The sequence below is a fragment of the Litorivivens sp. genome, from assembly GCF_057445395.1.
The window spans coordinates 115,344-173,014 of sequence record NZ_JBVBUV010000001.1; the positions used below are offsets into that span (position 1 = coordinate 115,344).

A 57,671-nucleotide genomic window follows, 5' to 3' on the forward strand; every position below is an offset into this window, starting at 1 on the left:
GGTAGGGGTATCGGCGGGCGGCACCGCACCTTTGTGGAGTCTTACGCTGTCACGATTGTATGGTAGCACTCAGGTCGGCCGTGCGATGGGGATGATGCGATTGGCGATAATGCCCTTCACGCTCAGCGCGGTGCCCTTGCTTGGCTGGGTGTTTGATCGAACCGGTAGTTATGATTCTGGCTTTACTGCATATGTTGGCTTGGCCGCGCTGGGTAGTATATTCATTTTATTTACTGGTCGCCGTCATGCTGCCGCGACCATTGCGCCTCTACCAAGATCTTGATATCGCGTGATACCCACTCGCCGCTGGGATCTGATTCCATGCCCATGGGGATATTGGCCCGATCAATGGTCAGTTCACCAGAAATACGTACAGAGTCATTGTTGATGCGCAGTGTTAATGGTTCAAGTATGAGTGCCTGACCCTTGATGGTCAGCACGCCGTGAAGATCAAAATCGCCGTTGTCGCGTGCGGTAATTGCCGTGCTCTGAAAGGTGGCGAAGGGGTGTGTGCTCACGTCGAACCACTCTGTCTCAGGGAGCGTACGGTCATGCAGGGCCACGCCATCGCTGGCCGAGCCCGTATCGACCACGACCAGCACAGTGCCAGCGTCTGGGTTGTTGAGCGGCAGATGCAGCTTGCTTACCCAGTTTCCGAATCTGCCGGTAAAAGGGCGTCCGGCGTGGCTGCCACTGAAACCAATGTAGCTTTTTTCGGTGATTAGCTGCCAGCTGCTGGTGAGTGCCAGCGACGCCGTCGTGGTTGAGTCTTGCAGGCGCTGAAGCTGCTGTTCAATGGCTGGCGCGGTTTGGTTTTGCGGCGGTCTTTCAAGGGCAGTTGCAATGAATGCGACACTGACCGCCAGCACGAGCAGAGCTCTTGTAGCACCGGCCCAGCCGTTGCTGGGCAGGGTGGATTTGTCTGCCGACGACAGTGCCGGAATCATACGGGCCAGTATATCGTCCCGTAGCATAAGGTGGTGTCGGAAGGCGGCAGCTACGTGTAGAACCAGCAGCAGGATAAAAACCGAGCTCAGTATTTCGTGGGCTTGCAGGGTCGTACCGGCAATGGCTTGTCGAGCAGTATCGTCTTGGGTGTTGAGGGCGAGTAAATGAGGAACCTCGAACAAACCAAACCACAGTGTGGGCACGGTCATCGGGGCATCACCACGCCATTGAGTCGACACGTACAGCCAGCCGCTCAGTGGTAGACCGAGCATAAGTGCGTAGAACAAGCCGTGTGTTGCGCTTGCAGCGAAGCGCTCCCAGGGTGGAGTGTGTGGCGGTAAAGCCGGCGCCGGGTGCAGCAGTCGCCAGCTGAGACGCAACAGGCTCAATGCCAGCACACTCAGACCGATGGATTTGTGCCACTGAAAAGCGTTTGTGGCAGTGTTGCGGCTTGCGCTGTCGTTTAGCGCGTCGCCCATCCACCAGCCGAGCCCCAGATTGATGATAATCAGCGCCGCGATCAGCCAGTGAAAAGCTATCGCGACGCGGTTGTAGCGCACCACGGTTACTGGGTTCCTGTCAGTTTACGATGCCGGCTTTTCAACAACCTGATGCAGTTCGCCTTCAAATAGGACCGTTACAGTGTCACTGATCAGGGGCGGGTTGGTCAGATGTGTCATGCCAAATTTGGAGCGCTCAAAGGTGCCGCTGACGGAAAAGCCCAGAGCACCGAAGCCAAAGAAAGGGTGCTGTGCAACCTGGCCAACCAGTTCTGCGGTGAGGGTCACCGGGTGCGTTTGACCAAGCAGTGTGAGCTTGCCGTCAATCTTCAATTTGCCATCACCGGTTGGTGTGATGCTGGTGGACTGATAGGTAATTTGAGGGTGTTCTTGTACATTCAGAAATTTGGGGCTTTGGCTCAGGTCTTCTTCCCAGCTTTTGTAAGGCGATTGTTTGTGGGTTGCCACGTAGTCGCCGTCGTAATCTGTTGCAATAGAGCTCGGGTCTATTTCCACTCGCAGTGACGAAGCGGCCAGGTTGTCTGGTTGAATGTCGGCGCTTACCTCGAAGTCAGTAAAACGCATGACATAATTTGACAGTCCAATATGCGTGACGCTGAAGTTGAGGCTGGAGTGGTAAGGGTCATTCTTGTATTGACCTGCCGGTACCACCAGGCGGAGAGGTTCTGCTTCTGCTGAGGCTTGTGGTGCTGGCTCGCTCGACTTTGAGCAACCTGTCAGGCTGACGACTGCCACGATCAGTGCAATCGGTAATAGGTGCAGTTTGTGCATTCTGGTTTCCTTATTCATGTTATTGCCCGTCAATCTTTGGGTTGTGTTTGCCAATTAATTCGACAGGTTAGTGTGCTCAAAGAGCTGTTTGCTGGCAACTGTCGAGTGATGAATTGTGACCTGAGCGAATGTCTAAATGATGATTGTTTAGACAACACTGTGTTGACTAAACGGCACGAGGTGCGGACAATCCACAAGTGCTAATCAACAGCGATGATAACTGAGGGGGTAAACCTATGGCGCGACGACGTGACAAAGCTGCAACGCGGGAAGCAATTCTGGAGGCTGCCCGTACAGTCCTGTCATCGGATGGCCCCGATGCGCTGAGTTTAACGAAAGTCGCGAACCTTGCGGGTATAAACCGTGGTACAGCGTACCAGCATTTTGAAACTCGGGAGGAGCTGATTAAGGCGACGGTCGAATGGGTCAGTAACCACCTTTCCACCACGATTTTTGGCGAAGTTGGGGTTGATGAGTCCGGGCACTGGGAGGGCGGTGCGAGTGACCGCCCCCTCTATGAAGTCGTCGAGGGTCTGGTGGATTTTGCGGTGGATAATCCGGCCCTTTGTCGTATATGGCTCTTTGAAGTGCTGGCGGCTGACAATCCGGGCGAAGACCGCTTTTTCCGCCAATTTAAGGAGTCTACTCGTGAGATGGCCGAAAGTGAGATTGCCCAGGAAGGCATAGACCCCGAAGCCTTGTCGGTGCTTATGCTGGCTGGTTACTTCTTGTGGCCGGTATGGGTGGATTCACATGCCAAAACAAAAAAAGAACGGGAAAACATGAAAACCCGCATGCGTCGCGAAGTGTTGCGTCTGTGTTTGTTCGGTGTGGTCAAGACAGACAGCAATCAGCATATTCTCGACAATGTGCGAGAACGTGAAAAAGCGCGCACCGGTAAAGCGTGGGATTAATTCGCCGATGCCCGCCACGTCGGGCATCCAACACACGATAATAAGAGTTTATATAGCGATGTCTAAATCGACCGCTCCAACCGATGACAGCGTTCAGTTCAGCACGGGTTATTCAAACTATGTGCTCGCGGTGCTGTTTATTGTTTATGTTGTTAACTTTATTGACCGTCAGGTTCTCTCGGTTTTCATAGGACCTATCAAGGAGGAATTTGGCGCCTCGGATACGCAGATGGGGTTGCTGGTCGGGTTTGCCTTTGCCCTGTTGTATACCATTGCGGGTATCCCCATTGCCCGCTGGGCAGACAAGGGTAGTCGGCGCAATATCATTGCGATCGGTTTGACTGTGTGGAGCGCCTTTACGGTGCTATCAGGGTTTGCAAAAAGTTTTGGTCAGCTCGCCATCGCCAGGGTTGGTGTGGGTATTGGTGAGGCTGCGGGCTCGCCCCCGGCACATTCGCTCATTGCTGACTATTTTCCGGTTAGCAAACGCGGCACTGCACTTGCCATATACGCTGCCGGAGCCTTTGTTGGCGGCGCCATCGCATTTTTGTGCGGTGGCTATTTACGTGAGTTTTTTGATTGGCGAACGGCGTTTATCGTGGTGGGCGCGCCGGGTCTGTTGATCGCACTGCTAGTTCGTTTCACCGTAAAAGAGCCGCCGCGTGGATACTCCGAACAACGCACTGGCGAGAACGCGAGCTCCACGCTTAAGGAAACGCTGGTTTTTTTGTGCGGTAGCAAGGCCTGGGTGTTTATGATGGCGGGCTATTCATTATTGTCATTAACCGGTTATGCGATTCTGATGTGGGGCTTTGAGTTCCTGGCCCGTATCCACGGCATGAACCCCATCAGCACCGGGCAGCTAATGGGTATTGTTATCGGTGTCGGGGGTAGTTTGGGGGCATTGATTGGCGGGCGCCTGGTAGACAAGATGAGTCTGATCAAAGTTTCCCGTGCGGTCAGTGTACCAGCCTTGATTACACTGGCTGGGTTGCCCGTGGGGGCGGTCTTTTTAATGTCGCAGACACAGACCATGGCAATGTGGACCTTTCTGCCATTTTTCCTGATGCTCAATATCTATATTCCGGCGATGTTCAGTACCAATCAAAATCTGGCCAAGCTGGATATGCGGGCAACCGCTTCAGCGATTATGCTGTTTATTGTGAATATCGTAGGGGCCGGCGCCGGGCCGCTACTGGTTGGAGCGCTGAGCGATGTTTTTGCCGCGGAGCACGGCATTGAATCGATTCGCTACGCTCTGCTGTGTGCTGTTGGTTTGGGCGTGATCGGTGCATTGCTGCTGTTGTATTGCAGTCGCTATCTCGAGGAGGATCTAAAGCGCGCCCATAGCGCAGCGGTCGAGTAGCTACTGACCAAACACCATTTTCTCACTGAAATAGCTGATCAACATCAATCGCCGCTTGCGCCAGGAAGCGCGTAGGCCAAACCGTTGTCCCCAGTTGTAGATGGGGCCAGCAGAGAGCTTGGCCAATCCAGTGGCGGCGACAGCCTCAGGTGCGGCCAGATTCTTAGGCGGTTTTTTGCCTTTCTCTTCCAATAATTGATGAAAAGCGGGTGTGTCTGTGGTGGTGAGTACCAGATGTAATACGTCGACATTGTGGGGCTTGAGTTCCGCCCATAAAGACTCGGTGAAGCATAACTGAAACGCTTTGACTCCGGTGTATGTCGCCATATAGGCGCCCCCGCCGTAGCAGGCCCCGGAGCCTACGATCAAAATCCCGCCGCGCTTTTTTACCCGCATTTCGCTGGCAAAATAATGCACACACGCCAGTGGCGTAACAACGTTTAGCATCGTCAGTTGCTGCCAATTGTCGATTGTTTTGTCGAGAAAGTGCGCGCCATTAGGATCGGCGCCGGCGTTGCAGACCAATAGGCCAATATGGCGTTCACCGCATGCCTGTTTGATTTTGTCGACGGCATTGGGTTGGCTCAGGTCTGTGCTGGCGACGATGCAGTCAACGCCAAACTCCGCACGAATTTCATCAGCAAGGGCCTGTAGCGGCTGCTGCCTTCGTGCCACAAGAACACTCGGTAAGCCTTGCGCTGCGAGTTGCCTGGCGAACGCTCGGCCAGTGCCCTCGGAAGCGCCCATAATTAATGCCCAGGGCCCATACTTTTCTGCGAATGTCATAGCGGTGCTCGGTTTTTTTCGTTCATGGTGGTGGCAAAGTGTAGCCTTTGTGATTGTGACAGTAGAGGTGAAATGATGTCGAAAGGTGGACACAGCGAGCCGTTGGTTGCTTCTCGCAGGTAATCAACACAGGTGTTTAAATATCTTCAATTTGCCAGCGTCACGCGGTACAGTGGGCGTAGCGAATTGACTGCAGAAACGGGGTGACAGAATTATGCAGGTTGCAATTATTACAGGTGCTGGTGGCGGCATTGGTTTTGCGACAGCGCAAAAATTGTATGACATGGGCATTGCAATTGTCGGTGTAGGGCGCGATCGGGAAAAGCTGAAAAAGCTGGAAGCGGCGCTGGGAAATGATACTGAGCGAGTAGCCACTGTGTCGGTGGATATTGCGGCCGAAGACGGGCCTCAGACAATTGTTAAGCTGGCTGTTGAACGGTTCGGGCGGATAGACTACCTGATCAACAATGCGGGTATCGGTAGCCCGAAGCCCTTACATGAAACAGACGATGAAACCCTTGATCGTTTTCTGGGAATCATGCTGCGCGCGCCATTTCGCCTGGCGCGGGATGTAATTCCTCACATGAAGCCGGGCTCGGCCATTATCAATGTTACCTCCACCTTTGCGGTGGTGGGTGGTCGACGTGGTGGGGCCTATTCCGCTTCTAAAGGCGGGCTGCAATCTCTCACGCTGCATATTGCCTGCGAATATGGCGCGCAGGGTATACGCGCCAACTGCGTGGCGCCGGGCGTGACGGCGACGGATATGGTGCGTGAGCGGATGAATGATCCGGGTTTTGTGCGAATGAACGTGGATATGACGCCGTACCCGCGATTGGGGGAAGCTGAGGATATCGCGAGCACCATTGCATTCTTGTGTTCCAAGGGCGGCGAATACATCAATGGACAGACGATCGTTGTCGATGGCGGATGGTCGTCCACTAAATATCTATCGCCGGAAGCGATGGCTGCTAAGTAATCCAGTCCGACCGAGTCGTCTTCTTGGAAAGCTAGCGACAACTAAAAACGCCAGGCTATGCGCCTGGCGTTTTTGTGTCTTGCTTAACTATTAAGCCGCTTCAAAGGACTCCTCGCCCTTAAGCTTGGTACGCAGCATCATGCGCCCTGAGTTGGGGTCATAGGGCGTTGCCCGGTGCATGGTGCCGGTGTTATCCCACATTACGGTGTCGCCTACGGTCCAGGTGTGGCTGTAGGTGAATTGCTCCTGTGTGGCCCATTCACGCAAGCGTACCAGTAGTTGGGTGCTTTCCATGTGATCCATGTCCAGCACGTGGTGTGCTGTGGCACCTATCACCAGCGATTTTCGGCCAGAGGCGTGTTTCCAGACCAGCGGTAAGTTGTTTTCGCCGATACGCATCATTTCCTGAACTTTTTGCAGCGGCGGCTCTGGGTCGTAGTAGAACAGTGTCGCCCATGCCGAGTGGCTCACGCGCAGTTTTTCGATGGCTTTTTTATCGTCATCGGATAGAGCGTCGTAGGCAGCGTAGGTGTTGCAAAATTCGGTATTGCCTCCTTCTTTCGACAGCACTCGGCCGCTGAGAATAGATGCAAAGACGGGTACTTTGCTCATGGTGCCATCGATGTGCCAGTACATGGAACCTTTTAGGTAGTCCGCTTTGACATTGGCGCTGCTATCAAGCGTCACCTTGTAAAGCAGCTCGCCGTCCATTTCGGGTGCCATGGTGCCCAGCGTTTCGGTAAAGGCCACCTGTTCTTCTTCGGTGAAGTCGATTTTCGGAAATACGAGTACGCCTCGCTGTTCAATCAGTTCGCGAATATCTGCAGCGAACTCGCCGCTGAGCAGCTGAGCTTTACTGAGGCCGATCTTGCTGCCGATATGATCTTTCAGGTTGGTGGCTTTAAGCTTTTCATGCAAGGCTGTAGTCATGGTGTCGATCCTGTGTGCGGTGTTACAAAACGGGTTTAGTCTTTGATGTATCTGTCGATTTCCTGATGCATATTCAGGATGATCTTTTCATAGTAATCCGCCAACCAAATTTGCTTTGCGCCCTGGGTATGGAGGCCTTTCTGAATGCGTGGAATATTCGCGAAATCCTGTCGTGGGATCTGCAGAAACTGTGCGGGATCATGTACGTCTGTCATTTTCTGCACTTCAGCGCGTTTGGGTTTTTCGGCGGCTGGCAATGTTTTGGTGGAATAGATTTCGAAGATGCAGGAGTTTGGATCAAAGCCATTGGGGCGAACCCGGTAAATCATGGCATTGCCGGCCTGGGGCAGAATCATGAGATTGGGGAAGATAAAAATTTCTCCACCCCATTGCGCTAATACCTGCGGTTCGGGTTTGGGCATGGGACGCTGCTGTTTGGCCGCCGTTTCGTAAAGTGCTTTCATATATTCCGCACCGAGCGACGAACCCTCTGGAATGGGTTTTCCTTTTAGTGAGCGCACTAACGCTACATCTTCAGCCAGTACCATGGCATCCATGCCTTCGACCAGCAAGTTGAGTCGGTCAGCCATTAGATCTACTGGATCGCCTTCAACGCGGACGTGACCGGCCATGGGGGTTTTTTCGCCACCAAGAAAGCGACCGTGGCCGTGTTCAAAGGTTTCGTATAGGTGGTCCAGATGGCTGTAGTGTGGTGGTGGCGTGGCGACATCGTCGCCAAAGATGAAGTCGGCGCCTTCCTTCTCCAATTGTGGGTGCGTTGCGGGAACGTGGTAGCCCTCGAGGAAGGCTTCTACGGCGACTTTCCAGTTGGCCGGTACTTCAACAGATTTCCACCAGTAGTGATGCATGTCGCCGATGGCGAGATCTTCAGTAAGTTGTTTGACTGGTGCGATGAAATCGGCAAACGAGCTGGGGTTTTTTCCTGGGTAGATAAAAACGAAACCGGCCCAGATCTCAACCGGTACCTCTTTCAGGGCAACGTCTTCATCTTTGAGGTTGCCGTCTCTGAACTGTTGGCGCTCCAGTACGTACTGGTTTTTGCCGGCTAGATCCCAGCGCCAGCCGTGGAAAGGGCAAATGATTCGACATTTTTCAAAGCTGCCCGCATCTTCGGCCAGGGCGGTGCCACGATGTGGGCAGGCATTGTGATAGGCCTTGACGGTGTTCTCGTCGACCCGTACCACCATGATGGAGTGATGGCCTATATCGTAGACGGTGTAGTCGCCAGTTTCGGGAATTTCATCCAAGCGTGCCGCAGCTTGCCAGGTGTTGCTCCACAGACGTTCGTGCTCGAGGCGGGCAAATTCAGGGTCGGTGTAGCGGCCGCTGCGAATGCCATGCTCCAGCGTTTTCCAGGATTCTGGCCAGTTGTCTGATGCAATCTTGTTCATAGTTTTCGCCTTTGCCTTGGTTCTGATTTCGCGTTGAGCGTGACAGGCGTTAGTTGTCCGTCTTGTGCATGCTCAAGCATACCGTCGACGCATCATGGCTTCAATATTATATTTTTCAATTGTCCGTACAAATATGTCTTTAATGCCAGTAAGCGCTATAAAACATGATTTAATTGTTAAATTAAATAAAAAATAGATATGGACATATTTTATCATTTGATGAACAGTGTTGATTATTATTAATATTGACACGCTTTGGCTAGTCTAGGCGAGTCCGGAATGGATTTTTCCGTCGGCGGGAGGACGGCTGCGGCTGTTGAGCCGCGCTTTGTCACTTGGGTCAGGCAAGAAAATACAAGAGGGTAGGTTATGTCATTACACGCGACCCGCTATCCCGGTGGGGTAAATCCTGATATTGCACCGGGCTGGCAGCTTGAGCGTTTACTGCAGCCCAGCAGACTCTATGGCGCCAACGGCCTCCGTACGGGTGCTGACGGTCGACTATACGTTGCGCAGGTGTCTGGTAGTCAGATCAGCGCGATCGATGTGGATACAGGGCTGGTGGAAAGCATCAGCCCAATGGGCGGTGACATTGTGGCGCCCGACGACCTCGCCTTTGACGCTGCTGGCAATCTGTTTGCTACGGAGATCACCGAAGGTCGCGTCAGTATGCTATCGCCAAGTGGCCAGAGTCGTGTTGTTTGCGGGGATATGCCGTGTGCCAACCCGATCACGATATATAACGGCCGCCTGTTTGCGGGGGAGTGTCGTCCCGAGGGCCGCATTATGGAGCTGGATCTGAATGGTGCACCACCGCGCATTATTCTGGAAAACGTGCCGATGCCTAATGCGATGGAAGTGGGGCCGGACGGCAAACTGTATTTTCCGGTGATGGGGGTCAATGAAATCTGGCGAGTAAACCTGGATGGCGGGCAACCCGAAGTAGTTGCCACCGAGCTGGGTGTGCCGGATGCCGTCAAGTTTGACGCAGATGGATTTATTGTCAGTACCCAGGTGGGCAGTGGTCAGGTATTGCGTATTAACCTTGCGACCGGAGAGCGCGAAGTATTGGCGACAATCGCGCCGGGGCTGGATAACCTGAGTTTTATTGGCAAGCGGTTGTTTGTATCGAGCATTTCCGGGCAGGTTAACGAAATTCTCGGCGGTGGAAAATTGCGCTCGGTTATTCCCGACGGCATGCAATTTCCGCTCGGGCTGGCGGTGAACGAGGATGGCAATCTGTTTATTGCCGATGGCGGCTTCACCTACACGATGACGCCCGGCGGTGAGCCACAGGTTGCAGGTATGCTTTTTTCACCGGGTTTTCCAGGTTATACCCGAGGCGTTGCAGCATCAGCTCCTGGTGAGTACGTCGTGACGACGGCCAATGGTCAGATTGCACGGTGGCAACCGGCAGGGCAGCGCAGCGACATTCTGGCAGAGGGTTTCGACCGGCTTTATGGCGTGGCGCTGGCTGGCGATACGGTATTTGCGGCAGATGCGGGCAGTGGGCGTCTGCTGGCTGTGCGCAACGGCGAAGTGTCTACGTTGGCCCAGGATCTTAAAGAACCGATGGGCGTTGCCGTGCACGACGACGCCGTGCTGGTCGCTGAAGAAAAGGCCGGTCGCGTGGTGAAAGTGGTCGGTAAGCGGGTTGAAACCGTGCTTGATGGTCTGCGTCAGCCGCAGGGAATACTGGTGCTGGGAGACCTGCTCTACATTGTTGATGTAGGTGCAAAATCTTTGATCGAACTAAACCTGTCCAGCGGCGCGCAGCGAACGCTGGCGCAGAATCTGCCGGTGGGTGCCCCCGATGGTGTGGTACCCAAATTCCTGCAGGCGATTCCCCCTCTCTCCGGGCCAATGGGCCCTTTTGCAGGGATTGCAGCTGGCGCAGATGGAACCCTTTACCTTTCAGGCGATGCGGACGGCAGCGTTATTGCGTTGCGCCCGATTGTGTCCTGACCCGATTATTTTTTTTGGAGTAGCACTATGACGAAGCATACCCTCGATACATCTGATCTCGATGCACTGATGGGCAAGCCGATTGCGCCAGCGCGGATGAAAGAACCCTTGCACAACAATGATTTTCGTCGCTGGGTGCAGGCGATGCACTACCCGAACCTGCTGCACTACGATCACGACTTCGCAGCAGAAGGACGCTACGGCAAGCTGGTGGCACCGCAGTCTTTTGCGGTGGCAACCGATGACGGCCACGGTGCCGGCCCGGCTTGCGTCGGCAAAATTCCGGATTCTCACCTGATATTTGGCGGTGACGAGTGGTGGTTCTACGGCCCGCGCATTTTCGGTGGCGACGAAATTACTAACGAAAAAGTGCCCTTGGATTACAGCATTAAAGAAACAAGCTTTGCCGGCCCCACCTGTTTCCAGCGTGGTGACAACAACTACTACAACCAGGACGGGGACTTCATAGCGAAACAGCGCTCCACTGCCATTCGTTACAGCCGCGAGGCAGCGGTGGAAATGGGTGCGATGGAGCCGACTGAAGACCCGATCTGGACCCCGGAGCAGTTGGAAGATATCCAGTCGAAGAAATACGAATACATCAAGATGATGCACGACCTGGGGCATGGCAAGCGCTACTGGGACGACGTAAATGTTGGTGACGAGCTTCCCGTTCGTATTATCGGACCACACAGTATTGCCAGCTTCACCACTGAATGGCGCGCCTATCTGTTTACGATCTGGGGCGGCACCCATCGTCCCGGTATGGACATGGAGGCAATGGGCTTTACCGCAGAGTTTGCCGGCCATGAAAATGACCCGGTAATGGAGCGGGATAACCCTGAGCTGACTGATGGCGCCTATTTTGGTCCCTCGCGCGGCCATCTATTCCCGGAGTGGGCACACCGCATTGGTATGTCTCGCGCATACGGCTACGGCGCCTCGATGGGGGCTTGGGTGCTGGATTATCTGGCGGGATGGGCCGGCGAGTGGGGGCAGGTTGTCCACAGTAAAGCAGCGTACCGAGGCCCGGCATTTACGGGAGATATCACGGTTCTGTCTGCCAAAGTGGTTGACAAGAAAGTCGATGAAGAGGGCCGCAATATCATTCAGGTTGAATGCAAAATGGCTACGCAGACGGATTCGGTCATGGCCACGGCCACCGCAGAGATTGAGCTGCCGACGAAGTAAGGTCGCGAAGCTGGTTGGGGCGGCGGTTGTCTATCGCTGCCCCTTTTTGTTTTAGGCGGATAAAAGATTACGGAGAGCGGTCATGTCAGATTTGCAATTCGGTGGGCGCGTAGCGGTGATTACCGGCGCGGGTAGGGGGCTCGGGCGCGCTTATGCGCTCTTGCTTGCTGCGCAGGGCGCACGTGTCGTGGTTAACGATCCGGGCAGCAGTCTGCAGGGCGACGGCATGGATGTTGGGCCGGCTCAGTCTGTGGTTGACGAGATTGTGGCCAGCGGCGGGCAAGCTGTCGCCAATACTGATTCGGTCGCCACGCCCGAGGGAGGAAAAAATATTGTCGACGCGGCGATCCAGGCCTATGGGCAGATCGATATTCTGATTCACAACGCCGGTATTGTGCGACCCGCGTCTCTGCGCGATATGACATATCAGGATTTTAACGATGTGCTTGATGTGCATTTGCACGGCGCTTTTAACGTGGTTAAGCCAGCGTTTCCTTTAATGTGCGATGCAGGCTTTGGTCGAATAGTGCTTACCGGTTCTATCGGCGGTCTCTATGGCAATCACAAGCAGGCCAATTATGGCGTAGCCAAAGCCGGCATGATCGGGCTTTCCAATGTGGTTGCGCTGGAAGGTGATGAGCACAACGTAAAGTGCAATTTGATTATCCCGGGGGCGGTCACCCGGATGGCGGAAGGTATTGATACCTCTGCCTACCCACCCATGGAGCCAGAACTGGTGGCGCCGGTTGTCGGTTGGCTCAGCCATGACAGCTGTACTATCACCGGAGAAATGTTGGTATCCATCGCTGGCCGAGTGGCGCGCACTGCAATCGCCGAAAGTCGGGGGGTTTATCAACCTGCCTGGACCATGGCGGAGGTGGGCGAGCGCATCGATGAAATTCGCGATACCGCTGAGCCGCTTGTGTTTCCGGTGGTGCCTTCGGCCCACGTAGATCATATTCGCTACAGTTTTGCGATGGCATCGAAAGGTTAACGGTGCTGGATGTTTGCGGGCTGTGGCAGCGCGGGTACGGCGCCGGAGCATCCAGCGCTATTCAATATATAAAAGTTAATTCAGTATTTGAAATGCCGGAGGGTGTGTGGCATTGTATACATCAACAACGCTGTTGATTAGCGGCGACTATGTATCGTTCTACTGAGCTACCGGTGAAACAATGGCCAAACTGACTGACTACACCTCCTACGCTGATGCACAGGCCCACGCCAGTTCATCAGCACTTTGGGAGTTGTTTGATGGTGACCGCGAGCACCTGAATATTGCCCACGAGTGCATGACCCGCCACGCAGATGGCAGCGGTCGCACCGCCGTTCGAATAGCCCATGCGGACGGGGCAGATGAGATCCTGAGTTTTGACGAAATTGCTGCGCGCTCTGCGCAGTTTGCCCATTGGCTGGTGGAAAAAGGCATCCAGCCGGGCGATCGAATAGCTTTTATGCTTGAGCCCTCGCTGCCCTTTTATACCAGTCTGTTTGGCGCAATGATGACTGGCGCCATCTCGGTACCGCTGTTTACCCTGTTTGGGCTGGATGGCCTTCGTCTGCGCGTGGATGACTGCAAACCAAAATTGCTGGTTACCAACGATGACAAATCAGATATTGCCCATCAGGTTGACGGGCTCGATATCGTAGTTGCCAACGACAATCTGCTTAATGAAATCAGCCAGTACCCAACGGTCTTTGAAACCCGCACCAAGGCCTCCGATCTTGCGGTATTTCAATACACTTCCGGCACTACTCGCGAGTTACCGGCGGCAGTAAAGCATACCCATAAGTCACTGGTTACCCTGATGTTCGCGGCGCTCTATGGCACTGGTATTCGGCCGGGCGATGAGTACTTCTGTCCTTCGTCGCCCGCGTGGGGGCACGGTCTTTGGCACGGCACACTTGCACCGTTAGCTTTGGGTGTTACCACCGGTACTTTCGCGGGTCGCTTTGACGCAGTGCGTCTAATGAAGGCATTGCAGGATTACAAGATCACCAATATGTCTGCGGCAGCCACCCACTACCGAATGATGAAAAACTCCGGCAAGGGTGATGACTTTAGCTTCGCGATCAACAAGCTTTCTTTCACGGGAGAACCTTGCGATCCGGGCACCCTGGAATTTATTGACGAAACCTTCAAGGTGCCGGCCTGCAGTATGTATGGCACTACCGAAATCGGCGTAGTGCTGGTCAATTTCCCCGGCGCTCAGGACTACGATGTAAAGCCCGGTTCGCTAGGGAAGCCTATTCCCGGCCTGAAGCTGCAGGTGCAGCGCAGCGACGGCACAGAAACGGATGCCGATGAAGTAGGCGAATTGATGCTCTGGAAGCGCGACCACTGGGAGACAACCAAAGATCTGGCCCGTCGCGACCAAGACGGCTATCTCTACCACTGCGGGCGTGCCGATGACGTGATCATTTCTGCCGGTTGGACCATGAGTGCCGTCGAAATTGAAAACACCATGCTCAAACACGATGCGGTGGATGAAGTTGCGGTTATTGGCGTACCTGATGAAACCCGTGGCCAAGTAGTAAAAGCGTTTGTTGTCGGCAAGCAGCAAGGCAGCGACGCATTGATTAAAGAGCTGCAGGAATTTACCCGGAGCCGCCTGGCCCAGCATGAATTCCCGCGCATTGTTGAATTTGTGAGTGAACTTCCCAAAACGCCGGCAGGCAAAGTTCACCGCAAGATCTTGCGTGACCGCGAAACAGCGAAAGCTGCAGCGGCCGCCGGCGTTTAAACTTAGGAGAGGAAAATGGCAGAGAACAAATTCCCCAAAATCACCGAAGAAGGTCTGGAATCCCTTCGCAAGCGTATCGGTGTAAAAATTGAAAATACGATCGAGCCTTGGAACTACGAAGCTACTCGAGACGCGATCCGTCATTACGCCCACGGTATTGGTGATGACAACCCGCTGTGGTGTGATCCCGAGTATGCCAAGAACACCAAGTACGGTGAACTTGTTGCGCTGCCCAGCTTTATGTTTACCACCAGCCGTATTATTTCTGGTTACTGCGGTGGTCTGTCTGGCGTGCATGCCATGTGGGCGGGTGCAGACTGGAACTGGCACAAGCCGGTAATGCGTAACGATTCCATTCGCACAGAAGCCTACCTGAAAGATCTGGTAGAGCATCAGACTAAGTTTGCGGGTCGTTCGTTCCAGCAGATTTACCATGTTGATTTTTACAACCAGCATGGTGATCTGGTAGCCGACGCCGATAGCTGGGTCTTTCGAACCGACCGCGACGAAGCGCGAGAGCGTGGTACTAAATACACTGACGTAAAAGGCAAGGTTGAACCGCATACGGATGAGCAGCTGGCTCAGTGGAGCAAGCTTTACGATCAGGAAGAAATTCGCGGCGCAACCCCCCGCTATTGGGAAGATGTGCAGGAAGGCGAAGAATTGCCTACCATGATGAAAGGTCCCATGACAGTGACCGGCTTTATCTGTTACGCGCAGGGTTGGGGTGGTCTGTATATTCGGGCCAACAAGCTGGCTTACAAAATGCAGCAGAAGCATCCCGGTACGGGCATCAAGAACCGCTTCAATGTGCCGGATTGCCCTGAGCGTGTTCACTGGGATGAAGACTTTGCTCTGCAGGTTGGTGCACCCGGCGCCTATGATTATGGCCCCGAGCGAACTTCCTGGTTGACTCACCATTGCACGAACTGGATGGGGGACGACGGGTTCCTGACCAAACATAAAAGCCAGATCCGCCGTCATAACCCCGATGGTGATGTGATCTTTATTAAGGGGCAGGTGACACGCAAGTTCCAGGAGAACGGCAAGTGCTTTGTGGAAATCAGCCAGCGTGCTGAAACACATCGTGGCGAGCTGTCTGCCACCGGTGCTGCCATTGTTGAGCTGCCATCCAAAGGCTGATCAGCGCCCGCTCGCAAGAGCGGGTTTATAGAATTTACAGGGATGGTTCCTTACGGGGAGCCGTCCTTTTTTGCCATCTGTGGTGGTGAGATTTCCCCCGTACAGAGAAGTACGGTAAAGGACGATAATGACAACAGAACGTGGCTGGGCTGGCCCCTTACAAGATGTCCGTGTACTGGATCTGACTCGGGTTCTGGCTGGCCCTTCGGCGTCGTTGGCGTTGGCCGATCTCGGTGCAGAGGTGATCAAAGTAGAGCCCCCGGGCAGCGGTGATGAAACCCGCACATTTCCGCCTTTTCGCGACGGTGAAAGCCACTACTACCTCGCTATCAATCGCGGCAAAAAAAGTATTGTTATCGACCTGAAAACCGAAGAGGGCGTACAGCTGGTCAAAGATTTGGCGGCCAAGTGCGACATCCTGATTGAAAACTATCGGCCCGGTGTAATGGATCGCCTGGGATTGAGTTATGAGGTCTTGTCCGCGATCAACCCCGGTCTGATTTACTGTGCGATTTCCGGTTTTGGGCAAGATGGCCCGTTGCGGGATCGTCCTTCTTTTGACATTGTTTTGCAGGCTATGTCCGGTGCCATGAGTGTCAATGGTGAACCGGGTGGATTGCCCACCAAACTCGGTATTCCACTGGGTGATCTGATCGGGGGTATCAATGGCCCGATTGCGATTCTCGGTGCCTTGCACGAACGCAATACTACCGGTAAAGGTCGACTTATTGATATTAGTCTGATGGACGGCATGATGGGTATGCTGGGCTATCTGGCTCAGCTCGCATTTTTTACCGGCGAAGATCCCAAGCCGGTCGGATCTCAGCACCCTAACCTGGTACCTTATGGCGCGTTTCCCGCAAGTGATGGATCAATCATCGTTGCGTGTTTGACCAATAACTTCTGGGGGCGCATATGCAAGGCTATAGCCCAGCCTGAGCTGGAAAACGACGGGCGCTTTAACACCATCGAAAAGCGGCGCAATGCACGCGAAGATGTTAACGCGATTGTGGCGTCCTTTACCGAACAACACACGGTAGATGCACTGGTCGAATTGTTTACCGAGCATCAGGTGCCGCACGCACCGATTCTGGGGATTACCGAAGCTCTGAATCAGCCGCAGGCGAAAGCCCGCAATATGGTGGTCGAGACAGATCACAAAACCCTGGGCACCATACCCATCGTTAACCGTCCGATCAAATACCCCGGTGCGGATCAGGCTATTCCCAGCGCGCCGCCTGTGTTGGGGCAAAATACCAATGAGGTATTGGCGGACATATTGAATTTGGATGAGGCTCGCATTGGGGAGCTTCGCAGCCGAAATATCGTAGGCTGACACTCCTATTATAAAAAGGAGAACAACATGACAGAACTGAGATTTAATAACCGCGTTGCCGTCATCACAGGTGCCGGTCGCGGTCTCGGCCGCGCCTATGCACTTTTGCTTGCTTCGCGCGGCGCTAAAGTGGTTATCAATGACCCCGGTGTCAGCATGGAAGGCGACAGCACTGAGGAAGGCCCGGCGGATGCGGTGGTCAGTGAAATCAAAGCGGCGGGCGGTGAAGCGGTGGCCAATACCGATTCCGTTGCCACACCGGAAGGTGGGCAGGCCATCGTGCAGTCCGCCCTCGATACCTTTGGCCGTATTGATATCCTGATTCATAATGCCGGTATCGTGCGCCGTTCGCCTATCGAAGAGATGAGCGTAGAAGATTTCGAATCGGTTCTGGACGTTCACCTGCGCGGTGGCTTTCATGTATTGAAGCCGGCTTTTTCCGCGATGAAAAAAGCCGGTTACGGCAGAATCGTGATGACCGGTTCGATCAATGGTCTCTACGGCAATGCCGGTGTGATGAACTACAGTGTGGCCAAGGGCGGGTTGATCGCCATGTCGAATGTAGCGGCGCTGGAGGGTGCGGACTATGGGATCAAGAGCAACGTGATACTGCCCGCAGCGGTAACGCGTATGTCGGCCGGTGTGGACACCAGCGCTTTCCCGCCGATGGATCCGGATCTGGTTGCGCCCACTGTTGGTTGGTTGGCTCACGAATCCTGTTCTGTCAGTGGCGAAATGCTGTCATCGGCAGCCGGACGTATTGCACGTGCATTCCCGGCAGAATCGCCCGGTGTGTATCAGCCAAGTTGGACCATAGAACAGGTGGGTGAGCGTATTGAAGCGATTCGTAACGCGGATCAGCCGCTGGTGTTTGCTCCTGTGCCGAGCGGTCATATGGATCATTTGCGCTATAGCTTTGCCATGGCATCCAAGAAGTAAATCGATTCGACATAAGGCAGACTGACAGGAATTATCATGACGCAACTGGCAGAAATCGTGGGTAACCAATCCCTGGTCAAAGGCATTCCGCTCAGTGAAGAGGAGGGCGTCGGCGCCCTGACACTGGGTAGTTTTTTGAAGGAAGTCTCCACGCGTTACGCAGACCGTGAAGCTGCGGTAATGCGCACGGGAGATTCTGCACAGCGCTGGTCCTATCAGGATCTGTGGAATGATTCTGTGCGACTTGCTAGAGCACTGGTCGCCAAAGGCGTCACTAAAGGTACGCGGGTCGGCATTCTCGCGACCAACCGCTACGAGTTTCTGACAAGCACATTCGGTACGGCACTGGCGGGTGGCGTGGCCACAACCATGAATACTTTTTCAACGGCTGCGGAACTGGAAATCCTACTGGAATCTTCGGCCTGCTCTGTGTTGTTGTTCGAGCGCAAAGTACTTAAGAAAGATTTCGCCGATATTCTGATTGAGCTGGAACCGCAGTTGAAAAGCTGCGCGCCCGGGGAACTGCGTTCTAGAAAATTCCCGTTTCTGCGCCATTTGTCGATGATGGACAGCGAAAGTGGTGAGGGCGGTATTGAAGGTTGGGAAGCCTTTCAGGCCTGCGCCGACGAAACGCCGATGGCCCTAATCGACAGTATTCTGGAAAATGTGGTGCCGGCCGATCCGGGTGTATTGTTTTTCTCGTCAGGATCTACGGGGAAGCCGAAAGGCATCCTCAGCGCCCATCGTGGTGTGTGTCTGCAAATGTGGCGCTGGCGCCAGTGGCTGCAGTTTGGCGACGACGTGCGCAGTTGGTCAGCCAACGGCTTTTTCTTCTCCGGTAACTTTGCATGGGCCTTGGGCAGCACCTTGTCCGCTGGCGGCAGCATGATTTTGCAGCCAACCTTTCAGGCCGAAGAAGCCTTGTCGCTGATCGAACAGGAAAAGGTTACTTTTATTGCCGCGTGGCCGCACCAGTGGGCGCAGCTGACTGATGCCAAAAACTGGAACGATGTCGATCTCTCATCTCTGGTGTATATCGATAAGAACTCGCCAGTCGCAGCACATCCTACGGTGAATTCCAACTGGGTGGATGCTCAGAAGGCCTACGGCAATACCGAAACGTTTACCATCAGCTCCATGTTTCCAGCCAATACGCCGGATGACATCGCAGCGGGCACCCACGGCATTCCAGTGGCAGGCAATACCTTCAAGATCGTTGACCCGCTCACTGGTGAGATTAAACCCATCGGCGAGAGTGGTGAAATTGCCGTGAAGGGCCCCACCCTGATGCTGAACTACATCGGAATCCCGATGGATGATGTGCTCGACGATGAAGGTTTTTTTCGTACGGGTGACGGCGGCTTTTTCGACGAGCGCGGCCGTCTGCATTGGGAAGGTCGCATTAACGACATTATCAAAACAGGTGGTGCCAATGTGTCTCCGGTCGAGATAGATATCGTACTGGCGAAGTGTCCCGGTGTGAAAGTTACCAAAACGGTCGGCGTACCCGACGAATTACTGGGCGAAATCGTGGTGTCTTGTATTGTGCCGGTGGATGGCGCGGAGATTACCGAAGATCAGGTACGCAACTTCGCCAAGGAAAAATTGGCCGCCTTTAAAGTACCGCGTCGCGTGCTGTTCTTTGCCGAAGACGAGCTGGAAATGACCGGTAGCGCCAAAGTTAAGGCCAAGGAGCTGATTGAGCAGGCCGTGCAGCGCTTGGCGGCAGAAAAAACGTGAGTCAGGAGCTGACAGTACCCGAGGGCTGGAAACGACGCGAGATGAAGGGTATTCCAGCCTCGATGGAAGCCCTGTGTACCCGCAAGACTGAGCAGGGCTTTCAGTATGCACTGCAGGTCGATGAACGCCACGCGAACGCGCAGGGTATGTTGCATGGCGGTGTGTTGATGAGCTTTCTCGATCACGGCATGTCGCTGATCATCTGGGAGGCAACTGATCGCGCATTCTGTTCAACCGTCCATCTGGACAGCCACTTTCTGGCTGCCGTAAGGCCCCCGGCCTTTATAGTGCTGGATGCTGAAATACTGCGCCAGGGGCAAAAGCTGGTGTTTGCTCGGGGAACCCTTAGCGTTGAGGGTGAGGCGGTGATGGAAGCGACCGGGGTTTGGAGTGTGACGCGGCCCAAGTAAGGTGCAAGTAGTCGGCAAAGATTCGCGAGCAGACTGGTATTGCTGCCCACTCGCGAAGTCATTAGCCGAGTCGCGCTATCACTTGCGGCAACTCTGCAGTGGTTTTTACGCCGGGGCTGGCGGCACACACCGCTTCGATAGCATTCACCGCGCGGTGCGCGGTATATCCACCCATCTGCTCGGCCACCGGCTCATCGGTGCGGGGCATGTTGAGTCGAACATCCAGCGGCGTGTCGCCTTCGACATTGACTCGCCAACCGGTATCACCCAGCTCCCATTCGCGATCCAGCTCGGTCGCACAGTACCAGTTGGCGCGCAGTTGTATCAGTGGCTTGCCGTTGCGTATGCCGGCGATGGTAATACGCTGGGCAGCAACCGTGCCCGGCTCGATATACGCATCTTCTGCAATTTTAATACGCGACGTGGCGTTTGCAGTCTCGCCAAAAGCTTTCACCTCGTCTATCTCAAGTCCCAAGGCCACGGAGGTGGAGGTAAGCGATTGCTCAAAACCTTCAGCCATATGCTGGAGCATACCCTGGTCAAACTCGCCGGTGGCTTCACGGCCATAGCCCATTACATCAAATACCATTTCAGGTGAGCAGGATTCGGGAATGTAGGCGTATTCGTCGATCGTAACGCAGTCTACGCGTCGTGCTAGCGAGGTCAGTACTACCGGAATCGCTTCGGTAATAAAGCCCGGGCTGGAGCCGGTGGCGTGCAGGCTGCTATTACCTTTTTGACAGGCGGCCAAAACGCGCTCGCGAAACTCAGGGCGCATCTTCGGCGCATAGAAAAATTCATTGCGAGTGGTGACGATATTGATACCTGCTTCGAGTAGACGGCAGATGTCATCCAGATTGGCGCCTTCCTGCATATAGAGCACGCAATCGGGTTTCAATGCGACTACATCGTCGATGGAGCGGGTGGCTTTAATACCGGTTGCCGGCAGTCCGATAAGCTCGCCGGCGTCTTTGCCTTCTTTGGCTGCGCTGTGTACATAGAGACCGACCAACTCTAGATGGGGATGCTGAATGACCGCGCGCATGGCCCGTGAACCAACCTTGCCGGTGGCCCATTGAACAACGCGCAGTGTGGAATTCTGGCTGCTCATAGGATGTCCTCGCCGTGAAATTTATTATTGAACAGTGCTGTTGGTTTATAACATGCCTGCGACAAGTAGTGGAACCCTGAGTTTCATTAAATGTCGCTTGTGTGAGCAAATCTCTGCCACAAAAAAGGGAGCCCAAGGGCTCCCTTTGGTAGCTGCGAAAAGGCTTAAAAGGTGTAGCGCAGGCGGGCGCCGTACATTTTCGGCAGGCCACTCATGCGCGATTCGAAGCCCAGTACGGTGTAGGTGCCGGAAACATATGTCGCATACTCTTCATCTTTCAGGTTGGTGGCATATAGCGACAGGTCTACGTTGCTGCCGAAGATGCCGTACCAAGCTGCGTTCGCATTAAACAGTTCGTAGGCAGGCAGCATAGCAAAGGGCGAGGTACTGGATGCCGCTGCGCGCTGTTCACCGGTGTATACGTAGGTGATGCCGGTTTCAACAACACCCCAACTCAGTGGTAGCGGCAGGTTGTAGTTCAATGAGGCTACCCAGGCGCTTTCCGGGGCAAACGGCAGCTCGTCGCCTTCGTCGGCAATGGGTGTGGCGGTGGCGCCGCCAAGTGTGCCCGCCGAGGCGGCAACTTTGGCTCGGGTGTCTTCCTGTTCTTCAAGTTCCGTGTCGAGCTTGGAATAGGATAGGGCCAGCGTAAGTCCGTCGTAAAGCTGCAGGAAAGCTTCTGCTTCAAAGCCTTTGATAGTGGATTTGCCGGCGTTGAAAATCGCTACGGTCTGGGCTGACGTTTCGTTGATATAGCCGGTTTGCAGCTGCATGTTTTCAAAGTCGTTATCAAAGATAGCGACGTTGAAGCGACCGGGAATCGGGCCGCCAAAGGCTGTTTTGGCGCCAATCTCGTAGGTGTCGACTTTTTCGGCTTCAAAGGTATCAATGCCGGGATCAACCGCCGCGTTCACGCTGCCCTGACGGTAACCGCGAATGTATTTTGCGTACAGCATGGTTTCTTGCCACGGACGGTACTGTACTTCCAACAGGCCGGTTGGTGCTTCGCTGGATTGCTCAGGCTCGGTGACCTGAATAACGGGCTGCTGCTGTTGTTCACCCACATAGGGGTAGCGGGTTTTCTTGCCGTAGCCGTAGGTGTCGTCCCACGTATAGCGAACGCCGAGGGTGCCGGTCAGAGATTCCAGAAAATCGTAAGAAGCCTGAGCATATGCCGCTTTGTTAACGTATTCAGTTTCAAATTCGTTCACGATTACACTGCCAAGCACACCGCCGGTTACATCGAAGCAGTTGTACTCGGAGGGATCGCCTTCCAGTGTGGAGTTGTCGCAGGAAATAGTACCGGCTGATGTATTGCCTGACGGACCATCGGGCACACTGTTTTCGTAGTAGACGCCTGCCTGCCATTCCAAGCGGCTGTCTGAGGTCAGGCCCTGGAGCTGAACTTCTGCTACGTAGGTTTCCTGGCTGGTAACCGGGTAGTTTGGATTGACGATGGACAGACCCACTGAGAACTCTCGGTTGGGGTCGAAGGCACCGGGAACAGCAACGGGCAGTGGCAATACGTTACCCACTACGTCGGGAAATCGGGTGCCGAAAATATCAGAACCGTTTTCGGTTTCCAGATGGGCATAGGCCAGAATGTTTTTCAGCGTAATGCTTTCGTTGATATCCCAAGTGAAGGTGTTGATTAGACGCTTTTCCTTGATTGTCGTGATCGGTGTTTTCACCGTGCTGACGATATCGTAGTACCCGTCCTGACCGGTTTCGCGCTGCATTTCCAGCTGGTCATTACAACCCTGATTGGTGAAGACCCCAATGATCTGCTGGGTAGGATCGTTGTTGCTCTCGTTATTGCAGGCAAATAAACGAGAGGTGTAACCGGCAGTGTCGGAATCCACATCGGTGAGGATGGTGTAGTTTTCCATCGACTCATTGATGTCCCACACCGCGCTCAGGCGAAAAGCCGTGTAGTCGACATTGCCCAGTTTATCTGCGCCAATGTTGGTAATGTTGTTCAGGTGACCGTCGCGCTCGTTGTGGTCTACCCCGAAACGCATGTGGAAGGTGTCGGTCAGGGAAAAATTGGCCACCGCCTGCTGGCGTGAAGAACTGTAGTTGCTTTCTGAGAATTCAACGTAGGCTTCGAATTCGTCGCTTGGTTTGTTGGGTACGAGCAGGATTGATCCGCCAGTGGTATTGCGGCCAAACAAGGTACCCTGGGGGCCTTTCAGTACCTGAACGTTTGCCAGATCAAACAATGAGCCCGGCCCGGCGCCGTCACCAGATGTTTGCGACGTCTGGCCGCGTGGTGCAATTACCTCGGCGAAGTAAACGCCAACCGAGGCCGTCGTTCGCAGTGAGCGGGTAAAGCCGCGAATAGAAAAGGTCGCGTTTTCCGGCCCGAAGCGGGTATTGGTAGTAAGCGATGGCGTATAGGTCGCAATATCGTTGGAGTTGGTCATGTTGGCATTGGCGATCTGTTCTTGATCGAATACCGTGATCGAGATGGCGACGTCCTGGGCGCTTTCTTCTTTGCGCTGGGCCGTGACCACAACCTCTTCCAGCAGAGCGCTTCGCACCGTATCCTGCGCCGAAACCTGAGGTGTCACCGCCGCAGCGCCAACCGTTAACGACAGGCTGCTCATTAAAATTTGTCTTTTGCCTTTCATAACTCACCTTTCAGTCCGTGAATTGGCACCTATCTTCCCTTATTGGGTAATGACTTGATGGCACTGCCCAAGCTATATTTAATAGACACCACTGTTGAGCATTATACGTGGAGATGATTTCAAATGAAATAGTGTGGTTCTTAACGTGGGCCCGTAATGCGCGCGCTTTTATTCAGAGCGTGACCGCAGTCAGGTATCAGGAGGTACGGGGGCTGCGCCGTGTATCGTATGGCATGGAGATCCGAAAAATTGGGTCGGTGGGCACAAGTGCTGTGCTGATAGTGCGCTATTTGCATCGCTATAGCGCTAACCCCATCGGTTATATGAGGAGGATCGCGCCGTGCAGTTAGGCTTCGGCGGCGTTTTCCTGCAGAGTGAATACCGGCCCCAAAACAGCGCGGCGATAGATTTCAGCGATTTTTTCGAGCGGCATGGGATCGTCCTGTCGCAGCCACCAGGCGAGGAGCTCAATAGTGCTACTGGCCACAAGAATGACGCCAAATTCTGCGGGTAGCCAGTCGCTCTGTTCGGGGGTGTGGGCGGCCACCTCCTGCGCTACGCGCACAAACTCATCGCGCAGTGCGCTGGCGGCTCCACCGGTCAGCAGCGTGCTCCACAGTGTCCGGTGCTGATCGACGTATTGGCACAGTGCAAGCGACGCAGTGTCGGTATCGCTGGCATTGAATGTTACCAAGGTGTAGTCGATCAACTGCCGGATTTCCTCTGTAGCAATTTCTTCCAGCAGGGATTCCTTGGTTGGATGATGCCGAAAGAAAGTGGTATAGCCAATGCCTGCATCTGCGGCCAGTTCGCGGATGGTAATCTGTTCAAATGGCTTGGTGGACAGCAAATCCAGCATGGCCTTGCGCAATGCCTCGCGGGTGCGCACTACACGCGCGTCCGATGTGGTCGAAAAATGTGGGCGATATATTTTGTTGGGCATCGGTGGTGTTGGTCGAATCGGCTAACGGGGCAGCCAGTGTACCGTAAAATGCCGTGGCTCGTTAAAGGGACGTAACGGGGCGTGGCCCCGTCTGCAGTGCACAGTCTGCCGGCGCGTTAGATCTGTCGTTCAGGCATGCGAACTACCATGCCGTCGAGCTCATCCGATACGCTAATCTGGCAAGACAGCCGGCTGGTTTCGGCGGGCTCGCAGACTTCTTCCAGCAGAATGTCTTCCATCTCACTTTTGTCGCTCAGTTTGTCTGCAAACTGCGGGTCTATGTACACATGGCAGGTAGCGCAGGAGCAGGCCCCGCCGCAGTCCGCCATAATGCCGCGCACGTTGTGATCGATGGCGGCTTGCATAATGGAGGTGCCATTGTCGATGTCCAGCACGTGTTCGGTGCCGTCAAATTCGATAAAGGTAATTTGTGCCATGACTGTTCTCTATGGTTGCGCGATTTGGGGGAGCGCACCGGACGCTCGCCCCAAACCATTCGCCTTAGCCTATGATGACCGGCATGTTGTCCCAGCCGCGGGTTGAAGATGAGGAAGACAGCTTGGCGTTCTCCAAATCTACGGTCCAGTCCGGGAAGCGTTTCAGGATTTCCTCCAACGCAACACGACCTTCCACGCGCGCTAACGCAGCACCTAGGCAGGCATGTACGCCACGACCAAAAGTAATGTGCGGCGGATCTTTGCGGTGAATATCAAATTGCTCGCCATTGGTGTAACGATCTTCATCGCGGTTGGCCGAGGCCAGCAGAAACAGCATGACGCTGCCCGCAGGCACGACCTGTCCATGAATTTCGACATCTTGAGTAACGTGGCGGGCAACGGAGGGGCCGGGCGGTTCCATGCGCAGGATTTCCTCAATGGCCGGGTTGATCAGCTTGGGGTCTGCGGCAATTTGGCGGCGTTGCTCTGGGTTTTCTCCTAGCAGCTTGCCCATCCAGCCAATCAGCTTGGCGGTGGTTTCGTTGCCGGCGCCGGCTATCACGTTAACAAAGATCAGTACTTCATCGCGGGTGAGTTTGCGCTTGACGCCTTCCGGGTCGGTGAATTCAGCATTGAGCAGCTCGGTCATCAGGTCGTCTGAGGGATTCTGCATGCGCCAGTCGATATAGTCCTCAAAACCTTCACCGGTATAGGAGGCCTGCTCGGCTGTCATTGGCTTGCCTTCTTCAGTACGCAGAGATGACTCAATACGCTCACGCACGGCCTGCTGATCCTGCTCGGGAATGCCCAGCAGCATGCCGATAACACCGCCAGGCAGGTGGTCACCCAGATCGGAGATAAAGTCGATTTTGTCCTTGCCGACCAATGGATCGAGGCACTTGGCGCAAAAATCGCGAATCTGTTGCTCAAGGGCATTCATGCGCTTGGGAGTGAAAACCCGGGTCACGATGCTGCGATAAGCGGTATGCATCGGCGGATCGTGCCAGATAAACATGCCCGGCGGTACGTCGATGTCTTCACGGATGAATTCCATGATGTCGCTGCGCGCTGAACTGAAAATCTCGGTGTTGCCAAAGTGCTTGTCGATATCTGCAAATTTGCTCAGCGCATAGAAGTTGTACTCCTCGTTGAAGTAGAGGGGAGCTTCGTTGCGCATGCGCTTGAATGTGGGGTAGGGGTCTTTGCCCAGGTCTGGGCGGTAAGGGTCCCAGTATACGGGGCCGTCGGTCTGTGCGCTCATAAAATGAAAACCTTGTCGTTATAGCCAGCGGTTAGTGCATTGGTGCCCGTGACAAGGCCCCAACTGTCTTTAAAAGAGTCGCTTTATTAAAAGTGAAACTCTATGGTTCATAATTATTACCGCAACAGCCCTCGGCTGGCAATCCTTATTGATGAAAGCTTTGTAATTCGGCATAGGGGGTTTGTCAGCCTGGCAAGTAGACAACACTGTTGATTTTGTAATAGCATCCCGGTTACTCTGAATTTGTCAGGACGTATTGCCTCAATGCGTCCATGTAAGCAAAAAGGTCTGCCATGAAATGTAATCCGACTGATGTTCCACCGATTGACGAAATTGACGTTGCGGCGGTCAACGAGAAATATCGGCTGGAGCGTGAGAAGCGCCTTCGAAAGGAAGGCCAGAGTCAGTATGTGCGGCCCGTAGATAATTTTGCCGACACCTACGAAGGGGATCCGCACACTCCGGTGGCGCCTCGTGACGCCATTGTTGAGGATCTTGATGTGGCGGTATTGGGCGCGGGCTGGTCGGGGCTGACCACCTCGGTGCATCTGCGCAAAGCCGGCATCACCAGTTTTCGCAATATTGATCACGCGGGTGATTTTGGCGGTGTCTGGTACTGGAACCGTTACCCGGGTGTGCAGTGCGATAACGATGCTTACTGTTACCTGCCACTGTTGGAAGAAATGGGTTTTATGCCGTCACAGAAGTTTTCAGACGGCAAAGAAATCTATGGTTACATGCAGCAGATTGCAAAACGCTTTGAACTCTACGACAACGCCCTATTTCACACGATGGTGGAAGGCATGCGTTGGGACGAGTCCATCAAGCGCTGGCGTATTGCCACGGACCGAGGCGATGAAATCCGCGCCCGCTTTGTGATTATGGCCAACGGCCTGCTTAATATTCCGAAATTGCCGGGCATGGCGGGCATCGATAAGTTTAAAGGCAAAATGTTCCACACGGCCCGTTGGGATTACGACTATACCGGCGGTGATTACGACAACCCGGTGCTGGATAAGCTGGCCGACAAAAGGGTGGCCATTATCGGCACTGGCGCCACGGCTATTCAGGCTATTCCTTATTTGGGGAAGTATGCGAAAAAGCTCTATGTTCTGCAGCGTACTCCCTCCACTGTAGATGCACGTCCCAACCCACCGACAGATGCACAGTGGGTCAAAGCCTTGAAACCGGGCTGGCAGGCCGAGCGACAGGCCAATTTTCATCGCGCGGCCATGGAATCCACCATCCTGCCTGGCGATACAGACCTGATTTGCGATTTCTGGACTGAGATTGCCCGCAATATGTCTGCAGAAATGGAGGCAGAAGGCTGGCCCCAACTTTCCGTTGAGCAGTTTATGGAGCGTCGCAGCCAAATGGAGCACCGGGTGATGGAGCGTATGCGTCGTCGGGTGGAAAAGCTGATCGACGACAAGGATACCGCCGAGGCGCTCAAGCCCTGGTACCGATTCCTGTGTAAGCGCCCGCTGTCAAACAACGAATATTACGCCACCTTCAATCAGCCCAATGTGGAGCTCATTGATGTTGCCGAAACACAGGGCGTCGAAGCCATGACTGAACACGGTTTTATTGCCAACGGTCAGGAATACGGCATCGATTGCATGATTTTTGCCAGCGGCTTCGAGGTGACCAGTGACCTGGACCGGCGCTGGGGTATCGACGTATTCGAAGGTCGCGACGGAACCTCCATCTACGATCATTGGGCGGATGGCTACAAAACGCTGCACGGTATGACCACCAGTAAGTTCCCCAATATGTTCTTTATCGGTTACTACCAAGGCGGCCTTAACGCCACCACGACCGAGCAGTACAGTAAGCAGGGTGAGCACATCACTTATATGATCAAAACCGGGCTTGAGCGCGGCATCCTGGCGATGGAACCCAGTGAGGAAGCTGAGGCGGCTTACGTAAAACACCTGCGCGAAACGGCCATCGACAATACTGACTTTGTGAAGGAGTGCACCCCCAGTTATTTCAATAATGAGGGGGAAGCCAAAGTAAACAGCAAGGGTGAACCTATTTATCGCTTCTATCTCGGCGAGGGATATGGGCCGGGCTGGGCAGCGTTTCAAAAGTTACTTGCAGACTGGCGACAAGCCGGTAATCTTGACGGGCTTATGCTCGACACTGATGACCAATAGTGCCGTCAATATCGGGCAATGCAAATCGGAGGATGTCATGGATAAGTATAGAGAACTGACGGACGAAGATCTGGGCGAGCCACTGACCTATCCGGTGGAGGCCTTTGTTTCTAGAAAATACGCTGAGCAAGAAAAAGAACTGCTGTGGCCCAAGGTCTGGAACATGGCTGCGCGGGAAGAAGATATTCCCGAGGTGGGTGATTTCATCACCTACAATATTGCCGACGATTCTGTTGTCATCATCCGTGTCGATGACAATGAACTGCGAGCTTTTCACAACGTGTGTCCCCACCGTGGTCGACAGCTGGTGAATACGCCAGACGACGTGAACTGCGTAACAGGAAAAAAGAAAAATTTTGTCTGCGGCTTTCATGGTTGGACTTACGATCTTGAAGGCAACAACACATTTATCCTCGATAAAGACGATTGGAAAGGCGCATTAGAGAAAAAGGAGCGCACCTGTCTGTCGCCTGTAAAAGTCGATACTTGGGGTGGCTGGATCTATATCAATATGGATCCGGATTGCGAGCCGCTACTGGATTTTCTCGGCGAAGTGGACCGTATTTTAAGTCCATACCAGTTTGAGAAAATGCGTTATAAATGGCGGCAGTGGGCGATTTACCCCTGTAACTGGAAAACCGCGATCGAAGCCTTTATGGAGCCATACCATGTGTCTGGAACGCACTCCCAGTTGCTGAAATACGGCCAGTTCTATGCCTACAGTAAACCGTACGGCTTGCACGGCGTCAGTGGCTTTGATGAACGTGATGCCAGCAAGAAGACCGCACAGAGCAGCGGCGTTGCCCGGGCCGGTCTGGGCGATCCCCGCATCTCTACCTACGAATTGGCGAAAGAAAACTACGAAACGGTTAACTTTGCCGCTTCTACCGAAACTCTGATCAATGCCGCCAGTCGTCTGAAAGACGAGTTGCCTGAAGGCACGCCAGTGCAAGACGTAATGAGTCATTGGATGAAGTCGGCGAAAGCCGACGACGCAAAACGCGGAGTCATCTGGCCAGAGATCACCCCTGAACAGCAATCAGAAGCCGGCCTGGCCTGGAGCTTGTTCCCGAACCAGACCATTTTGCAAGGTATTACTTTTGCGCTGTGTTACCGCACTCGGCCTTACAAGGACGATCCGAATTACTGCATTTTTGAATCCTATGCACTGGAACGTTTCCCTGAAGGTGAAGAGCCCAAAACCGAGTGGGTTTACGCCGAGCCGACGCCGGAAAAATGGGGCAAGGTGCTGGCGCAAGATTTCGCTAACATGGAATGGGTGCAGAAGGGGATGAAGTCTCGCGGTTTCCGCGGCACGCTGCCAAACCCGCATCAGGAACAGAAAATTACCAATTTCCATCGGCATTTAACCCGCTACATGAATGGGGCGGGTGCGCCGAAATTGCTGGGCGACTAATTGCAGGAATAGTCGTGGCTGGATGAATAATTGCCCCCTCGCTCTCAGGGAGAGGGCTGGGGTGAGGGTGGTTTGAATTGTGCCCACATCTCGATCTTTTCCCTGAGGCAGAAGTGGCCGAGTAGAACATTCCCCTTATAAAAGATAGTTCGCAGTTTGGTTGAATTATCGAATACTTTGGAGACCCCAAATGCCTACCCCCGTTTATGAACGCATAGTCGACCTGCTCGAAGTTGAAGGTATCAATACTCTTTTTGGTATCCCCGATCCGGGGTTTATCCATATGGCGATGACTTGTGAGGGGCGTGGCTGGAATGTCGTCGCTCCCCACCATGAGCAGGCCGGAGGGTTTATGGCAGATGCCTGGTCTCGGATGACCGGCAAACCCGGTGTCTGTTTTGGCACCCAAGGGCCCGGCATTTCCAATCTTGCCGCAGCGATGATTGTGGCGGCCAAGGAAAATTCGCCCACCATCTTCTTCGGCGGGCAACGTTCCAGTATTGCCTATCAGCGGGTGCGCAAAGGTCGAATCCAATTTATGGATCAGGTCAGCCACTTCAAACCCATGATGAAATATTGTGGCATTGTAGAAGATGCTGATCAGGTTGACGAAGTGGTGCGTGAGGCGATTCGTCAAGTCACGACCGGTAAGCCCGGTCCTGCGTATGTGGAACTGCCGCTCAGTGTTATTCATGAAGAGCGAGACTGGTTGCCAGCGCTAGCGCCTGAGCAATACCGTTTGACCTATCAGCCCGCCGGCGGTCCGTCGATTGAAAAGGCCGCTGAGCTGATTCGTCAGGCTAAAAATCCGGTATTACTGGTAGGTCAGGGGATGTTCACCTCCCGTTCGCACGAGGTGGTGGGTAATCTGGCCAAACTGATGGCCTGCCCCATCCTGCAGACGTCAGGCTGCGCCATGACCATCAAAGGCATGGAAGACCGCACTTTTGCCTACGGCTTTTCGCCAGCGGGGGTGGCAGCGGCAGAAGCATCGGATCTGTGTATCGCGATCGGCACCGAGCTGGGTGAGCCTTCCCATATGGGCATAGGTCGCCACTGGGAAAAGAACGACGCTAATCGCAAGTGGATCTACATCGAGCGTGACACGATGGCCTTTGGCGTTAACCGGCCGATTGATGTGCCGTTAGTAGGCGACCTGCGAGATGTGGTGCCGCAGCTGATTAACGCGATCAAGTCGACGCCACGCGAACCGTCAGCGGAATTCAACAGCTGGGTTCAGTTGCAAAAAGATTTTAAAGCGAAGCTGCGCGCCGAAGTGCCTAGCAATCGCGACATGATCCACCCGGCGAAATTTATCTTTGAAGCCACCCGCACCTTGCCCGCGAACACGATCTATGCGGCTGACGGGGGTTCTGTGACTATCTTCGGCTGGACTTATACTCAGTACGCGCCGAGCGATTTGGTATGGAATCAGAATACAGGGCATCTGGGTACCGGATTGCCCTATGCGATTGGCGCCGCCATTGCGTCTAACGGCGAGCGTCCAGTGGTACTGGTAACCGGTGATTCCTCTTTTATGTTTCACATTGCCGAGTTGGAAACCGCGGTGCGGAAAAATCTTCCAGTAGTAGTCGTCGTGGGCGTTGATAACGCCTGGGGCCTAGAGGTGGGGTGCTGGCGCAAGCAAGTAGCGCCGGATTCACCTGAAACAGAAGCCCACTGGGGTAAAACAGTTCGTTTTGACACTATCGCCAAAGGCTTTGGCGCCGAAGGCGTGTTTGTGGACAGTGAAAGCGATATTGCACCGGCGGTTGAAGCGGCCGTGGCCAGCGGAAAATGCACCGTAATTCATGTGCCTATTGATCCGGTGGCAAATGCCATGGAAGCACCGAACTATGAAGAGTTTAAATCCTGGTATACCGATTTCAAACCAGGCTACGGAGCCGATGCAGCTGACGTAGCTTACTGAAAAAATAACCTGCCCAAAGGATTAGAGTCATGCGTGAATATCTGCAGTTCTACATTGATGGTCAATGGGTAGATCCCATTGAAATGACCACAACCGAAACCATTAATCCGGCTACTGAGGCCGTATCTGGCAAGATCGCGCTGGGAACCAAAGCTGATGTGGATCGCGCCGTGGCGGCTGCCAAGAAAGCGTTTGCGAGCTGGTCGCAAACGACTAAAGAAGAGCGTCTGGCATTGTTGGAGCGCATTCAGGCCGAATACGAAAAACGTCAGAGCGACCTTGGCGCAGCGATCACCGAAGAAATGGGTGCGCCCCAAGCTCTGGCGCAGGGCTTTCATTGCGCACTCGGCGCAGGTCACTTGGGTACCGCTATTGACGTGCTGAAAAATTTCGATTTCGAAGAGCTCAAAGGTCAAACCATGGTGCGTTATGAACCAGTGGGTGTCTGCGCTATGATTACGCCTTGGAACTGGCCCGTTAATCAGATAGCGGTGAAGGTATTCCCGGCAATCGCAGCGGGCTGCACAGTGGTACTGAAGCCTTCGCAGGAAGCCCATTTTTCCGCCCAGATATTTACTGAAATCATGGATGCCGCAGGCGTTCCAGCGGGCGTCTTTAATCTGGTTCAGGGTAAAGGGTCGGTGATTGGCACTGAGCTGTCGCGTCACCCCGATGTGGATATGGTTTCCATTACCGGCTCGGAAGGTGCAGGTATCGAAGTGGCGCGTAACGCCGCCGATACCGTTAAACGTGTAACCCAGGAACTGGGCGGCAAAAGTGCATTGATTGTGCTCGATGACGAGCAGTTTGCGGAGAATGTGGGCAAGGGTGTTGCCGGCATGATGATGAACTCCGGGCAAACGTGCAGTGCGACAACACGTTTGCTGGTGCCAAAGGCACGTATGGCCGAGGCAATCGAAGCCGGAAAGGCTGCCATAGCGGGTGTTACTGTGGGTGACCCAAACGGCGAGTTTTCAATGGGGCCAGTGGTTTCAAAGGCTCAGTTCAATTCGATCCAACAGTATATCGAAAAAGGTATTGAAGAAGGTGCCACGCTGGTCGCTGGCGGCACAGGCCGTCCTGAAGGTCTGGACAAAGGCTGGTATGTCAAACCAACCCTGTTTGCCAATGCGACTAACGAGATGACTATTTCGCGCGAAGAAATCTTCGGTCCGGTGCAGGTGATTATCGGTTACGACGATCTTGACGATGCCATTCGCATCGCCAACGACAGCGAATATGGTCTGGCCGGTGGTGTGTACGGCGCTGATTTGAAAACCTGCCAGAACGTTGCGCGCCGTATGCGAACCGGTTGGGTCTCCATTAACGACGGCTTTGACTTTAACTGCCCCTTTGGTGGTTACAAGAAAAGTGGCAATGGTCGTGAGTGGGGCGAATTTGGTTTTCACGAGTATCTGGAGATCAAAGGCATGCTGGGCTTTGTGCCAGCGGCGGAATAAGTCTTTCCTACCCCTTCGGTGGCGGCTGAGTAGCTAGGACCTCCCGGCTACGACCCCGCCATCACACAGAATATCGACACCTGTCAGATAACCCGCCTTGTCGCTCGCGCAAAATGCGAGCACATTGGCGATCTCTTCTGGTTTACCAAAGCGCTTTAGTGCGGCGGTTTTCAGCATTTCTGCTGAGCCACTTTGTTCTTCCAGTCGCCCCATGGCTGTATCAAAACTGCCTGGTGAAACCGAGACAATTCGTGCGCCTTTGACGCCGAAGTCGGCGGCTCGTTTGCGGGTATACCACATCACAAAATTTTTGCTGATGCCGTAAGCAAGCCCCTTTTTGTAAAAGTCCTTGGGCATAAGCCGGGTTGGAAAGAGTGCTTTGTGCAAAAATTTTTCGGGGTTGCTCAATGCGTGTCGGTAGGCTCGTGTAGGCATCAAGGCCGTGGGCATCATGTGACCTGCCATTGATGCGACGTTGACCAGCGCAACTCCTTCACTGGCTATGTTGAGTACAGCGTCCGCGAGATAGATGGTGCCTAACGCATTGACCCGCATAATGGTTTCGGCGTCTGCCATTTGCGGGCTCAGCCCCGCAGTATGAATAACGCTGGCAAGTCGACCGAGCTTTGCCGCCTGTTTGAATAGTCCGTCGATGGAGGCGCGATCGGTTATGTCGCACACGGCGCTATCGGCCGAGATATTCAATGCATGCAATTCGGCCAGGGCATTGTCGAGCCGCTGTTGATCTACATCGGCCAACAGCACAGTGTGATCAGCGCCGAGAATCTTCGCTGTAGCGAGGCCCATGCCGCCTGCGCCACCGGTGATAATGGTTACTGGCTTCATTCAGAAATGTCCTTGCGCCTGTCGGCTATGTATCGTTACGCGAATCGCGGCCGTTATCCGGCCTCAGCTTCGGCCATTTTTGCCAGTCGGGCATCTGCGGTGGGTGTGGAAGCCAGTGAAAATAGCGCAATCGCGCTTAGGCCCATTAACACGGCAGTGAGCATCAGAAATTGATCGTAGCTCTGGTAGTGATCGTACAGTGCACCAGCCCCCAGTGGACCGAATGCGGTGCCCATGGACAGCGCCATTACCATGGCACCATACAGCGCACCAAAGTTTTTCAAGCCGAAATACTTGGCGGCGAGATAGGCAATCACATCGACTTCCGATCCAAGTGTCAGTCCGAAAATGATTGCCGCCAGCGTCTGGTTGAGCGTGCTGGCGCCGTCGGTAAGTAACAGAGCGCAGGCAATAATCGGAATGATAAAAGCGATAGCGCCCACCAGATGGCCGGGAAACCGGTCGAGAAGAAACCCGGTGCCGAGTCGTCCCACCAGTGAAAAAATGCCAATTAACGAAGCAACACTCGCCGCCTTCAGCGGTTCGGCCCCGCTGTCTGTTAAAATAGGAACGAAGTGGACAACAGTGCCGATGGCAGTAAACGCGAAGAAGCCACCCGCCATGACAAGTTTATATAGTGCGCCGGAACGCAAGCCCTCCTGCAATGTTAAGCCAGTGAGTACGGTTTCTTTTCTGTCGTCGTTTGCGTTGGCGAGCACTTCATCTTGTGCCCCTTTAAAACAGAAGAACATAAAGGGCAGTATCAGTGCCAGCCAGCCCATGCTCAGGCCCAGATAGGCGCCGCGCCAGCCGAACTTGGCGATCAGCACGGTGGCAATAAAGGGAAAGATAGTAGCCGCAAGCGACGCGCCGGACAGGGTAATGGCAAGCGCGAGCCCGCGCGAGGCAACAAAGCGGCTGTTAACGGCGCTGGTCCATACGGTGGCCTGCACCCAAAGCGTGGCGAAGGCCAGTATCACCCAGAGGATTGTCCAGTTTGCCTGGTCGCCGGTTGCCGTACTGAGCAGTGCAACTGCACCACACATGGCGGTCACACCGAATAAACCTACGCGGCGCGGGCCAATGCGATCTACCAGAATGCCTATAGGGATGCAGAATATTGCGCTGAGAAATGCTGCGATGGTAATACCAGAGGAAACCTGCGCTCGTGACCAACCAAATTCCTGGGTAATCGGTTCGATAAAGGGACCCATGGAATAGACATACATGACGGCGGTGGCATAACCCAGGCCGGCAGATACCGGCACGAACCAAAAGTTTTGCCATTCAGCTTTCGCGGAGTGGGTGGGGTTCATCTGTTATTATCCTCTTGCTTTGGGAGCGCTCGTTAATTTCTCAGGAATGCATTTCGCCGCATAGTTGTTCTGATAGCTGGCGCGCAGATGCCAGCAGGGTCTGCTGTAATTCCGGTAGACCGGATCGCTGCAGTGCGCTGCCAAGACCAATGGCGACTAGAGCGTGACTGAGCTTGTCCCGGGATTTCCACACCGGCGCGGCCAGCACGGTGACCCCCGAGATATAGTTACCTTCATCCACTGCAAAGCCCTGCTGACGCGTGGTATCAATTTGTGCCAGCCATTGTTTGAACGAGGGTGGGTCGTCCCACCGCAGGGCGCGAAAACGCGCTTCGAGCTCATCATCGGGAATATCCCCAAACGCCGCTATACAGCGGCCAGTGGCACTGATCAGTGCTGGAAAGCGACTGCCAATCTGGGCGCTAATTTGAAAAGTGTTGCCGGATTGGGCATTTGCCACCACGACGATATGTTCCAGACCGACAATGTGGACGCCCAAAACGGTGACATCAAACTGTTGGCTCAGACGATTCAGGGCAGGCTGTGCCAAGTCGGTAAACTGATTGCGGCGTAACCAGTGGCGGGCCAGCGTCAGTACGCCGGCCTCGAGCGAGTAACGTTTGGTATCGGGATCAAAGGCGACAAACTCTTCATCGACGAGTGCGCGCAGCACATACAGGCATGTGCTGGGTACGAGATTCAGCGTGCGGGCAATGGCCTGCAAGCCCAGTGGCGTTTCACTTTTTCCTAACAGGCGCATAATGGCGGCGGCGCGAGAAATGGCCGGGGCCTTGCTTTTTTTTACGGTGCCTGCCAGTTCACTGGCCTTGTCTGCATTGTCTGGCATCAGTTTTCGCTTTCCAGTTTGTTTAGAAAAACCGGGATCAAGGGGTCGTAGCTTTCCATTCCGGAATCGAGAGGGATTGCAAAGGTGTTGATTGCGCTGCTGAGCATGGCATAGGTGCCGGCCAGGAAAACCATATCCATGATCTGTCGGTCGTTAAAATGGGCACTAAGTCTGTCCAAAGTGTCAGTGCTGATTTTTGCCTGAAGAAACAGCTCGTCAGCAGCGCGAATTAGCAGGGCGTCCTGCGAGTCCCAGGTCTCGGCGCTGGCGCCATCGATCAACCGCAGCAATTGGGTGTCACTCAACCCGGCCCGGCGCCCAAGAATAATGTGCTGGGCAAACTCGTTATCCGCGCGGCGCAGGCGCGCGGTGCGCAGAATCAGGATTTCTTTGTCGCGAAAGCTCAGGGAGGTGCCAGCAGAAACATGCCGGTTCAGCGTAAGGTAGGCCTTGGCCAGCTCTGGATAATGGGCCAGAAAGCCCAGGGTATTACGGCCGCGCAGGTCGTCGCTACCTTCTTTCCATTTGCCCAGAACAAAGTCTCGGCTAGAGGGAAAAGCGCCCAGTGCATCCATAATCTCTTCGTCCCATTGTTCTGGTGGAATCGGCTGCAGGTGGGCTGTTTTGTCACTGGGCATGGCTTGGGCCTTGTTGGTTTTCAGGGGCTGACCTTCCGCCAGCGCGACCTCACTATTAAACAGCACTGTACAATAAAATAACAGGGCCGTAGAACAACCAAAAGCGCATTTTTGCATGATATGGAGGCAACCTGGCTGGTGGAGGTAAGTGCTGGGCGCTGTGTACGTGGCCCAGCCGAATTATGCTTAAGTGCCGGATTGGCTATCGGCAATCAGTGGCCACAGTACGTCGTCGGCGAGTTTATTGCAGAAGTATTCGTTTACTTGCTGAATTTTCCCGTTCTTCAGCGTGAACACCATGCAATATTGGTTGTGATACTCGACGCCGGTAAAGGTTTTTCCGTTGCCCTCGAATTCGACGATGACGCGTTCTCCCTCCCCGGTAACGGTTAGAATGTCGGGCTGCAGGCCCGCTGGGAAGAGTTGGGTGAAGGCTTCTATGGTACCCACAATGGTGTCGTATTCCCGTACGCCGGAGAAGTTGCCGTAACCTTTGGCCACGGTGATGGCATCGCTGTTCAGGCAGCCTGCGGCAGTTTCTCGATCGCCAGCGCCCATCGCCTGAATAAATGTTAGTACCAAAGATTTGTGGTTTTCAATCACGGCATTGTCCTGCTCAATCACAGTGGTCCCTCGCAGCGCCAGCCACAGGTTGCCAAAATAGGTGGTGAATTTTTGCCAAATGCTGGGGCTTGTTTCCGGCTGGGTTGCCGATTCAATCTCCGCTTTCAGGCTAGAGGCGAACACCTTGGCCAGCTGCGGCAGTAGGGGTTTACTGACGGCTTCCCACATCGGTGCCATTGAGCCGCGACCGGCTACTTCAACGCCCATGGTAATGTGGGTAATGCCGGGGGCCGTAGTTTCGGCGCGGTATAGCCCGGTTCCGGAAACGGGTTCATTTTCAAGCTTGAAGGCAAAACTGACCTGCTCGGGCCCTGCCCACGCTGTTACGTCGACCAGAACATTGACCGTTTTGACCATGCCGCCGGCGCCGACCTTGATCAGCCATTTGGATTCATTGTCGTTGATGATCTGGCACTCTTTGCAACCAGGGAATAGATTGGCCCACTTTTCAATGTCTTTGACGTAGTGCCAGACCGACGTAATCGGCGCGTTGATGGCAATACTGTGTTCAGCCTGAATCATTCAAAGTCTCCGCTGGCGAGGGCTTTTGGCAACAGATCACTCGGCTTGCCGGCGGCGTGTCGGCCGGCAAGATAGCCGTGGGTTATACCCCGGGCGTTGGTGATACCGCTCTGCATCAGTGCGCCGTTATCTATGCGTACCTGGGAGTTGCCGGTTACGTACAGTCCGTTAATTGGCTGATTGTCCCAGCCCATCGCTCGGCAGTGCTGATCTGCCAGTATGCCACTGCCGGTAATACCGCCGCCGGCCATACGGTGCAGGCGTACGGCATAGTACGGTCCCTGATTAATCGGCCCCATATTGGGGTTGGGTTTGTGGTTCGGATCACCGGCCATCATCGCGCCCCAGGGGAAGGTGCCACGTTTGAAATCCGGGTCTTCACCAGCTTCGCAGTAGCCGTTGTAGGTAGTGACGGTATTAAGGAGGCCTGCAGCGTCAATGCCGGTTTTCTCGGCCAGCTCTTCTAGGGTATCTGCGGTGACACCCAGTTCAGCGGGCATCCGCTCTCCGGGCATCACAGAACCAAACGGATATTTCTGACGTGATTGATGATCCATCACGACCCAGCAGGGATAGTTTTTATAGGTTTGCGTCATCGCATCGATTTCTTCCAGGCCAAAATAGACCGAGCGATAGAAGGCCTCATTAGCAAAGCGCTGGCCCCGCGAGTTCACCACCAGTGAGTGGGGCATGCCCATAAACGGCAGGGCGCCTCGCCAGAGCGGTACGCCTTCTTCCTGCTCTTCGCCCGGCACATGAAACCCCAGCATACTCACATCGGGAACCCGGGCGATTTGTGCGCCGGCCTCGCCGGCCATGCGCAGGTGTGTACCCTGAATCGAATCCATCACCATCGACACAGGATCGAGCATGGCACCGATTCGACGGCTAAGTTCTTTCTTGCGCTCAAAACTGCTGACGCCGATTACTACGCCACGATTGGCTTTCACAAAAAGTTCCCGTTCGCGGTGTACCGCACGCACGCCGACCACGCAGTTGCCGTCCATCACCAGTTCTTCGGCCGATGTATTGGTGTGCAGGGGAATGTTGCGATCCAGTGCGCCTTTCACAAAGTACGCGGCGAGGCCGGGCCCGGCACAGCGTTCGTCCTTCGCCATGCGCTCACCCATAATGGTGTAATCCCAGTTCACCATATTGGCCATGCCGCCATTGCTGAAAATATCGTCATGAGTCATGGCGTAAGGCACATGGGGAGAAACTCGGGTTTTGTGTTGCCACTCACCGAGTGTTTCAGCGGGGAAGGGAGCAGCTTCAAGGCAGCGCCCCTCAGCGGTGCTGCCTTGAATCGAGGGGTAGTAGTAATCTGGAAGATGCCTAACCAGAATCATTTTGAGACCAATGGTCTTCTCGAAATATTCCAGTGCAACCGGGGCGTGGATGGCCTGATTGCGCACAGCCCACGCTTCGCTGTATCCCATTGCCAGATTGGTGATGTACTCAATGCCTTTTTCAACGGAGTCATCGATACCTAACGCTTTTTCGTAGTGGTTGCCGGGTATCCAGACCTCGCCCATCGAGAAGGCGGTTACGCCGCCAACTTTGTCGGATTTTTCCAGTACCAGTGCGCTCGCCCCGTGATCATGGGCCGTGATTGCGGCACCCAGTCCACTCGCTCCGGAGCCGATGCACACTACGTCGGCTTCCATGTCCCATTTTGTTGGGGGTGTTCTTATCATGTTCGCTACCTCGAAACGAGAAACTTGGTTAGTTTAAATAACGCCCGCCATTAACACTCAATGTGTGACCTGTAATGTAGTTCGCGTCTTCGCTGGCCAAATAGGCTACGGCGCTCGCGATATCTTCTGGTCGCCCGGGTCGTTTCATCGGTGTGGTTCGGGCATAGCCGTCGATATCGATCGGTGATTCCTCCAGCATGGGCGTGACGACAAAGCCAGGCGGTACGTTGTTAACCGTGACGCCTGTTTCGGCCAACTCAATGGCCAAGCCTTTGGTCAGACCGACAACACCGCCTTTTGAGGCGACATAGTGGGACATGCTTTTGGCTCCGGTTTGGGCTGAGGACGAGGAAATATTGATGATTCGCCCCCATCCCCGCTCAATCATCGCGGGAAGGAACTGCTGCGTACAGAGAAATGGTCCTTTGAGATTGATGCGCATCATGCGATCCCAGGACTCTTCGGAAATGCTGAGGAATTTTTCAAAGGCCGAAATACCGGCGTTGTTAACTAAGATATCCACTTCGCCGAGGGCCGCGCGGGTTTCTTCGGCGCAGCGTTTAACAACGGTTGCATCGGCGGCGTCACCGGTGCAGGCGATGGCTTTGTGGCCCGCAGATTCCAGCGCGCTCACCGTTTCCATTGCTGTGTCTGCGTTGAGCTCCCACACGGCGATGGCTGCTCCGTCGCGGGCTAGGCGCTCGCAGATGGCGCGTCCAATACCGCGTCCGCCGCCGGTAACTACGGCAACTTTTCCTTTCAGTGACATGATTTTCTCCTGTAGATCGATTGGACTATTGCTCAGTGGCTGAATGCTTCCTCGCCGAGCAGTGTGCAGCGGTGCATTACGCGGCCGCTGTCCAGCGGGTAGGGTTCTGCGCGGTGCAGCACGCCAGTGTTGTCCCAGATGAGTAGATCGCCTACGGTCCATTCGTGACGGTATACGAAACGTGGTTGGGTGGCCCAGTCGAGCAGCTCTTTCAGCAAGGCATCGCTCTCTTTGCGATCCATTCCGACAATATGGTCCGCGTGGCAGCCGATCACCAGTGATTTGCGGCCGGATGTATGTTCCCACACCAGTCGGTGCGTGGTGTTCGGGTTTGATCGCCAACTGGAGAGGTTGTGGTCGGTAGCCGCTATACCGGCGCGGCGCATCGACGTTTCAACGCTATGCACCACTTTGAGGTTTTCGATCCGTCTTTTCATTTCGTCGGACAGGGTTTCGTAAGCGGCATAGGAGTTGGCAAACTCGGTCTGGCCGCCAGTTTCCGACAGCACTTTTCCACTGAGCATTGTGGCGAAGGGCGGAATCCTGTCGTGTGTTCCGTCCAGGTGCCAGAGCCATGAGCCCTTTAGGTAATCGGCGTTGGCGTTCTGGTTTTTGTCGAGGGTGATTTTGTAAATACTGCGGCCCTGCTCTTGACGCAGCGTGCCTATATTGCCGGCGAGTGCCAGCTGCTGTTCGTTTCCCGGGTTCAAGGTGCGGAACACCAGCACGCCACGGTCAATCAGGAGCTTGCGCAGTTGGGCCCCGACTTCGGGGCTAAGGAGAGTGTCGATGTCAGCATGGATCTCCATGCCGATATCGTCCTTGAGGGGGGTGGCAATTAAGCGCATTTGGGGTGCTCGATAGTGGTCTCAATTAATAGTACTAACCAGTACTATTAATGGTCAAGCATTGCTGCTCAGAGCAGCTATCTGCGTATGTTCACGATGCTGAAGTTGTGTGGCGTTGTGGCGGGTGTGCCTGTTAGCGAATGGGGAGATCGCTACCAGTTCTGGCGTGCGTTCAGAAGAATCTGAACCGCATCGTCCACCCAACGCTTGCGGGCGATTGCGCTAACCTTCTGATTGGTGAGCAGCACATTCATATACCAGCCGCGAATCATCAGGATAAAAACTTCAGCCACGCGGGTGGCATTGCCGCAGGCGACCCCGTCGGTGTCGGCACAGGTTTCAATGTAGGCGGCAATGCGCTTGATGCCGCGTGCAGTGCGGTCCGCAGCAGCGGCGGCAAGTTCCGGGAAGCGAACGGATTCGCTTAGCATGAGTCGGTTGATGTCCTTCATTTCGTCACTGAGGCTTTTTTGCAGAATATGATTGGCGAAAGCCTTAAGGCCGGTTTCCAGATCCGGAGTTTTTGGCAGTACGGAATCGGGAGCCATGTCGGTGATCTGTTGCTGGACAATAGCGATGAACAATTCTGCTTTAGAGGAATAGCGAGAGTAGAGAGTGGTTTTTGATATGCCAGCCGCGCTCACCACCCGGTTTAATGAGGCGCCACCAAAGCCGTGTTCGCGAAATTCCGCCATTGCTTCCTCCAGGATCTTTCGCTCTATCGCAGCGATATCCTGCTGGCGCGGGCGGCCTTTGGTTGTTTTCACGGGCTGGGTGCGACGCGATGAAGCTGGCATGGTTAACCGACATACTCTGATAAAGGAGTGCGTAAGTTAACCATACTTTGACCAAATTATTTACCGCTCCATATGGGCTTGCGCTTTTCAGCAAAGGCGCGTGGGCCTTCTTGAGCATCGTAACTGTTATAACAATGTTCCGAAGCATGACGTGCCGCCTGCAGTGCCGCTGAGCGGCCCATTTCGGTAGAGAGCATGACCGTTTCGCGGGCGGCACGTACCGATAGCGGTGCGCCTTCAAGTACTTCTTGCGCCAGCGCGATGGCGGCATCCAGTACCTTGTCTGGTTCTGCGAGCCGGTTTACCAGTCCAATTTCATAAGCACGTTCGGCGGTGATGGGCTTTCCGGTCAGCAAAATTTCCATCATGATGCGCTGCGGAATCATGTGAATCAGCGGTGCGGCCCAGGGTGAGCTGCGGCCGACTTTAACTTCGGTAACGGCAAATTTGGCCCGGGTGCTGGCAACGCACAAATCGCAAGCCTGTGCAATCATCCAGCCGCCAGCGAAGGCAACACCGTTAACAGCGGCGATGGTGGGTTTACTGAGTTCGACGGTATCGTAGGGCAGCGGAAACAGCTCGCGCGGTGGCACTTTCATGCCGGTTTCCACCATTTCCTTTAGATCGCCACCAGCGCAAAAAGCTTTGTCGCCGCTGCCGGTGAGAATGGCAATGCGTAGTGTGTCATCGCGCTCGAAGCGATCCCAGGCGTCAAATAATCCCTGGCGGATTTCCCGGCTGAGACAATTGCGGGTTTCGGGCTGGTTTAGCGTAATGATGGCGATGCCGTCGGGGCGGGCGTCGAAGCGTACGGGGTCGGACATGGTATGTTCCTGTCTATTTTTTTTGCGAGCAGCGCTCGCTCCCACCGATGATTGTGATCTGTTGTGGGAGCTGGCTCTGCCTGCGGAGGTCTTAATAGGATTTCGGTAATTCCAAAACCTTTTCAGCAATAAAATTCAAAATCATATGCGGGCTTACCGGCGCGGTTCTGGGTATCAGTACTTCGCGTAGGTAGCGCTCCACATGATACTCCTGTGCATAGCCCATACCACCCAAAGTAAGCATGGCGGTGTGGCAGGCCTCAAATCCAGCTTCGGCGGCTAAGTATTTTCCAGTGTTGGCTTCCACACCACATTCCAGCCCCTTATCAAAAAGGTTGGCGCCCTTCATCACCATCAGGTTGGCGGCCTCTACCTGCGCCCAGCATTTGGCTAACGGGTGTTGAATGCCCTGATTCATACCAATGGGCCGATCAAATACAACGCGTTCCTGAGCATACTTGGCGGCGCGCTGGATGGCTACCCGACCCAGTCCAATGGCCTCGGCGCCGAGCAAAATGCGTTCGGGATTTAGCCCTTTCAGAATTATTTTGAAGCCGTCGCCTTCAGCGCCAATACGGTCTTCTTCCGGGATGAAAAAGTCATTCATAAAGACCATGTTTGAGCCAACGGCGTGGCGACCCATTTTGGGTATCAGCTGGGTTTCAATTTTGCTGTGATCGATGTCGGTAAAAAACAGCGACAGACCATGGGTTTTCTTTTTCACTTCGTCCAGCGGCGTAGTGCGTGCCAACAACATCATTTTGTCGGCGACATGGGCGTTCGTAATCCAGATTTTTTCGCCTGTGACTTTATAGCCGCCGTCGCACTTTACGGCGCGGGTTTTCAGTTTGGTGGTATCCAACCCGACGTTGGGTTCGGTCACCGCAAAGCACATTTTTTGCTCGCCACTGAGGATCGGCGGGATCATGCGCTGCTGTTGTTCTTCAGTGCCGAAATGGGCGATGGGTTCCAAACTGAAAACCGGTCCGTGAATGCTCGAGGCGGCGGTCATGCCGCCGCCGGCCTCGGCCACCGCCTGCATCATAATGGCGGCTTCAGTAATACCAAGCCCAGCGCCGCCAACCGATTCTGGCATGGCGACACCGAGCCAACCGGCTTCGGCCATGGACTTGTGAAACTCAACCGGAAATTCGCCTTTGCGGTCCTGTTCCAGCCAGTATTCGTCGGAGAATTGCGAGCAGTGTTTGAGTACGGCGTCGCGTATATTTTGCTGATCTTCGGTGAGCGAAAAATCCATGATTTCACTCCTTAATGGAATTGAAGTTAAGCCTTCCCCTTCGTGGAGAAGGTTTGGATGAGGGATTGGCCCTCACCCCGACCCTCCCCCAGAGGGAGAGGGGGCGCTTTAAATTAGATCACTGCCTGTTTCGGGTAGATGTGGTTCTTCACCGGCCTTGACCATATCCAGTTCTGCCAGTATCGCATCGGTGTTTTCACCTAGCTTCGGCGTTGGCCCGGCCACTTTGCCGGGGCTTTTCGAGAACCAGGTGGGTATACCGGGAAAGCGCAGCGGGCCGTAGTCTGAATCTACGGTTTCAAAAAATCCGATGGCGTTGAGGTGTTCGTTTTCAAATAGCTCATCGGGAGTACGCAGCGGCGCCGCAGGAATACCGAGCCGGTTCAACAGTTCCAGCCATTCGTCTGTGGTTCGTTCGAGAAAGGTTTCGCCGAGCAGGCCGTAAACTTCGTTAATACGATTGGCGCGCTGTTCCAGCTTTTCGAACTCTGGGCTTTCCCACGCGGGTTTCACCGCCTCCATAAAGAGCGACCAGTGTTTGTCGTTGTACACCAGTGCCGCAATGTAGCCGTCTTTGGTTTTGTAGGGTTTTCGGTTCGGGGCCACTGCGCGGTGGTAGTTAGCCGGGCCGAGCGGGGGGGCGAACAAGGCGCCATTGGCGTGTTCTACCAGCATGAAAGACGCCATGGTTTCAAACATGCCCACCTCCACTTCTTGACCTTCGCCGGTGCGTTCGCGGTGAAACAGTGCCATGACGGTGGAGTAAAGCGCAGTCATGCCGGCAACTTTATCTGCCATGATGGTGCCCACAAAGTTAGCGTCACCGGTGAGCAGTTGTTGCACGTAGGGCAGGCCGCAGTCTGCCTGAATAGTGTCGTCGTAGGCTGGGTGATCGGCGTTGGGACCGCGCCGGCTGTACCCGTAGCAGTTGGTGTAGACAATGTCTGGTTTGATCGCGCTGACGGCTTCGTAATCGAAGCCGAGTTTCTTGATGGCTTTACCGCGCATGGAATGAATAAAGACATCGGCGGTTTCGATCAGTTTGGTGAGCGCCTGTTTGCCTTCGTCGGAGCGCAGGTCGAGTACGACGCTGCGCTTGCCGCGATTCACATTCACAAACACTCCGCTCATGCCCGGTATCGGGCCTTTTGAAACAAAGCGGGTGTTATCGCCAGCGGGCGGTTCGATCTTGATTATATCGGCACCCATGTCCGCCATAATCTGGGTCGAATAGGGCCCCATAACCATAGCGGTCAAATCGATAACGCGTACGCCTTTTAGAGGGCCTTGGGAGGGCACGTTGTAATCCTTTTTTCTAGATACTAATAAGTCTTTGGCTCTTGCCTCACCCCTCTCCTTTGGTCGAGGGGCGGAGTGTTGAGCCAGTTCAGGTGCTTATTGTTGGCCTTCGGCATACCACGTGCGAAAACGGTCGTAGTTCGGTGTATCCAGGTTTTCGTTACCGCCGTGGTTGATCACGGGATCAATGGGTACGTGAATTACCGTGGGCTTGCCGCTGGCGAAAGCGTCGCTTACGGCTTTGCCGAGATCTTCGCCTTTTTCCACATACATGCCCTGGCAACCAAGCGCTTCAGCGGCTTTGTCAAAGCGTACATCTTTGCTCCAGTGCACACCGGGTTCAGTGGTGTTGCCGTGGCCGAAAGTGCGTTTGTAAACGCCTACTTCCAAGCCCCAGGCATTGTCTACCGCAACGACTATAACCATGGGCAGTTTGAGGCGCTGTACCACTTCAAGGTCACCGATGTGATAGAGGAAGGAGGAATCGCTCGTGGTAAACAAAACCGGGCGTTTGCCACCGTCGGCGACTGAGGCGCCAATGGCGTAGGGCAGGCCGGTACCGAGGCAGCCGAAGTTCTGATTCCACACCACATCGCGCGGTTTGCTCTGCAGGTAGGTCCAGGTAAAGATTACGGTGCAGCCGCCGTCGCGCACGTGAATGGCATCTTCGGGCATGGCTTTGGTGGTTTCTATAACCCACTGACCGGTGTGAACGCGGCCGCTGGGGGTGGTGAAATCCTGTTCCGTGAGCGCTTTCAGGCGGGCGCTGTCTTCTTTAATCCAGCGTGGCAGATCCGGGTGTTCAGCGCGGGGGCTGTCTTTCAGAGCAGCGCAAAGTTGGGGCACTACCGTGCGCAAGTCGCCGACTAACGGAACATCTATGGGGCGATTCTGGCCGATCGCTTCTGCGTCCAGTTCGATATTGATCCATTTTCGGTCGGTGTTGCCTTCGGCCCACAAGTAGCCGCGTCCGTAGTGTACCGGTTCGCCAATTTCCGTGCCGATAGCCACGACGACGTCGGATTTGGCAACGATCTCATCGGCGACTTCTGCAAATAGGTAGGGGAAGGTACGATCTTCGATGCCTTCAATAAAAGCGGTACCGCCGGAGGTCTGCAGTACCGGACAGCCCATCAGCTCAGCCAGTTCACGAACTTTCTGACCGGCGCGAGTACACTGCACGGCGTGGCCAACAAGCAAAATGGGGCACTCGGCATTTTTGATCAATTGGGCGGCTTTGGCGACCATGCTGCCATCGGCGCCGGGTTCAACCAGGCGGTATTCGCTGGGTGGTAGGGCAGGTTGAACATCCAACTCGTGGTGGATGACGTGGCCGGGGAATTCTATGTAAACAGGGCCGGGGGTGCCAGACTGGCACACGCGCAGGGCATGGCGAATAATTTCGTCGGTCTGATCTGGATACTCGATGCTGGCGCTCCACTTCACCGAGTTTTTGAATAGGTCTTCCTGCTGGATAAACTGAATGCGTCCACGACGTACGCGGCGTTCGGTGATCCGTGCGCGCTGCCCCCCCAAATAAATGACCGGTGAGTTTTCTACCAGCGAGTTCATCATGGACCCTGAAGCCAGTGCGATGCCAGGGCCAAGCGTTGAGATGCATAGGGCCGGTGTGCCGTTAATGCGGGTGTAGGCTTCGGCCATCATGCCAGCCGACAGTTCGTGGTGGGGGGTAACCACTTGCCAGCCGCGTTTCTCCGCTGCCACAAACAGGTGGACAAAGTTGGGGTCGGGAATACCAAATACGGCTTTTACGCCTTCGGCTTCAAGTAGTTCGAGCACTCGCTCATAGACTGGAATAGTGCTCTTTGCGCTGTCGTGGGTTGTTGGCGCGGAACTTTTTTCGTCTGCGTACATGCTGTTTTGCCCTTTCAAGATAGGATGTGAATACGGTTTATTTAAATTTCTTTGGCTCGCCGGTGCCCATATATCGGGCCAGATTGTGATGCAAATTGACGGTGGCGCGTTCCATGTAGGGGTTGGGCTTCGGGCCGGTAAAGCCGACGGATTTCATGCCCTGCTGGACCGCCTCCATGTTGGAGAAATCTTGCGATAGCACGTAACACCAGGCCTCTTCCGTTGGCGGGCAAAACTCCCATTCGGTGGTCGGCTCTTCGCCTTGTGGAAACAGTTCGTAAACCGCGGCTTCAAAGATGCATTTGTCGGGATCGTAGCCGTAGGGGCGTGCGCTATAGCACAGCATATTATTGACCGCATGGCCGATCTGAAAATTAGGGAATATCTGCCAGGCTGTGCCGGCTTCGCTGGCATGGGCCGGGTCAACGGTAGGCCAGATTACCCCCCGCTTTTCATCGTCAGCGCGGGCCGAGGCCAGCCAGTGTTGCAGTACCTCTGTGGGCGGTGTGCCTTCGGGTAGTTCTTCTGCAAGACGCTCAGCTGCCTTGACCAGTGTTTCGGTAGTATTGGTATTGGCTTTTTCCCAGGTATATTTCTGCATTTCGGCAGTGGCGATGCGCGGATCATTCTCGGTGCCGATACGCAGCTTTCCGGACTGATTGGCATCCATATCCTTGGGGCGTTCATAGCCGATATTGCTGTGGATACCTTGCACTTTGGCCCAGCCTCGGAATTGCCCATACTGGTTGAATTCCGGGTGTGTAGTTTGTACGTGGTAGGTTTCGTTAAAGGCCTCCATGGCCACTTTCCAGTTGCAGTTGAATACGCCCCATTTGCGCCAGCGGTAGCGCATATTGTGCAATTGGTAAGGTTCAAGCATTTGCGGTACGGGCTTGAGAAAATCTGCGAGGGGTTCGCAGTCTGGATTCAAATTAACCCATAGCCAGCCGCCCCAGGTGTCTAGGTTAACGCTGCTTAGGCTGGTGCATTCCTTTGACAGTGCGCCCTGCCAATCTTCCTTGTGAGGTATATGGGTGTTCTCGCCTTCTAGATTGAAGCGCCAGCCGTGAAAGCCACAAATGAACTGGTTGCGGGTGCCTTTGGCATTGCGAGTCCCTTTTTTGACGTCGATCAGACGGCGGCCGCGGTGCGGGCAGGCATTATGGTAGGCCTGAATGGTATCGGTTGCGGTGCGAATAATAATGACGGAGTCGTCGAGTATTTCGTAGGTGAGGTAGTCGCCAATGTTTGGAATCTCTTCGACGCGACCTGCCTGTAGCCAGACTTTGCGCCACAGTTTGTCGCGCTCAGCGCGGGCATAGTCTTCTGACAAATAAGCTTCGACCGGAATGTTGGCGGCCTCGGAAAGAAATTCCGTGGGGGCATCGGTTGTCATGCGTCCTCCTGTTAGTCACGGCGCAGGCTAATTGCTCTGAGGAAAGCCTACACTTGGTCGACAGTGGTGTTTATTAGTGAACCTTCGCAGTTTTTTATGGTTAATGCAATATGTCCGTACATAAAAATTGATAATCACTGTAAAACAGGGGAATATAGTTGAAATTATGAAATTGTCTTCCTTATATGTACGTACAAGCTGTATAGTTGGTTGTTGTTTTTCCGGGCTATTCTCAGGGGGTTACAGTTGCCAGATATTCCGCGCGAAACCGGTGAGCAGGACAGTACAGTAAAAAGCAAAGCCGCTGGGCCCTTGTACCGCCAGGTTGCCCAGAGTTTGCTAGACGACATTGTTAGTGGTGCGCAGCCGGTCGGTTCGCTGCTACCTACGGAAGACGAGTTGTGCAAACGCTATGAGGTCAGTCGTCATACCGTTCGGGAGGCGCTGCGCGTACTGCGCAACGACGGCCTAGTGGAGTCGCGCCAGGGGGCGGGCACGGTTGTAATCCCTCCGAAATCGTCGGGCAGCGATATTCATCAGGTTATGTCGATTAATGACCTGCTGGCATTTGCCTCGGATGCCCGGTTTGAGGTGGACTCCATCACTATGATTCGTGTCGATGGGAAGTTGGCCGAGCGGGCCGGGCTGAACGAGGGTGACGAGTGGTTGCAGGTGCTCGGTTATCGCCGCGCTCGCACGGGTGATGAGGCTCTGTGCTGGACCGAGTATTACATCAATCGAGATTATGCTGCAGTGGGCAGGATACTGCAGCGCCATGCTGGACCGGTCTTCCCACTGATTGAAGACATGTTTGGTCTGAGCATTATTGAAGTACAACAGCAGATTTCTGCAACCCTGGTGAGCGGAAAACTTGCCGGTGGCCTGCAGGTAAAGCCGGGTTCGGCGGCGCTCGAAGTAAGGCGTACATACAAAACGTCCAGTGGCAGTAAGGCCCAGGTCACCATCAATACGCACCCGGCCGCTCGCTTTCAGCATTCGATGACCATGCGGCGTGTTAGGGGCTGAACTGCCTAACTGTCCGGTAAAATTTATTTGAGGAAACCATGTCCCAGTTGCTCTGGAAGCCATCTCAACAGCGCGTTGAAAACACGTTGCTGTACCATTTTATTTGCGCGCAACATCGCGGTTTTGAAGAAGCGGAGGATGCCTACGATGCAGTGTGGCAATGGTCACTTGATGAGCCTGAAAGTTTCTGGCGTGCCTGTTGGGATTTTTGTGGTGTAGTCGGCGACCCGGGTAGTAGCGTTATTCGCTATCCGGAACGGCTGATAGATACAGAATTGTTTCCGCAGGCTCAACTTAACTATGCGGAAAATTTGCTGGCGAGAGATATTGATGGTCCCGCCCTGATTTTTTGCAGTGAAAATGGTGAGCGTCATGAATGGTCGCGACAGGATCTGCTCGATAAGGTGTCGTGTTTGCAACAGGCGCTGAAAGCCGAGGGCGTTGGGCGAGGCGATCGGGTGGCGGGGTATTTACCGAACCTGCCCGAAACCGTTGCAGCAATGCTGGCGACGACATCGCTGGGGGCTGTTTGGTCTTCTTGTTCGCCGGATTTCGGTCTGAGCGGTCTGGTGGATCGTTTCGGGCAGATCGAACCCAAGGTTCTGTTTACGGCCGATGGCTACTGCTACAACGGAAAGCCCTTTGATTCGCTGAACACGGTGAGTGCACTGTGTGACCAGGTGGACAGTATTGCGAAAGTGGTGGTGATCCCTTATGCGAATTCGCAGCCAGATATTACTGCCTTGGGAAGTCGGGGCATATTACTGGATTCGCTCCTGACGGATTACACGCCGCAAGCGGTTTTCTATACTCGGGTTTCGTTTCGCGATCCGCTTTTTATTCTGTTTTCATCCGGTACCACCGGGCTGCCAAAATGTTTTGTGCATTCCGTTGGTGGTACGCTACTGCACCACCTGAAGGAGCATCAATTGCAAGGCGATATCCGTCCGGGAGATCGTATGCTGTATTTCACAACCTGCGGTTGGGCAATGTGGAACTGGCAGGTAAGTGCTTTGGCTTCGGGGGCATCGCTGGTGTTATTTGAAGGTTCGCCGACCTTTCCCGATGGTTACGCGCTAGCACAATTGGTTCAGCAGGAAAACGTCACCCACTTTGGCACCTCTGCCAAGTATCTGGATTCACTGGCCAAGAAAAACGTACGCCCGATTGAGCGTTTCGATTTCCCACACCTAAGAACGCTGTTTTCGACCGGATCTCCGCTGTCAGCCGATGGCTTTGTCTATGTCTACGACGCATGGAAAAGCGATGTGTGCCTGTCCTCGATTTCCGGTGGAACCGATGTTATTGGCTGCTTCGTTGGGGCTAACCCAATTGGGCCGGTCTATGCAGGTCAGTGCCAGAAAAGGCATTTAGGTCAGGATGTGCAGGTCTACAACGAAGCGGGAGAAGCGCTGTTAGGTGAGCCAGGAGAGCTTGTTTGTCGAACTGCGCATGCAGGCATGCCTCTCGGGTTTCTGAACGATCCCGGTAAAGAGCGCTATTTCAACGAATATTTCAGTAAGTTCGACAATGTATGGTACCACGGCGATTGGGTTGAGTTGACGCCAGAAGGCGGCATGATTTTTTATGGGCGTTCCGACGCCACGCTAAATCCAGGTGGCGTGCGTATTGGTACCGCTGAAATCTATCGTCAGGTAGAAAACATTGACGAAATTCTTGAGGCGCTGGTCATTGGTCAGAACTGGGACAACGATGTTCGGGTAATCTTGTTTGTTCGGCTCCGTGATGGGGTTGAATTGAATGAGGCGCTGGTGCAGCGAGTCAAGGCGGAGATACGCGCAAATGCCACACCGCGTCATGTGCCGGCAAAAGTGATTGCGGTTAGTGACTTGCCGCGAACCCATTCAGGAAAAATTTCAGAGCTGGCTGTGAAAAACACGGTGCACGGCCGGCCGGTCAAAAACCGCGATGCGCTGAGTAATCCGGAGGTGTTGGAATTGTTTGCCGGAATGCCGGAACTGCAGATCTAAGGCAGCGCGTTGCGGGACGTTACGTACTTTGCATTAGATGCTTTGTAAATACGGCGCTTCTGCGTGAAGCAGAAGCGCCGTGGATTCAAGCAGCGCAAAGGCTAGTTGCCAAAGTTATACCGCAGTCGCGCACCAACCATTTTCGGCAGGCCGACCTGTACAGACTCAAAACTGAGGGTGTTGTAGGTGCCTGAGATATAGGTGAGATATTCTTCGTCGCGGACGTTGGTGGCGAAAACCGACAGATCAAAGTCGCTGCCCATTATCGATAGCCAGCTCGCGTTATAGTTAATCAGGTCGTAGGACGGCAGAATGGCAAACGGTGATGCGCTGCTGGCAGCCGCGCGCTGCTCGCCAGTGTGAACATAGGTCATGCTCGCGCTGAGTACGCCCCATTCGGCCGGAATGGGCAGCTGATAGTTTAGCGTCGCTACCCAGGCTTGCTCGGCGGCAAATGGCAGCTCATCGCCCTTGTCGGCGATGGGAGTGGCTGTCTGAGAGGCAATAAAACCGGAGAAGGGGTCGCCTGAGGCAGCTGTTACTGCGTCATTCACTTTTTGCGGGTCAATGTTCGCCGCCTCTACGAGCTTGGTGTCGAGTTCAGAGTAGGACAAATTGACGGTCAAGCCTTCATACAGTTGCACCATGGCTTCTATTTCAAAGCCTTTTATTTCTGCTTCACCGGCGTTGGCAACGGTTGTGGTAGGCCCGGCGGTTGCTGAGATATAGCCGTATTGAAGCTGCATGTCGGTGAGTTCGTTGTCAAACACAGCGATGTTGAAGCGCCCCGGGAACCAGCCGCCGAAACGACTCTTCAGGCCGATTTCGTAGGTGTCCACGGTTTCGTAATCGTGAGAGTCTAGGCCCGGGTCTGCTGCCAGGTTGACACTGCCTTGGCGGTAACCACGAATATATTTGCCATACACCATGACATCATTAATGGGCTGGTAGCTTACTTCGATCATACCGGTTGGGGCGTTACTCTCCTGCTCCGGCGTGGAGATCGACACAATGGGGTCCGGATTGCGATTTTCTCCGGTGAAAGTATGGCGTCGTTTGATGCCAAAACCTCGGGTCTCGTCCCAGGTGTAACGCAGGCCGGCGGTAATGCTGAGGGTTTGTAGCAAATCGTAACTTGCCTGGGCGTAAACGGCTTTGTTGAGAAACTCCGTTTTGTATTCTTGATCCAGCACGCTGCCCAAGGTGCCATTGGTTATATCAAAACAGTTGTAGTCGTTCGGGTCGGCGCTTTCTATGGTCGTGAGATCACATGAGATAAGGCCGGCAGATGTATTCCCGGAAAAACCGTCAGGCTTGCTGCTCTCGTAGTAGGCGCCGCCTTGCCAGATTAAGCGGCCGTCAAAAGAAATGCCCTGTAATTGGATTTCTTCTATCCAGCCGACCTGACTGGTTACCGGAATGTCAGGGCTGGGAACCGAGACACCCACAGCGAACTCGCGTCGTGGATCAGCACCGGGAAGCGGGGCGGGGAATATACCGCCTAATGCAGTTAGACCTGCGGCGGTTTCGGTAAACTGTGTGCCGAAGATATCGGAGCCGTTTTCAGTTTCCAGATGTGAATACGCCAGAATGTTTTTCAGTGTAACGGTGTCACTCAGATTCCAGGTAGTGGTGTTGATGACGCGCTTTTCCTGGATGGTTGTGATCGGTGTGGCGATGGTGCTAACCAGATCGTACCAGCCGCGCTGCCCCATCGCTTCCTGACGTTCCAGCTGCTGAGCACAGGCGGGGCCGGTGAGCGCGTAAAAGGTATTGACGCTCGGGTCTGCGTTGTCATTGCAGGTAAATAGCCGCGACGTATAGCCCTTTGATTCCGAGTCTACGACGTTGAATATCGTGTAGTTTTCCAGATCGTCGGTGATATCCCAGACGACACTGAGGCGCAGTGCAGTGTAGTCCGTGTTGCCAAGCGCCTCCGCACCGATGTTGGCAACGTTGTTAAGATGGCCGTCGCGTTCGTTCTTATCCACACCAAACCGAATCTTGAAATTGTCGGCAACCGGGAAGTTGACCACCCCCTGGAGTCGGCTTATTCCCATGTCGCCATCTGACAGTTCAATATAGCCTTCAAATTCATCGGAGGGCTTGTTGGGTACCAGCAGTACGGCGCCGCCAGTGGTGTTGCGACCAAACAAAGTGCCCTGGGGCCCTTTAAGTACCTGCACATTCTGCAGATCGTAGAAGTAACCTGGACCTGCGCCGTCACCGGAGGTTTGTGAGGTTTGGCCGCGCGGTGCGACGACCTCGGCAAAGTAGGTTGCTACCGATGCAGCGGTTCGCAACGATTGTGTAAAACCACGTAACGAAAAGGAGGTGTTTTCATTCCCAAAACGCGTGTTTGTACTCAAAGAGGGAGTATAGGTCGCAAGATCCGCCGCATTGGTCATGTTGGCGTTGGCGATCTGTTCGTCGGAGAAAACGGTAATGGAGATGGCAACATCTTGCGCGCTTTCTTCGCGTCGTGTTGCCGTAACGATAACCTCTTCCAAAGCCGAGGTTTTTACCTCGCGGGTATTGTTAGTGTTAGTGCCGTCCTGGGCATACGCTGCGCTTGCAGTTAGTGCTGCAGCGAGACTGGCGCACTTAGTCCAGGTGATTTTCCCGTACCGCATTGAGCACCTCCTTCTTTATTATCATGTTCGTCAGCATTTACAGCATACCATGTTTCATATTTAAGTCATCATCAGTGTTGTATAAATAAGCGGCAGGTTGGCAGTCATTCCTGCCTCTGCTGCTTATCAGGTATACGACGCGGGCAGGCTAGCATGGGTCTGTGTAGCGAGGATGTGGCCAGTTGATTGCGGCTGATATGCCTCTTGACTGCAGCCGCGACGATGGCGTCACGCAGCCAATCGTGTAGCCGATGCAGGCAAGTTTGGGAGGGCTGCCGGCGACAGAGAGCCGCCGGCTTGGTTACGTACCTTAAAAGTTGTAGCGCAGGCGAGCGCCGTACATACGCGGCAGGCCCATCTGACGAGAGGTAAACCCGAGCGAACCGTCAGTACCAGACAGGTACACCTCGTACTCTTTATCCTGAACATTGGTGACGAAAAAATTCAGGTCAAGCGGTACACCAAACATATCGTTCCAGGTGATGTTGGCGTTGATCAGACTGTAGGGGTCGAGCACATCAAAAGGTGTACTGCTACCAGAAGACTGACGCTGTGCGCCGGTATAGATGTAGGTCGCGCCCACACTGATCATGCCAATTTCGTGTGGTAAAGGCAGGCGATAATTGACGTTGGCGGTATAGGCTTTGTCCTGCGCGAAAGGCAGGGTTTCACCCACGTCTGCACTGGAGCTGTAGGTGGCGCCCGCGATGGGGCCGCCGGCTGCAGCCACTTTGTCGCCGTTGTCGTCTTGCTCCAGCAGTTCGGTTATCAAGCGCGAGTACGACAAAGCCAGCGACAGATCTTCGGTTAACTGAAAATACGCTTCAATTTCGCCGCCTCGAATTTCGGCACTGCCGGCGTTAAAAATCGCGGTAGTTGGCCCCTTGGTGGGGGATACGTAACCACCTTGCAGCTGCATGTCGGTGAAGTCGTTGTCAAAAACTGAGACGTTAAAGCGGCCAGGAATTGGCCAGCTAAACGTGGTTTTGGCCCCAAGCTCAAAGGTATCAACAGTTTCTTTGTCGTGGGTCTGGATGCCGAAGTCGGCGGCCATATTCACGCTACCCTGGCGGTAACCGCGCACGTATTTTCCGTACACCATCACGTCGTTCCATGGGCGAAACTGCAATTCAAACAGCCCGGTGGGTGCTTCGCTGTGCTGGGATGCGCGCTCGTTGGCGACAATGGGGGCCTGACGTGCTGTGCCGGCAAAGGTATGGCGGAAAAAACGGATTTGTCCGAGTGTGTCATCCCAGGTATACCGCGCGCCGGCTGTAATGCTGAACCACTCTAAAACGTCATAGGTGGCTTGGGCATAGACGGCCTTGTTGCGATATGTCGTTTCGTTGTAAATCTGTGAAACGCTGCCCAGTACCCCGCCGGTAGCGTCAAAGCAGTTGTATTGATTGGGGTCGCCAGTGGCAATGGTGGATAGATCACAGGAAATCAAAATGGCAGCGTCGTTGCCGCTGACACCATTGGGCAGGCTGTCTTCGTAGTAGAGTCCTGCCTGCCAATCAAGACGGCCGTCGAAAAATAGGCCTTGCACCTGGATTTCCGCAACGCGTCCCTGCTGGTCGGTAACCGGGCGATCGGGGCTGGTCAGTGAGATACCGGGTGAGAATTCCCTACGGGGGTCGACTAAGCCGGGCACGGTCGCGCCGGGAATGCCCATGCCTAGGAGGGCTGCCTGGGTTTCCGTAAATTGGGTGCCGAAGATGTCCGAGGTGTTTTCCGTCAGCAGTTCCGAGTAGGCCAGGATGTTGTTGATCGTAATGGTTTCTGTGATGTCCCAGCTGAATTTGTTGATGATGCGCAAATCTTCAATCAGCGCGATGGGTTTGGAAACTGTGCTGACGACGTCAAACCAGCCGTCCTGACCGGTGTCACGCTGACGTTGCAGTTGCTGTTGGCAGCCGACGCCGGTGAAGGCTACGACCGGGTTTTGGGTTGGGCTTTCGTCGGTGCAGTCGAATAATCGCGATGTTGTGCCGTAGGTTTCGGAATCAGCGTAATTGATGACGGTGTAGTTTTGGATATTGTCTGTCACATCAAACAGCGCGCTGGCGCGCAGAGCGGTGTAATCTGCGTTACCCAGTTCGTCTGAACCAATACCGGTGATGTTGTTGAGATGGCCGTCACGCTCTTTGATATCAAGGCCCAGGCGCAATTTAAAGCGCTCTGAGATTGGCAGATTTATAACCGCTTGCTGTTGGCGCAGGTTGTAGTCGCCGGCACTGAATTCAACGTAAGCTTCAAATTCATCGGCGGGCTTGCGGGGCACGAATAAAATGGCGCCACCGGTGGTGTTACGACCAAAAAGGGTTCCTTGGGGGCCTTTTAGTACCTGAATGTTTTCCAGGTCAAACATGGTGCCGGGCCCGGCACCATCGCCCGAGGTCTGTACGTTTTGGCCGCGTGGTGCGGCAACTTCCGCAAAATACACGCCGACAGACGCGGTGGTGCGCAGTGCTTTGGTAAATCCGCGCAGAGAGAAGGAGGCGTTTTCCGGCCCAAAACGGTTATTGATCGACAGCCCGGGGGTGTAGTCAGCCAGATCACTGGAATTTGTCATGTTGGCATTGGCAAGTTGCTCCTGACTCAGCACTGTCATTGAGATCGCGACATCTTGCTGACTTTCGGCGCGGCGCTGGGCGGTGACAATCACTTCTTCCAGGGTGGCACGTGCAGCGGCCTGTTCCTGGCTCAGTGCGGGGAAGGAAATCGCGCTAATAGCGGTACCTGCCGCTATTCCTGCAATCGCGGTAACACGATTTAATTTGTATGGAAACTTGTCTGGTTTTTGCACGGCTTCCTCCGGCCTATGGTGTTATCTTGGCTTAAAATCTGGGGATTTATGTTCTTGTGAAACTTTATAGTTCATATGTTTCATCCGTACATATTTGAACTGCGACTTGCATAATAGGCGCGGATGTTTATATTAGTCAACAGTGTTGTTAACATGTTGATTTGCCAAGGGCCGTGTTTTTGCAGGCGGTCATTGGCGGCGCTGCACGCA

Annotated in this window: 45 protein-coding genes (1 of these 45 only partly in view); 19 read left to right on the forward strand and 26 right to left on the reverse strand. The window is 54.3% G+C overall.

Features of this window, described 5'->3' with window-relative positions; translation table 11 throughout:
• Positions 1–283, forward strand: the end of a protein-coding gene (locus AC222A_RS00450) for an MFS transporter (RefSeq protein WP_372747493.1). Its footprint begins 965 nt before the window's first position; only the last 283 of its 1,248 coding nucleotides appear in the window; its start codon lies off the left edge, out of view; it ends in the stop codon at positions 281–283.
• Here AC222A_RS00450 and AC222A_RS00455 read toward each other — a convergent pair.
• Positions 231–1,511 (reverse strand): cytochrome b/b6 domain-containing protein, encoded by a 1,281-nt coding sequence (locus AC222A_RS00455; RefSeq protein WP_486774540.1) that lies wholly within the window; start codon positions 1,509–1,511, stop codon positions 231–233. The two genes, AC222A_RS00450 and AC222A_RS00455, sit on opposite strands and share 53 nt — an antisense overlap.
• A 21-nt stretch (positions 1,512–1,532) precedes the next feature.
• Positions 1,533–2,240, reverse strand: coding sequence for a YceI family protein (locus AC222A_RS00460; RefSeq protein ID WP_372780764.1), 708 nt, complete (start codon positions 2,238–2,240; stop codon positions 1,533–1,535).
• Positions 2,241–2,476: 236 nt separating this feature from the next.
• Between AC222A_RS00460 and AC222A_RS00465 the strand changes: the two genes are divergently transcribed.
• Positions 2,477–3,154, forward strand: coding sequence for a TetR/AcrR family transcriptional regulator (locus tag AC222A_RS00465; protein WP_372749022.1), 678 nt, complete (start codon positions 2,477–2,479; stop codon positions 3,152–3,154).
• A gap of 58 nt (positions 3,155–3,212) precedes the next feature.
• Positions 3,213–4,520: a spinster family MFS transporter gene (locus tag AC222A_RS00470; protein ID WP_372749021.1), complete on the forward strand. Its 1,308-nt coding sequence runs from the start codon at positions 3,213–3,215 to the stop codon at positions 4,518–4,520.
• Here the strand turns inward: AC222A_RS00470 and AC222A_RS00475 are convergent, their stop codons facing one another.
• Positions 4,521–5,306 carry an SDR family NAD(P)-dependent oxidoreductase gene (locus tag AC222A_RS00475; RefSeq protein WP_486774541.1) on the reverse strand — a complete coding sequence of 262 codons (786 nt, stop codon included), beginning with the start codon at positions 5,304–5,306 and terminating at the stop codon, positions 4,521–4,523.
• Positions 5,307–5,520: 214 nt separating this feature from the next.
• On the opposite strand from AC222A_RS00475, the gene AC222A_RS00480 reads away from it, so the two are divergent.
• Positions 5,521–6,285, forward strand: a complete 765-nt coding sequence (locus tag AC222A_RS00480) for an SDR family NAD(P)-dependent oxidoreductase (RefSeq protein ID WP_372749020.1) — start codon at positions 5,521–5,523, stop codon at positions 6,283–6,285.
• Positions 6,286–6,375: 90 nt separating this feature from the next.
• On the opposite strand, the gene AC222A_RS00485 is transcribed toward AC222A_RS00480, so the two are convergent.
• Together AC222A_RS00485 and AC222A_RS00490 are read right to left on the reverse strand one after the other, a co-directional pair.
• On the reverse strand, positions 6,376–7,215 hold the full coding sequence (locus tag AC222A_RS00485) for a TauD/TfdA dioxygenase family protein (protein ID WP_372764766.1): 840 nt from the start codon (positions 7,213–7,215) through the stop codon (positions 6,376–6,378).
• A 35-nt stretch (positions 7,216–7,250) separates the two neighbouring features.
• A complete protein-coding gene (locus AC222A_RS00490) occupies positions 7,251–8,627 on the reverse strand; it encodes an aromatic ring-hydroxylating oxygenase subunit alpha (protein WP_372810410.1) in 1,377 nt (458 codons plus the stop codon).
• A 369-nt stretch (positions 8,628–8,996) separates the two neighbouring features.
• Between AC222A_RS00490 and AC222A_RS00495 the strand changes: the two genes are divergently transcribed.
• From AC222A_RS00495 to AC222A_RS00535, 9 genes are all read left to right on the forward strand, one after another.
• Positions 8,997–10,592 carry an SMP-30/gluconolactonase/LRE family protein gene (locus AC222A_RS00495; RefSeq protein ID WP_486774542.1) on the forward strand — a complete coding sequence of 532 codons (1,596 nt, stop codon included), beginning with the start codon at positions 8,997–8,999 and terminating at the stop codon, positions 10,590–10,592.
• Between the two features lie 27 nt (positions 10,593–10,619).
• Positions 10,620–11,783: an FAS1-like dehydratase domain-containing protein gene (locus tag AC222A_RS00500; protein WP_372764087.1), complete on the forward strand. Its 1,164-nt coding sequence runs from the start codon at positions 10,620–10,622 to the stop codon at positions 11,781–11,783.
• Positions 11,784–11,865: 82 nt separating this feature from the next.
• Positions 11,866–12,777: an SDR family NAD(P)-dependent oxidoreductase gene (locus AC222A_RS00505; RefSeq protein ID WP_372749231.1), complete on the forward strand. Its 912-nt coding sequence runs from the start codon at positions 11,866–11,868 to the stop codon at positions 12,775–12,777.
• Positions 12,778–12,958: 181 nt separating this feature from the next.
• Positions 12,959–14,527, forward strand: coding sequence for an acetate--CoA ligase (locus AC222A_RS00510; RefSeq protein WP_372759369.1), 1,569 nt, complete (start codon positions 12,959–12,961; stop codon positions 14,525–14,527).
• Positions 14,528–14,542: 15 nt separating this feature from the next.
• Positions 14,543–15,670: an FAS1-like dehydratase domain-containing protein gene (locus AC222A_RS00515; protein WP_372747708.1), complete on the forward strand. Its 1,128-nt coding sequence runs from the start codon at positions 14,543–14,545 to the stop codon at positions 15,668–15,670.
• Positions 15,671–15,797: 127 nt separating this feature from the next.
• Positions 15,798–17,006, forward strand: coding sequence for a CaiB/BaiF CoA transferase family protein (locus AC222A_RS00520; protein ID WP_486774543.1), 1,209 nt, complete (start codon positions 15,798–15,800; stop codon positions 17,004–17,006).
• A gap of 27 nt (positions 17,007–17,033) precedes the next feature.
• Positions 17,034–17,945: an SDR family NAD(P)-dependent oxidoreductase gene (locus tag AC222A_RS00525; RefSeq protein WP_372747706.1), complete on the forward strand. Its 912-nt coding sequence runs from the start codon at positions 17,034–17,036 to the stop codon at positions 17,943–17,945.
• Positions 17,946–17,981: 36 nt separating this feature from the next.
• Positions 17,982–19,685 carry a class I adenylate-forming enzyme family protein gene (locus AC222A_RS00530; protein WP_486774544.1) on the forward strand — a complete coding sequence of 568 codons (1,704 nt, stop codon included), beginning with the start codon at positions 17,982–17,984 and terminating at the stop codon, positions 19,683–19,685.
• Positions 19,682–20,095, forward strand: a complete 414-nt coding sequence (locus AC222A_RS00535; protein WP_372747704.1) for a PaaI family thioesterase — start codon at positions 19,682–19,684, stop codon at positions 20,093–20,095. The genes AC222A_RS00530 and AC222A_RS00535 overlap by 4 nt, the downstream gene beginning before the upstream one ends.
• Before the next feature lie 61 nt (positions 20,096–20,156).
• Here the strand turns inward: AC222A_RS00535 and AC222A_RS00540 are convergent, their stop codons facing one another.
• The 5 genes from AC222A_RS00540 to AC222A_RS00560 form a co-directional block, all read right to left on the reverse strand.
• Positions 20,157–21,206: an NAD(P)H-dependent amine dehydrogenase family protein gene (locus AC222A_RS00540; RefSeq protein WP_372747703.1), complete on the reverse strand. Its 1,050-nt coding sequence runs from the start codon at positions 21,204–21,206 to the stop codon at positions 20,157–20,159.
• A gap of 164 nt (positions 21,207–21,370) precedes the next feature.
• The gene (locus tag AC222A_RS00545) at positions 21,371–23,815 is read right to left on the reverse strand and encodes a TonB-dependent receptor (protein ID WP_372747702.1); all 2,445 of its coding nucleotides are present in this window, start codon (positions 23,813–23,815) and stop codon (positions 21,371–21,373) included.
• A gap of 370 nt (positions 23,816–24,185) precedes the next feature.
• Complete coding sequence (locus AC222A_RS00550; protein WP_372747701.1) at positions 24,186–24,728, reverse strand: TetR/AcrR family transcriptional regulator; 543 nt, start codon at positions 24,726–24,728, stop codon at positions 24,186–24,188.
• A gap of 170 nt (positions 24,729–24,898) precedes the next feature.
• Entirely contained in the window at positions 24,899–25,219 is a 321-nt protein-coding gene (locus AC222A_RS00555; protein WP_372747700.1) for a 2Fe-2S iron-sulfur cluster-binding protein, read from the reverse strand.
• A 64-nt stretch (positions 25,220–25,283) separates the two neighbouring features.
• On the reverse strand, positions 25,284–26,480 hold the full coding sequence (locus tag AC222A_RS00560; protein WP_372747699.1) for a cytochrome P450: 1,197 nt from the start codon (positions 26,478–26,480) through the stop codon (positions 25,284–25,286).
• A 293-nt stretch (positions 26,481–26,773) separates the two neighbouring features.
• Here AC222A_RS00560 and AC222A_RS00565 point away from each other — a divergent pair, with 293 nt between their 5' ends.
• The 4 genes from AC222A_RS00565 (at position 26,774) to AC222A_RS00580 (ending at position 33,446) form a co-directional block, all read left to right on the forward strand.
• Positions 26,774–28,639, forward strand: coding sequence for a flavin-containing monooxygenase (locus AC222A_RS00565; RefSeq protein WP_372763758.1), 1,866 nt, complete (start codon positions 26,774–26,776; stop codon positions 28,637–28,639).
• A 37-nt stretch (positions 28,640–28,676) separates the two neighbouring features.
• Positions 28,677–30,056 (forward strand): aromatic ring-hydroxylating oxygenase subunit alpha, encoded by a 1,380-nt coding sequence (locus AC222A_RS00570; RefSeq protein WP_372760551.1) that lies wholly within the window; start codon positions 28,677–28,679, stop codon positions 30,054–30,056.
• Positions 30,057–30,246: 190 nt separating this feature from the next.
• Entirely contained in the window at positions 30,247–31,986 is a 1,740-nt protein-coding gene (locus AC222A_RS00575) for a thiamine pyrophosphate-binding protein (RefSeq protein ID WP_372763757.1), read from the forward strand.
• A 29-nt stretch (positions 31,987–32,015) separates the two neighbouring features.
• Positions 32,016–33,446: an aldehyde dehydrogenase family protein gene (locus tag AC222A_RS00580; protein ID WP_486774545.1), complete on the forward strand. Its 1,431-nt coding sequence runs from the start codon at positions 32,016–32,018 to the stop codon at positions 33,444–33,446.
• Positions 33,447–33,479: 33 nt separating this feature from the next.
• On the opposite strand, the gene AC222A_RS00585 is transcribed toward AC222A_RS00580, so the two are convergent.
• The 14 genes from AC222A_RS00585 to AC222A_RS00650 form a co-directional block, all read right to left on the reverse strand.
• Positions 33,480–34,292 (reverse strand): SDR family oxidoreductase, encoded by an 813-nt coding sequence (locus tag AC222A_RS00585; RefSeq protein ID WP_372749994.1) that lies wholly within the window; start codon positions 34,290–34,292, stop codon positions 33,480–33,482.
• Between the two features lie 53 nt (positions 34,293–34,345).
• On the reverse strand, positions 34,346–35,608 hold the full coding sequence (locus tag AC222A_RS00590; protein WP_372758557.1) for an MFS transporter: 1,263 nt from the start codon (positions 35,606–35,608) through the stop codon (positions 34,346–34,348).
• Between the two features lie 40 nt (positions 35,609–35,648).
• Positions 35,649–36,455 carry an IclR family transcriptional regulator gene (locus tag AC222A_RS00595; protein WP_372749690.1) on the reverse strand — a complete coding sequence of 269 codons (807 nt, stop codon included), beginning with the start codon at positions 36,453–36,455 and terminating at the stop codon, positions 35,649–35,651.
• Complete coding sequence (locus AC222A_RS00600) at positions 36,455–37,210, reverse strand: carboxymuconolactone decarboxylase family protein (protein WP_372780775.1); 756 nt, start codon at positions 37,208–37,210, stop codon at positions 36,455–36,457. Before AC222A_RS00600 ends, AC222A_RS00595 begins: the two co-directional genes overlap by 1 nt.
• Positions 37,211–37,279: 69 nt before the next feature.
• Positions 37,280–38,239 (reverse strand): SRPBCC family protein, encoded by a 960-nt coding sequence (locus AC222A_RS00605; RefSeq protein WP_372758556.1) that lies wholly within the window; start codon positions 38,237–38,239, stop codon positions 37,280–37,282.
• Entirely contained in the window at positions 38,236–39,936 is a 1,701-nt protein-coding gene (locus AC222A_RS00610; protein WP_486774546.1) for an FAD-binding protein, read from the reverse strand. The genes AC222A_RS00605 and AC222A_RS00610 overlap by 4 nt, the downstream gene beginning before the upstream one ends.
• Positions 39,937–39,964: 28 nt before the next feature.
• The gene (locus AC222A_RS00615) at positions 39,965–40,705 is read right to left on the reverse strand and encodes an SDR family NAD(P)-dependent oxidoreductase (protein WP_372758554.1); all 741 of its coding nucleotides are present in this window, start codon (positions 40,703–40,705) and stop codon (positions 39,965–39,967) included.
• A 32-nt stretch (positions 40,706–40,737) separates the two neighbouring features.
• Positions 40,738–41,553 carry a TauD/TfdA dioxygenase family protein gene (locus tag AC222A_RS00620; RefSeq protein ID WP_372750723.1) on the reverse strand — a complete coding sequence of 272 codons (816 nt, stop codon included), beginning with the start codon at positions 41,551–41,553 and terminating at the stop codon, positions 40,738–40,740.
• 152 nt (positions 41,554–41,705) lie between these two features.
• Complete coding sequence (locus AC222A_RS00625; protein WP_486774547.1) at positions 41,706–42,350, reverse strand: TetR/AcrR family transcriptional regulator; 645 nt, start codon at positions 42,348–42,350, stop codon at positions 41,706–41,708.
• A 56-nt stretch (positions 42,351–42,406) separates the two neighbouring features.
• Positions 42,407–43,174 carry an enoyl-CoA hydratase/isomerase family protein gene (locus tag AC222A_RS00630; protein WP_372780779.1) on the reverse strand — a complete coding sequence of 256 codons (768 nt, stop codon included), beginning with the start codon at positions 43,172–43,174 and terminating at the stop codon, positions 42,407–42,409.
• A 91-nt stretch (positions 43,175–43,265) separates the two neighbouring features.
• On the reverse strand, positions 43,266–44,432 hold the full coding sequence (locus AC222A_RS00635) for an acyl-CoA dehydrogenase family protein (RefSeq protein ID WP_372765172.1): 1,167 nt from the start codon (positions 44,430–44,432) through the stop codon (positions 43,266–43,268).
• A gap of 108 nt (positions 44,433–44,540) precedes the next feature.
• Positions 44,541–45,731: a CaiB/BaiF CoA transferase family protein gene (locus AC222A_RS00640; RefSeq protein ID WP_372748673.1), complete on the reverse strand. Its 1,191-nt coding sequence runs from the start codon at positions 45,729–45,731 to the stop codon at positions 44,541–44,543.
• A 96-nt stretch (positions 45,732–45,827) separates the two neighbouring features.
• The gene (locus AC222A_RS00645; protein ID WP_372748674.1) at positions 45,828–47,606 is read right to left on the reverse strand and encodes a thiamine pyrophosphate-binding protein; all 1,779 of its coding nucleotides are present in this window, start codon (positions 47,604–47,606) and stop codon (positions 45,828–45,830) included.
• 37 nt (positions 47,607–47,643) lie between these two features.
• Entirely contained in the window at positions 47,644–49,002 is a 1,359-nt protein-coding gene (locus AC222A_RS00650; protein ID WP_372748675.1) for an aromatic ring-hydroxylating oxygenase subunit alpha, read from the reverse strand.
• 255 nt (positions 49,003–49,257) lie between these two features.
• Between AC222A_RS00650 and AC222A_RS00655 the strand changes: the two genes are divergently transcribed.
• A complete protein-coding gene (locus AC222A_RS00655) occupies positions 49,258–50,028 on the forward strand; it encodes a GntR family transcriptional regulator (RefSeq protein WP_372748677.1) in 771 nt (256 codons plus the stop codon).
• A 38-nt stretch (positions 50,029–50,066) separates the two neighbouring features.
• The gene (locus tag AC222A_RS00660) at positions 50,067–52,019 is read left to right on the forward strand and encodes an acetoacetate--CoA ligase (RefSeq protein WP_372748676.1); all 1,953 of its coding nucleotides are present in this window, start codon (positions 50,067–50,069) and stop codon (positions 52,017–52,019) included.
• 101 nt (positions 52,020–52,120) lie between these two features.
• Here AC222A_RS00660 and AC222A_RS00665 read toward each other — a convergent pair whose 3' ends face one another.
• The gene (locus tag AC222A_RS00665; RefSeq protein WP_372758232.1) at positions 52,121–54,652 is read right to left on the reverse strand and encodes a TonB-dependent receptor; all 2,532 of its coding nucleotides are present in this window, start codon (positions 54,650–54,652) and stop codon (positions 52,121–52,123) included.
• Between the two features lie 310 nt (positions 54,653–54,962).
• Entirely contained in the window at positions 54,963–57,461 is a 2,499-nt protein-coding gene (locus tag AC222A_RS00670) for a TonB-dependent receptor (protein WP_372748055.1), read from the reverse strand.
• Positions 57,462–57,671: the final 210 nt, after the last annotated feature.

Excerpts from the sequence above, each read along its gene's own strand:
- AC222A_RS00520 (WP_486774543.1), top strand. The coding sequence starts at position 15,798 with ATGACAACAGAACGTGGCTGGGCTGGCCCCTTACAAGATGTCCGTGTA.
- AC222A_RS00650 (WP_372748675.1), bottom strand. The coding sequence starts at position 49,002 with ATGACAACCGATGCCCCCACGGAATTTCTTTCCGAGGCCGCCAACATT.
- AC222A_RS00600 (WP_372780775.1), bottom strand. The coding sequence starts at position 37,210 with ATGCAAAAATGCGCTTTTGGTTGTTCTACGGCCCTGTTATTTTATTGT.
- AC222A_RS00555 (WP_372747700.1), bottom strand. The coding sequence starts at position 25,219 with ATGGCACAAATTACCTTTATCGAATTTGACGGCACCGAACACGTGCTG.
- AC222A_RS00490 (WP_372810410.1), bottom strand. The coding sequence starts at position 8,627 with ATGAACAAGATTGCATCAGACAACTGGCCAGAATCCTGGAAAACGCTG.
- AC222A_RS00470 (WP_372749021.1), top strand. The coding sequence starts at position 3,213 with ATGTCTAAATCGACCGCTCCAACCGATGACAGCGTTCAGTTCAGCACG.
- AC222A_RS00480 (WP_372749020.1), top strand. The coding sequence starts at position 5,521 with ATGCAGGTTGCAATTATTACAGGTGCTGGTGGCGGCATTGGTTTTGCG.
- AC222A_RS00540 (WP_372747703.1), bottom strand. The coding sequence starts at position 21,206 with ATGAGCAGCCAGAATTCCACACTGCGCGTTGTTCAATGGGCCACCGGC.
- AC222A_RS00560 (WP_372747699.1), bottom strand. The coding sequence starts at position 26,480 with ATGAGCGCACAGACCGACGGCCCCGTATACTGGGACCCTTACCGCCCA.
- AC222A_RS00585 (WP_372749994.1), bottom strand. The coding sequence starts at position 34,292 with ATGAAGCCAGTAACCATTATCACCGGTGGCGCAGGCGGCATGGGCCTC.
- AC222A_RS00590 (WP_372758557.1), bottom strand. The coding sequence starts at position 35,608 with ATGAACCCCACCCACTCCGCGAAAGCTGAATGGCAAAACTTTTGGTTC.
- AC222A_RS00525 (WP_372747706.1), top strand. The coding sequence starts at position 17,034 with ATGACAGAACTGAGATTTAATAACCGCGTTGCCGTCATCACAGGTGCC.
- AC222A_RS00515 (WP_372747708.1), top strand. The coding sequence starts at position 14,543 with ATGGCAGAGAACAAATTCCCCAAAATCACCGAAGAAGGTCTGGAATCC.
- AC222A_RS00530 (WP_486774544.1), top strand. The coding sequence starts at position 17,982 with ATGACGCAACTGGCAGAAATCGTGGGTAACCAATCCCTGGTCAAAGGC.
- AC222A_RS00545 (WP_372747702.1), bottom strand. The coding sequence starts at position 23,815 with ATGAGCAGCCTGTCGTTAACGGTTGGCGCTGCGGCGGTGACACCTCAG.
- AC222A_RS00665 (WP_372758232.1), bottom strand. The coding sequence starts at position 54,652 with ATGCGGTACGGGAAAATCACCTGGACTAAGTGCGCCAGTCTCGCTGCA.
- AC222A_RS00465 (WP_372749022.1), top strand. The coding sequence starts at position 2,477 with ATGGCGCGACGACGTGACAAAGCTGCAACGCGGGAAGCAATTCTGGAG.
- AC222A_RS00565 (WP_372763758.1), top strand. The coding sequence starts at position 26,774 with ATGAAATGTAATCCGACTGATGTTCCACCGATTGACGAAATTGACGTT.
- AC222A_RS00460 (WP_372780764.1), bottom strand. The coding sequence starts at position 2,240 with ATGCACAAACTGCACCTATTACCGATTGCACTGATCGTGGCAGTCGTC.
- AC222A_RS00485 (WP_372764766.1), bottom strand. The coding sequence starts at position 7,215 with ATGACTACAGCCTTGCATGAAAAGCTTAAAGCCACCAACCTGAAAGAT.
- AC222A_RS00505 (WP_372749231.1), top strand. The coding sequence starts at position 11,866 with ATGTCAGATTTGCAATTCGGTGGGCGCGTAGCGGTGATTACCGGCGCG.
- AC222A_RS00510 (WP_372759369.1), top strand. The coding sequence starts at position 12,959 with ATGGCCAAACTGACTGACTACACCTCCTACGCTGATGCACAGGCCCAC.
- AC222A_RS00475 (WP_486774541.1), bottom strand. The coding sequence starts at position 5,306 with ATGACATTCGCAGAAAAGTATGGGCCCTGGGCATTAATTATGGGCGCT.
- AC222A_RS00625 (WP_486774547.1), bottom strand. The coding sequence starts at position 42,350 with ATGCCAGCTTCATCGCGTCGCACCCAGCCCGTGAAAACAACCAAAGGC.
- AC222A_RS00645 (WP_372748674.1), bottom strand. The coding sequence starts at position 47,606 with ATGTACGCAGACGAAAAAAGTTCCGCGCCAACAACCCACGACAGCGCA.
- AC222A_RS00620 (WP_372750723.1), bottom strand. The coding sequence starts at position 41,553 with ATGCGCTTAATTGCCACCCCCCTCAAGGACGATATCGGCATGGAGATC.
- AC222A_RS00580 (WP_486774545.1), top strand. The coding sequence starts at position 32,016 with ATGCGTGAATATCTGCAGTTCTACATTGATGGTCAATGGGTAGATCCC.
- AC222A_RS00570 (WP_372760551.1), top strand. The coding sequence starts at position 28,677 with ATGGATAAGTATAGAGAACTGACGGACGAAGATCTGGGCGAGCCACTG.
- AC222A_RS00495 (WP_486774542.1), top strand. The coding sequence starts at position 8,997 with ATGTCATTACACGCGACCCGCTATCCCGGTGGGGTAAATCCTGATATT.
- AC222A_RS00630 (WP_372780779.1), bottom strand. The coding sequence starts at position 43,174 with ATGTCCGACCCCGTACGCTTCGACGCCCGCCCCGACGGCATCGCCATC.
- AC222A_RS00660 (WP_372748676.1), top strand. The coding sequence starts at position 50,067 with ATGTCCCAGTTGCTCTGGAAGCCATCTCAACAGCGCGTTGAAAACACG.
- AC222A_RS00635 (WP_372765172.1), bottom strand. The coding sequence starts at position 44,432 with ATGGATTTTTCGCTCACCGAAGATCAGCAAAATATACGCGACGCCGTA.
- AC222A_RS00595 (WP_372749690.1), bottom strand. The coding sequence starts at position 36,455 with ATGCCAGACAATGCAGACAAGGCCAGTGAACTGGCAGGCACCGTAAAA.
- AC222A_RS00575 (WP_372763757.1), top strand. The coding sequence starts at position 30,247 with ATGCCTACCCCCGTTTATGAACGCATAGTCGACCTGCTCGAAGTTGAA.
- AC222A_RS00610 (WP_486774546.1), bottom strand. The coding sequence starts at position 39,936 with ATGATAAGAACACCCCCAACAAAATGGGACATGGAAGCCGACGTAGTG.
- AC222A_RS00605 (WP_372758556.1), bottom strand. The coding sequence starts at position 38,239 with ATGATTCAGGCTGAACACAGTATTGCCATCAACGCGCCGATTACGTCG.
- AC222A_RS00500 (WP_372764087.1), top strand. The coding sequence starts at position 10,620 with ATGACGAAGCATACCCTCGATACATCTGATCTCGATGCACTGATGGGC.
- AC222A_RS00615 (WP_372758554.1), bottom strand. The coding sequence starts at position 40,705 with ATGTCACTGAAAGGAAAAGTTGCCGTAGTTACCGGCGGCGGACGCGGT.